General features: G+C 57.8%; 69 protein-coding genes (2 of these 69 only partly in view). 56 read left to right on the forward strand and 13 right to left on the reverse strand.

Annotated features, from left to right (window positions below):
* The 4 genes from tsgA to GF111_RS14550 form a co-directional block, all read right to left on the reverse strand.
* Nucleotides 1–927: the 5' portion of an MFS transporter TsgA gene (tsgA, locus tag GF111_RS14535; protein ID WP_033636290.1), read on the reverse strand. 258 nt of this gene lie to the left of the window's left edge; 927 of the gene's 1,185 nt are visible here — the first part of the coding sequence; it begins with the start codon at nucleotides 925–927; its stop codon lies beyond the left edge, outside the window.
* A 191-nt stretch (nucleotides 928–1,118) separates the two neighbouring features.
* A complete protein-coding gene (locus GF111_RS14540; RefSeq protein ID WP_038878117.1) occupies nucleotides 1,119–2,099 on the reverse strand; it encodes a LacI family DNA-binding transcriptional regulator in 981 nt (326 codons plus the stop codon).
* Nucleotides 2,100–2,172: 73 nt separating this feature from the next.
* Nucleotides 2,173–3,480 (reverse strand): 6-phospho-beta-glucosidase, encoded by a 1,308-nt coding sequence (locus GF111_RS14545; protein WP_080490831.1) that lies wholly within the window; start codon nucleotides 3,478–3,480, stop codon nucleotides 2,173–2,175.
* A complete protein-coding gene (locus tag GF111_RS14550; RefSeq protein WP_047730826.1) occupies nucleotides 3,477–3,815 on the reverse strand; it encodes a PTS lactose/cellobiose transporter subunit IIA in 339 nt (112 codons plus the stop codon). Before GF111_RS14550 ends, GF111_RS14545 begins: the two co-directional genes overlap by 4 nt.
* 353 nt (nucleotides 3,816–4,168) lie before the next feature.
* Between GF111_RS14550 and ppiA the strand changes: the two genes are divergently transcribed.
* The 3 genes from ppiA (at nucleotide 4,169) to btsR (ending at nucleotide 7,305) form a co-directional block, all read left to right on the forward strand.
* The gene (gene ppiA / locus GF111_RS14555; protein WP_047729697.1) at nucleotides 4,169–4,738 is read left to right on the forward strand and encodes a peptidylprolyl isomerase A; all 570 of its coding nucleotides are present in this window, start codon (nucleotides 4,169–4,171) and stop codon (nucleotides 4,736–4,738) included.
* 156 nt (nucleotides 4,739–4,894) lie between these two features.
* On the forward strand, nucleotides 4,895–6,580 hold the full coding sequence (locus tag GF111_RS14560) for a sensor histidine kinase (protein WP_033636285.1): 1,686 nt from the start codon (nucleotides 4,895–4,897) through the stop codon (nucleotides 6,578–6,580).
* Nucleotides 6,580–7,305, forward strand: a complete 726-nt coding sequence (btsR, locus tag GF111_RS14565) for a two-component system response regulator BtsR (protein ID WP_047729698.1) — start codon at nucleotides 6,580–6,582, stop codon at nucleotides 7,303–7,305. Before GF111_RS14560 ends, btsR begins: the two co-directional genes overlap by 1 nt.
* On the opposite strand, the gene GF111_RS14570 is transcribed toward btsR, so the two are convergent.
* Nucleotides 7,306–7,593: a type II toxin-antitoxin system RelE/ParE family toxin gene (locus GF111_RS14570; protein ID WP_217354312.1), complete on the reverse strand. Its 288-nt coding sequence runs from the start codon at nucleotides 7,591–7,593 to the stop codon at nucleotides 7,306–7,308.
* A gap of 8 nt (nucleotides 7,594–7,601) precedes the next feature.
* Nucleotides 7,602–7,871: a hypothetical protein gene (locus GF111_RS14575; RefSeq protein WP_147190363.1), complete on the reverse strand. Its 270-nt coding sequence runs from the start codon at nucleotides 7,869–7,871 to the stop codon at nucleotides 7,602–7,604.
* A gap of 210 nt (nucleotides 7,872–8,081) precedes the next feature.
* Here GF111_RS14575 and GF111_RS14580 point away from each other — a divergent pair, with 210 nt between their 5' ends.
* The 3 genes from GF111_RS14580 (at nucleotide 8,082) to GF111_RS14590 (ending at nucleotide 11,605) form a co-directional block, all read left to right on the forward strand.
* A complete protein-coding gene (locus tag GF111_RS14580) occupies nucleotides 8,082–9,608 on the forward strand; it encodes a helicase HerA-like domain-containing protein (RefSeq protein ID WP_147190365.1) in 1,527 nt (508 codons plus the stop codon).
* A 72-nt stretch (nucleotides 9,609–9,680) separates the two neighbouring features.
* Nucleotides 9,681–10,256, forward strand: coding sequence for an aminodeoxychorismate synthase component II (locus GF111_RS14585; protein WP_038878095.1), 576 nt, complete (start codon nucleotides 9,681–9,683; stop codon nucleotides 10,254–10,256).
* A 131-nt stretch (nucleotides 10,257–10,387) separates the two neighbouring features.
* Entirely contained in the window at nucleotides 10,388–11,605 is a 1,218-nt protein-coding gene (locus GF111_RS14590; RefSeq protein WP_047729701.1) for an aspartate aminotransferase family protein, read from the forward strand.
* A gap of 40 nt (nucleotides 11,606–11,645) precedes the next feature.
* On the opposite strand, the gene GF111_RS14595 is transcribed toward GF111_RS14590, so the two are convergent.
* Both GF111_RS14595 and crp read right to left on the reverse strand, forming a co-directional pair.
* A complete protein-coding gene (locus GF111_RS14595; protein WP_055313005.1) occupies nucleotides 11,646–13,724 on the reverse strand; it encodes a YccS/YhfK family putative transporter in 2,079 nt (692 codons plus the stop codon).
* A gap of 50 nt (nucleotides 13,725–13,774) precedes the next feature.
* Nucleotides 13,775–14,407, reverse strand: a complete 633-nt coding sequence (gene crp, locus GF111_RS14600; RefSeq protein ID WP_004090925.1) for a cAMP-activated global transcriptional regulator CRP — start codon at nucleotides 14,405–14,407, stop codon at nucleotides 13,775–13,777.
* 382 nt (nucleotides 14,408–14,789) lie between these two features.
* Between crp and GF111_RS14605 the strand changes: the two genes are divergently transcribed.
* Nucleotides 14,790–15,197 (forward strand): OsmC family protein, encoded by a 408-nt coding sequence (locus GF111_RS14605; protein WP_004930372.1) that lies wholly within the window; start codon nucleotides 14,790–14,792, stop codon nucleotides 15,195–15,197.
* 38 nt (nucleotides 15,198–15,235) lie between these two features.
* Here GF111_RS14605 and GF111_RS14610 read toward each other — a convergent pair whose 3' ends face one another.
* From GF111_RS14610 to GF111_RS14620, 3 genes are all read right to left on the reverse strand, one after another.
* Nucleotides 15,236–16,105, reverse strand: coding sequence for a phosphoribulokinase (locus GF111_RS14610; RefSeq protein WP_047729703.1), 870 nt, complete (start codon nucleotides 16,103–16,105; stop codon nucleotides 15,236–15,238).
* Nucleotides 16,106–16,255: 150 nt separating this feature from the next.
* The gene (locus GF111_RS14615) at nucleotides 16,256–16,489 is read right to left on the reverse strand and encodes a YheU family protein (RefSeq protein ID WP_047729704.1); all 234 of its coding nucleotides are present in this window, start codon (nucleotides 16,487–16,489) and stop codon (nucleotides 16,256–16,258) included.
* On the reverse strand, nucleotides 16,486–17,466 hold the full coding sequence (locus tag GF111_RS14620; protein ID WP_047729705.1) for a hydrolase: 981 nt from the start codon (nucleotides 17,464–17,466) through the stop codon (nucleotides 16,486–16,488). The genes GF111_RS14615 and GF111_RS14620 overlap by 4 nt, the downstream gene beginning before the upstream one ends.
* 119 nt (nucleotides 17,467–17,585) lie before the next feature.
* On the opposite strand from GF111_RS14620, the gene GF111_RS14625 reads away from it, so the two are divergent.
* The 6 genes from GF111_RS14625 (at nucleotide 17,586) to tauD (ending at nucleotide 22,546) form a co-directional block, all read left to right on the forward strand.
* Nucleotides 17,586–18,188, forward strand: a complete 603-nt coding sequence (locus GF111_RS14625; protein WP_047729706.1) for a LysE family translocator — start codon at nucleotides 17,586–17,588, stop codon at nucleotides 18,186–18,188.
* 10 nt (nucleotides 18,189–18,198) lie between these two features.
* Entirely contained in the window at nucleotides 18,199–18,981 is a 783-nt protein-coding gene (locus GF111_RS14630; RefSeq protein WP_147190367.1) for a PhzF family phenazine biosynthesis protein, read from the forward strand.
* A gap of 114 nt (nucleotides 18,982–19,095) precedes the next feature.
* Nucleotides 19,096–20,091, forward strand: a complete 996-nt coding sequence (gene tauA / locus GF111_RS14635) for a taurine ABC transporter substrate-binding protein (RefSeq protein WP_047729708.1) — start codon at nucleotides 19,096–19,098, stop codon at nucleotides 20,089–20,091.
* 9 nt (nucleotides 20,092–20,100) lie between these two features.
* Nucleotides 20,101–20,868, forward strand: coding sequence for a taurine ABC transporter ATP-binding subunit (tauB, locus tag GF111_RS14640; protein ID WP_038878069.1), 768 nt, complete (start codon nucleotides 20,101–20,103; stop codon nucleotides 20,866–20,868).
* On the forward strand, nucleotides 20,865–21,701 hold the full coding sequence (gene tauC / locus GF111_RS14645) for a taurine ABC transporter permease TauC (protein ID WP_033631937.1): 837 nt from the start codon (nucleotides 20,865–20,867) through the stop codon (nucleotides 21,699–21,701). The genes tauB and tauC overlap by 4 nt, the downstream gene beginning before the upstream one ends.
* Nucleotides 21,698–22,546: a taurine dioxygenase gene (gene tauD, locus GF111_RS14650; protein ID WP_033636267.1), complete on the forward strand. Its 849-nt coding sequence runs from the start codon at nucleotides 21,698–21,700 to the stop codon at nucleotides 22,544–22,546. Before tauC ends, tauD begins: the two co-directional genes overlap by 4 nt.
* A 3-nt stretch (nucleotides 22,547–22,549) precedes the next feature.
* On the opposite strand, the gene GF111_RS14655 is transcribed toward tauD, so the two are convergent.
* Complete coding sequence (locus GF111_RS14655; protein ID WP_038878066.1) at nucleotides 22,550–24,463, reverse strand: ABC transporter ATP-binding protein; 1,914 nt, start codon at nucleotides 24,461–24,463, stop codon at nucleotides 22,550–22,552.
* A gap of 129 nt (nucleotides 24,464–24,592) precedes the next feature.
* Between GF111_RS14655 and kefG the strand changes: the two genes are divergently transcribed.
* The 7 genes from kefG (at nucleotide 24,593) to GF111_RS14690 (ending at nucleotide 31,730) form a co-directional block, all read left to right on the forward strand.
* Nucleotides 24,593–25,144: a glutathione-regulated potassium-efflux system ancillary protein KefG gene (gene kefG, locus GF111_RS14660; RefSeq protein ID WP_033645385.1), complete on the forward strand. Its 552-nt coding sequence runs from the start codon at nucleotides 24,593–24,595 to the stop codon at nucleotides 25,142–25,144.
* A gap of 2 nt (nucleotides 25,145–25,146) precedes the next feature.
* On the forward strand, nucleotides 25,147–26,955 hold the full coding sequence (gene kefB, locus GF111_RS14665) for a glutathione-regulated potassium-efflux system protein KefB (RefSeq protein WP_033645251.1): 1,809 nt from the start codon (nucleotides 25,147–25,149) through the stop codon (nucleotides 26,953–26,955).
* 14 nt (nucleotides 26,956–26,969) lie between these two features.
* Nucleotides 26,970–27,173, forward strand: a complete 204-nt coding sequence (locus tag GF111_RS14670; RefSeq protein WP_038878065.1) for a YheV family putative zinc ribbon protein — start codon at nucleotides 26,970–26,972, stop codon at nucleotides 27,171–27,173.
* A 112-nt stretch (nucleotides 27,174–27,285) separates the two neighbouring features.
* The gene (gene slyD, locus GF111_RS14675; RefSeq protein ID WP_038878063.1) at nucleotides 27,286–27,873 is read left to right on the forward strand and encodes a peptidylprolyl isomerase; all 588 of its coding nucleotides are present in this window, start codon (nucleotides 27,286–27,288) and stop codon (nucleotides 27,871–27,873) included.
* Between the two features lie 92 nt (nucleotides 27,874–27,965).
* On the forward strand, nucleotides 27,966–28,994 hold the full coding sequence (locus GF111_RS14680) for a LacI family DNA-binding transcriptional regulator (protein WP_038878062.1): 1,029 nt from the start codon (nucleotides 27,966–27,968) through the stop codon (nucleotides 28,992–28,994).
* 122 nt (nucleotides 28,995–29,116) lie between these two features.
* On the forward strand, nucleotides 29,117–30,556 hold the full coding sequence (gene nhaC, locus GF111_RS14685) for a Na+/H+ antiporter NhaC (protein WP_047729710.1): 1,440 nt from the start codon (nucleotides 29,117–29,119) through the stop codon (nucleotides 30,554–30,556).
* Between the two features lies 1 nt (nucleotide 30,557).
* Nucleotides 30,558–31,730, forward strand: a complete 1,173-nt coding sequence (locus GF111_RS14690; RefSeq protein ID WP_047729711.1) for a MalY/PatB family protein — start codon at nucleotides 30,558–30,560, stop codon at nucleotides 31,728–31,730.
* Between the two features lie 15 nt (nucleotides 31,731–31,745).
* On the opposite strand, the gene GF111_RS14695 is transcribed toward GF111_RS14690, so the two are convergent.
* Nucleotides 31,746–31,973 carry a SlyX family protein gene (locus GF111_RS14695; protein WP_033649297.1) on the reverse strand — a complete coding sequence of 76 codons (228 nt, stop codon included), beginning with the start codon at nucleotides 31,971–31,973 and terminating at the stop codon, nucleotides 31,746–31,748.
* A 356-nt stretch (nucleotides 31,974–32,329) separates the two neighbouring features.
* Here GF111_RS14695 and fkpA point away from each other — a divergent pair, with 356 nt between their 5' ends.
* The 36 genes from fkpA to rpsK all read left to right on the forward strand — a co-directional run.
* Nucleotides 32,330–33,169 carry an FKBP-type peptidyl-prolyl cis-trans isomerase gene (gene fkpA, locus GF111_RS14700; protein ID WP_038878056.1) on the forward strand — a complete coding sequence of 280 codons (840 nt, stop codon included), beginning with the start codon at nucleotides 32,330–32,332 and terminating at the stop codon, nucleotides 33,167–33,169.
* 373 nt (nucleotides 33,170–33,542) lie between these two features.
* Nucleotides 33,543–34,265 (forward strand): transcriptional regulator, encoded by a 723-nt coding sequence (locus tag GF111_RS14705; protein ID WP_048232032.1) that lies wholly within the window; start codon nucleotides 33,543–33,545, stop codon nucleotides 34,263–34,265.
* Nucleotides 34,265–34,654 (forward strand): sulfurtransferase complex subunit TusD, encoded by a 390-nt coding sequence (tusD, locus tag GF111_RS14710; RefSeq protein WP_033636259.1) that lies wholly within the window; start codon nucleotides 34,265–34,267, stop codon nucleotides 34,652–34,654. Before GF111_RS14705 ends, tusD begins: the two co-directional genes overlap by 1 nt.
* Nucleotides 34,655–34,661: 7 nt before the next feature.
* On the forward strand, nucleotides 34,662–35,021 hold the full coding sequence (gene tusC / locus GF111_RS14715; protein WP_033636258.1) for a sulfurtransferase complex subunit TusC: 360 nt from the start codon (nucleotides 34,662–34,664) through the stop codon (nucleotides 35,019–35,021).
* A gap of 9 nt (nucleotides 35,022–35,030) precedes the next feature.
* The gene (gene tusB, locus GF111_RS14720) at nucleotides 35,031–35,318 is read left to right on the forward strand and encodes a sulfurtransferase complex subunit TusB (RefSeq protein ID WP_019456119.1); all 288 of its coding nucleotides are present in this window, start codon (nucleotides 35,031–35,033) and stop codon (nucleotides 35,316–35,318) included.
* 143 nt (nucleotides 35,319–35,461) lie between these two features.
* Nucleotides 35,462–35,836 carry a 30S ribosomal protein S12 gene (rpsL, locus tag GF111_RS14725; protein WP_004930426.1) on the forward strand — a complete coding sequence of 125 codons (375 nt, stop codon included), beginning with the start codon at nucleotides 35,462–35,464 and terminating at the stop codon, nucleotides 35,834–35,836.
* A gap of 96 nt (nucleotides 35,837–35,932) precedes the next feature.
* The gene (gene rpsG, locus GF111_RS14730; protein WP_004956203.1) at nucleotides 35,933–36,403 is read left to right on the forward strand and encodes a 30S ribosomal protein S7; all 471 of its coding nucleotides are present in this window, start codon (nucleotides 35,933–35,935) and stop codon (nucleotides 36,401–36,403) included.
* 93 nt (nucleotides 36,404–36,496) lie between these two features.
* A complete protein-coding gene (gene fusA, locus GF111_RS14735) occupies nucleotides 36,497–38,611 on the forward strand; it encodes an elongation factor G (protein WP_060428649.1) in 2,115 nt (704 codons plus the stop codon).
* Nucleotides 38,612–38,681: 70 nt separating this feature from the next.
* Nucleotides 38,682–39,866 (forward strand): elongation factor Tu, encoded by a 1,185-nt coding sequence (gene tuf, locus GF111_RS14740; RefSeq protein ID WP_015376315.1) that lies wholly within the window; start codon nucleotides 38,682–38,684, stop codon nucleotides 39,864–39,866.
* 130 nt (nucleotides 39,867–39,996) lie between these two features.
* The gene (gene bfd / locus GF111_RS14745; RefSeq protein WP_015379266.1) at nucleotides 39,997–40,191 is read left to right on the forward strand and encodes a bacterioferritin-associated ferredoxin; all 195 of its coding nucleotides are present in this window, start codon (nucleotides 39,997–39,999) and stop codon (nucleotides 40,189–40,191) included.
* A 73-nt stretch (nucleotides 40,192–40,264) separates the two neighbouring features.
* On the forward strand, nucleotides 40,265–40,744 hold the full coding sequence (gene bfr / locus GF111_RS14750; protein ID WP_102780124.1) for a bacterioferritin: 480 nt from the start codon (nucleotides 40,265–40,267) through the stop codon (nucleotides 40,742–40,744).
* A gap of 377 nt (nucleotides 40,745–41,121) precedes the next feature.
* Entirely contained in the window at nucleotides 41,122–41,433 is a 312-nt protein-coding gene (gene rpsJ / locus GF111_RS14755) for a 30S ribosomal protein S10 (protein ID WP_001181005.1), read from the forward strand.
* Between the two features lie 32 nt (nucleotides 41,434–41,465).
* Nucleotides 41,466–42,095, forward strand: a complete 630-nt coding sequence (rplC, locus tag GF111_RS14760; protein ID WP_015379265.1) for a 50S ribosomal protein L3 — start codon at nucleotides 41,466–41,468, stop codon at nucleotides 42,093–42,095.
* A gap of 10 nt (nucleotides 42,096–42,105) precedes the next feature.
* The gene (rplD, locus tag GF111_RS14765) at nucleotides 42,106–42,711 is read left to right on the forward strand and encodes a 50S ribosomal protein L4 (RefSeq protein ID WP_004929779.1); all 606 of its coding nucleotides are present in this window, start codon (nucleotides 42,106–42,108) and stop codon (nucleotides 42,709–42,711) included.
* Nucleotides 42,708–43,010 carry a 50S ribosomal protein L23 gene (gene rplW / locus GF111_RS14770; protein ID WP_004929776.1) on the forward strand — a complete coding sequence of 101 codons (303 nt, stop codon included), beginning with the start codon at nucleotides 42,708–42,710 and terminating at the stop codon, nucleotides 43,008–43,010. Before rplD ends, rplW begins: the two co-directional genes overlap by 4 nt.
* A gap of 18 nt (nucleotides 43,011–43,028) precedes the next feature.
* A complete protein-coding gene (rplB, locus tag GF111_RS14775) occupies nucleotides 43,029–43,853 on the forward strand; it encodes a 50S ribosomal protein L2 (RefSeq protein WP_004929775.1) in 825 nt (274 codons plus the stop codon).
* 14 nt (nucleotides 43,854–43,867) lie between these two features.
* Nucleotides 43,868–44,146, forward strand: a complete 279-nt coding sequence (gene rpsS, locus GF111_RS14780) for a 30S ribosomal protein S19 (RefSeq protein WP_004929772.1) — start codon at nucleotides 43,868–43,870, stop codon at nucleotides 44,144–44,146.
* 14 nt (nucleotides 44,147–44,160) lie between these two features.
* On the forward strand, nucleotides 44,161–44,493 hold the full coding sequence (gene rplV / locus GF111_RS14785) for a 50S ribosomal protein L22 (protein WP_002223844.1): 333 nt from the start codon (nucleotides 44,161–44,163) through the stop codon (nucleotides 44,491–44,493).
* A 17-nt stretch (nucleotides 44,494–44,510) separates the two neighbouring features.
* Complete coding sequence (rpsC, locus tag GF111_RS14790; protein WP_004929766.1) at nucleotides 44,511–45,209, forward strand: 30S ribosomal protein S3; 699 nt, start codon at nucleotides 44,511–44,513, stop codon at nucleotides 45,207–45,209.
* 12 nt (nucleotides 45,210–45,221) lie between these two features.
* Entirely contained in the window at nucleotides 45,222–45,632 is a 411-nt protein-coding gene (gene rplP / locus GF111_RS14795; protein WP_004929764.1) for a 50S ribosomal protein L16, read from the forward strand.
* Nucleotides 45,632–45,823, forward strand: a complete 192-nt coding sequence (rpmC, locus tag GF111_RS14800; RefSeq protein WP_004929762.1) for a 50S ribosomal protein L29 — start codon at nucleotides 45,632–45,634, stop codon at nucleotides 45,821–45,823. Before rplP ends, rpmC begins: the two co-directional genes overlap by 1 nt.
* The gene (rpsQ, locus tag GF111_RS14805) at nucleotides 45,824–46,078 is read left to right on the forward strand and encodes a 30S ribosomal protein S17 (protein WP_004929760.1); all 255 of its coding nucleotides are present in this window, start codon (nucleotides 45,824–45,826) and stop codon (nucleotides 46,076–46,078) included.
* A 172-nt stretch (nucleotides 46,079–46,250) separates the two neighbouring features.
* Nucleotides 46,251–46,622 (forward strand): 50S ribosomal protein L14, encoded by a 372-nt coding sequence (rplN, locus tag GF111_RS14810; protein WP_000613954.1) that lies wholly within the window; start codon nucleotides 46,251–46,253, stop codon nucleotides 46,620–46,622.
* A 9-nt stretch (nucleotides 46,623–46,631) separates the two neighbouring features.
* A complete protein-coding gene (rplX, locus tag GF111_RS14815; RefSeq protein ID WP_004929758.1) occupies nucleotides 46,632–46,946 on the forward strand; it encodes a 50S ribosomal protein L24 in 315 nt (104 codons plus the stop codon).
* Between the two features lie 14 nt (nucleotides 46,947–46,960).
* Nucleotides 46,961–47,500, forward strand: coding sequence for a 50S ribosomal protein L5 (rplE, locus tag GF111_RS14820; RefSeq protein ID WP_004929756.1), 540 nt, complete (start codon nucleotides 46,961–46,963; stop codon nucleotides 47,498–47,500).
* 13 nt (nucleotides 47,501–47,513) lie between these two features.
* Complete coding sequence (rpsN, locus tag GF111_RS14825; protein WP_048232029.1) at nucleotides 47,514–47,819, forward strand: 30S ribosomal protein S14; 306 nt, start codon at nucleotides 47,514–47,516, stop codon at nucleotides 47,817–47,819.
* Between the two features lie 30 nt (nucleotides 47,820–47,849).
* On the forward strand, nucleotides 47,850–48,242 hold the full coding sequence (gene rpsH, locus GF111_RS14830) for a 30S ribosomal protein S8 (protein ID WP_004929753.1): 393 nt from the start codon (nucleotides 47,850–47,852) through the stop codon (nucleotides 48,240–48,242).
* A gap of 14 nt (nucleotides 48,243–48,256) precedes the next feature.
* On the forward strand, nucleotides 48,257–48,790 hold the full coding sequence (gene rplF, locus GF111_RS14835) for a 50S ribosomal protein L6 (RefSeq protein ID WP_004929751.1): 534 nt from the start codon (nucleotides 48,257–48,259) through the stop codon (nucleotides 48,788–48,790).
* Nucleotides 48,791–48,799: 9 nt separating this feature from the next.
* Nucleotides 48,800–49,153, forward strand: coding sequence for a 50S ribosomal protein L18 (gene rplR, locus GF111_RS14840; protein WP_047729713.1), 354 nt, complete (start codon nucleotides 48,800–48,802; stop codon nucleotides 49,151–49,153).
* Between the two features lie 14 nt (nucleotides 49,154–49,167).
* Nucleotides 49,168–49,668, forward strand: coding sequence for a 30S ribosomal protein S5 (rpsE, locus tag GF111_RS14845; RefSeq protein ID WP_004929747.1), 501 nt, complete (start codon nucleotides 49,168–49,170; stop codon nucleotides 49,666–49,668).
* Nucleotides 49,669–49,674: 6 nt separating this feature from the next.
* Nucleotides 49,675–49,854 (forward strand): 50S ribosomal protein L30, encoded by a 180-nt coding sequence (gene rpmD, locus GF111_RS14850; protein ID WP_048232028.1) that lies wholly within the window; start codon nucleotides 49,675–49,677, stop codon nucleotides 49,852–49,854.
* Nucleotides 49,855–49,857: 3 nt separating this feature from the next.
* Nucleotides 49,858–50,292: a 50S ribosomal protein L15 gene (gene rplO, locus GF111_RS14855; RefSeq protein ID WP_004929742.1), complete on the forward strand. Its 435-nt coding sequence runs from the start codon at nucleotides 49,858–49,860 to the stop codon at nucleotides 50,290–50,292.
* A gap of 7 nt (nucleotides 50,293–50,299) precedes the next feature.
* On the forward strand, nucleotides 50,300–51,631 hold the full coding sequence (gene secY / locus GF111_RS14860) for a preprotein translocase subunit SecY (RefSeq protein ID WP_004929740.1): 1,332 nt from the start codon (nucleotides 50,300–50,302) through the stop codon (nucleotides 51,629–51,631).
* A gap of 33 nt (nucleotides 51,632–51,664) precedes the next feature.
* Nucleotides 51,665–51,781: a 50S ribosomal protein L36 gene (gene rpmJ, locus GF111_RS14865; RefSeq protein WP_002227352.1), complete on the forward strand. Its 117-nt coding sequence runs from the start codon at nucleotides 51,665–51,667 to the stop codon at nucleotides 51,779–51,781.
* A gap of 148 nt (nucleotides 51,782–51,929) precedes the next feature.
* Nucleotides 51,930–52,286, forward strand: coding sequence for a 30S ribosomal protein S13 (gene rpsM / locus GF111_RS14870; protein WP_004929734.1), 357 nt, complete (start codon nucleotides 51,930–51,932; stop codon nucleotides 52,284–52,286).
* Nucleotides 52,287–52,302: 16 nt separating this feature from the next.
* Nucleotides 52,303–52,652: the 5' portion of a 30S ribosomal protein S11 gene (gene rpsK, locus GF111_RS14875; protein WP_004929731.1), read on the forward strand. The gene runs 40 nt beyond the window's last position; only the first 350 of its 390 coding nucleotides appear in the window; its start codon is at nucleotides 52,303–52,305; the stop codon falls past the right edge of the window.

Here is a 52,652-nt window from a genome sequence, read left to right on the forward strand (position 1 = left end):
GGAAACGAAACCCAGGGCCATGATGTAGTAGCCCAGATGCTCCGGGTTGTCGGTGCTGACGAACAGGTACATCGCGCCGGTAGCCAGTGCGGCCAGCACGGTAACGATGCGCTGCAGATCGAAGAAGCGCAGGATGAAGCTGAACACCCACATGCCGACCATGTAAGAGGTCCAGAAGTCGCTCACCAGCTTACCGGCCTGGCCGATGTCCATGTTAAACGATTTGGTGGCGTACTCAGGCACCCACTGAATGAAGCCCAGCTGGCCGAGGATGTAGCACAGCGCGGCGATCGACAGGAACAGCACGCCGATGCCCCATTTTTCTTTCTCGACCGGCTGACCGGCGTCGGCGCCTTTCTTGCCCAGCACCGGGAATTCGGAGCACAGGGTCAGCACGAAGATCCCCACGTACAGCAGGCCGATGCAGGCATAAACCCAGTACCAGCCGATGTGGCGGGCCAGCAGCATCGCGGCGACGATCGGGAAGATCATCCCAGCCATGCTGAAGAAGGAGTCGGTGAACAACAGGCGTGAACCGCGCTGGCGGCCGGCATACATGTGCGTGATCAGGAAGGTGCCGATCGACATGGTGATACCGCTAACCACGCCGAGGATAAACATGCACAGCGAGAACATGGTCAGGCTCTTGCCGAGCATCAGCCCTGCGACCGCCAGCACCATCAGGACAAAGCCGAAGATCAGCTGACGCTTCAGCGGGATGATTTCCATCAGCCAGGCATTGAGGAAGATCGAAATCAAAATACCGGCGTTGAGGAAAGTAAAGGTGTTACTCATGCTGGAAACCGGCAGGTTAAAGTACTCTGCAATGTTTCCCATCACCATCCCTGTGACGATCACTAAAGCACCGGTCAGCGCGTACGAAAAGAAGCTGATCCAGGTAAGCCGTATGCGGTTACTGTCATTCATTGTATAGGCCTGAATATGTCTGTTAGAGGTTTTAACGCTGGCATAAGGCCGCTGGCTTTTCCTGGCAAACGCAGAAAAAAGTCCCGATCAGGCCACCAGGGGGCGGATCCTAGCACAGACAACGGGATTTTTTGTGATGGCTGTCGATTTTTTGATGTAACCAATGAAGGGGCGATGCGCATTATTGTGATCTATTTGCGCACCGTCACAATGGAATCACGGTTGACGATCGTCGGCTCAAACCGGTGCGCCGGGGTGGCGGGGTCGATCAGCCTGCGCGCCGCGTATTGGGCCATCTCGCTGATGGGAAAATGGACGCTGCTCAACGCCGGGCGCACGAAAGGCGCGCGTTCGCCGCTGTCGTAGCAGATCAAGGAGATATCCTGCGGCACCCGCAGGCGGTGCTCGTTGATTGCCAGCAGGGCGCCGATCGCCATCTCTTCGTTGCAGCAGTAGATGGCGCTGGGCCGTGCGGCTTGCTGCAGCAGACGATCGGCGCAGCGGTAACCGCTTTCCAGATCGTAGACGCCCTCCAGGCAGGCCACCGGTTCGATATTTGCCGCCTGCATCGCCTCTTCAAACCCTTGCAGCCGCAGGCGGCTCGACGGGCGCTCACGCGGGCCGCTGATGCAGGCGATGCGCCGGTGCCCGGCATCGAGCAGTTGCTGCGTCGCCATACGGCTGGCGAGCGGGTGATCGAAGGTGACACAGCGGGCTTCCAGCCCCGGCACCAGACGATCGAGCAACACGAAATCACGTTGTTCCGCCGCCAATTGGCGCAGCCGATCGTCGCTGAGAAAACGCACGTGCAGGATCACGCCGTCGCAGCGCAGGCTAAATAGCCGCTGTATCGCCTGCCATTCGTTTTCGGCGCTGTTGCGGCCCTGGGTCACCAGCAGCTGTTTGCCGTGGGACTCGGCCTCGGTCTGCACGAAGTCCATCAGTGCGCCGAAGAAGCCGCCGCGGTACGACGTGGTGACCAGCCCGAGGGTATTGCTGTGGCTGGAGGCGAGCGCGCGGGCCGCCGGGTTGGGGGTATAACCGAGCTGGGCGACGGCGCGTTCAACCTTCTCGCGGGTCGGCGCCTTGACGTTGCTGTCGCCGTTCACCACGCGCGATACGGTGGCGCGCGAAACGCCCGCCAGCGCCGCGACATCTTCCAGTGTCACCATCGTCCCACTCCTGAATTACGGCTAAAAAAATGGGTTCGGCGCGCCGAACCCCTGTCTGGCTGCGTATAGCCGCTTACCTGAACTGCGGCAAATACGGCGCGTTTATCGTCAACACCTCGTCCAGCAGCGGCTGCGCCAGGTTGGCGTTGCCCACTAACGGGTTGGCGATCAGCGCCAGCAACCCGCTGCGACGATCGCCGTGCACCGCGGCTTCGATGGTTAGACGTTCGTAGGCTTTCACCTGCTGCGTCAGGGCCTGCATCGGCTCCGGCAGCGGGCCGAAGGTCAGCGGGTGTGCGCCCTGAGCATCGACGATACAGTTGATTTCTATCACAGCATCGTCCGGCAGGCCATGGATTGCGCCGCGGTTTGCGGTGTTGACCACTAATTGCGTGCCGAGATTATTATGGATAGCACGAATCAGCTCCAGCGCAACTTCGGAATAGAAAGAACCGCCGCGGAAGCTGAGCTGTTCCGGTTTCGTGTTTAACTGCGGATCGGCATACAGCTCGAACAGCTCTTTTTCTACCTGCATCACCTGCTCGGCGCGGGTGCCGCGCTCGCCGGCGGCGGCCATCTCTTCCGCCAGCATCTCGCGGGTCTGGTAAAAATAGCGGTGGTACGGGCAGGGGATCGCGCCGAGCGCGCGCAGGAAGTCCGGCTGCCAGGGCTCTTCCTTGATGTTGTTCATGGTCAGCGCCGCACCGTCGCACAGCATGTCGATCACCTTGGCGGTGACGTCGCATCCCAGGTGCGTGACCCGATGCACCCAGACCATGTGGTTTAGGCCGGCGAACTGCAGCTGTACGTCGGCGTAAGGCGCCTGCAGCATGTTGGCGATCATGTGATGCATGCTGATCGGTACGTTGCACAGGCCGATGATCTTCGCTTTGGTAAAGCGAGACACCGCCTCGGTGACGATACCGGCCGGGTTGGTGAAGTTGATGATCCAGGCGTCCGGCGCCAATTTTTCCACCCGGCGAGCGATATCCAGCATCACCGGTATGGTGCGCAGCGCTTTGGCGAAGCCGCCGACGCCGGTGGTTTCCTGGCCGAGCAGTTGGTATTTCAGGCCCAGCCGTTCATCCGCGGCGCGCGCCGGCAGTTGCCCAACGCGGAACTGGGTCAGCACGAAAGCGGCGCCGCGAATGGCGTCGTCCAGCGCGAAGTGCACGCTGACCTTCACCTGTTCCAGCCCGTGGCGCGCCAGCATGCGGCGGGTCAGAGCGGCGATGGTTTCCACTTTTTGCCGGCCCGGTTCGACGTCCACCAGTGCCAGTTCGGTGACCGGCAGCTCCTCGATGCGCTGGATCAGTCCGTCGACCAGTTCGGGAGTGTAGCTGCTGCCGCCGCCGATCACGGCGATTTTGAGCGTGCTCATGGGCGGCCCTCCGTCGGCGACTGACGGCGATAGAGCTCGATCATGTCGTCGGCCAGATCCTGGATCACCATGGCGTTCATCAGATGGTCCTGCGCATGCACGGTGATCAGGTTGATCGTCAGCTTGCCGCAGCCTTCGTCCAGGCCGATCAGCTCGGTCTGGATCAGGTGCGCCTTCTTCACCCACTCTTTGGACTCGGCCATGTGTTTGGCCGCGGCGGCGAAGTCGCCGGCGCGCGCTTGCCGCAGCGCCATCAACGCATTGCTGCGCGCGCTGCCGGAGAACACCAGCAGTTCCATGATGGTGCTTTCAAACTCGGGGCTGACTTCAGTCATCAATTCACTCACGTCATTTCTCCAGGGGTTGCGCGGCGATGCCGCCGTGGGATGCTTCAGTATCCGTTCTTTTTATAATGAGAGCGCTCTCATTTAAATAGAGTAACGACAATGCGTGTGCAAACTGGGAGGAAGATCGCAAAAACCGACCCAGAGTGGTGCGGGGCAAAAAATGCGTGATGCGGTTGGCAAAAAAGCCTTCTGCGCCCATACTTTCCGCAGCAAAATTCAGGGCCGCCTAGGATATGTCCCGTAATTGGGTAAATATAGGTAAATGGCTGGCACTTGCCGATACAGCTCTTTAGAATCAAAGCGCTTTTCCGTTGTTTGTCTCTCAGAGAAAGGACCCGTTAATGTTCAAACGTACTTTAGTGACCTTCGTCGCGCTGTGTTCCCTGACCGCAGTGGCGCCAGCCGCACTCGCCGCCGGTGAGACCCACGTCATGCTGACGACCTCGGCGGGGAATATCGAGTTGGCGCTCGACAGCCAGAAGGCACCGGTTTCCAGCCAGAACTTCGTCGACTACGTCAACAGCGGGTACTACAACAACACCATCTTCCACCGCGTGATCCCGGGTTTTATGGTGCAGGGCGGCGGTTTCACCGCTGACATGCAGCAAAAATCCACCAAGGCGCCGATCAAGAACGAAGCCGACAACGGCTTGCGCAACCTGCGCGGCACCATCTCGATGGCGCGCACCGCCGACAAGGATAGCGCCACCAGCCAGTTCTTCCTGAACGTGGCGGATAACGCCTTCCTGGATCACGGCCAGCGTGACTTCGGCTACGCGGTGTTTGGCAAAGTGGTGAAAGGCATGGACGTGGTGGACAAAATTGCCCAGGTGCCGACCGGCAACGTCGGCCCTTACCAGAATGTGCCGACCAAACCGGTGGTGATTCTGTCGGCTAAGGTGCTGCCGTAAGTTTTTTGGCCGATCCCGCCGGGGTCGGCCGCTCCTTCCTCCCGAAGCCTTGCCTTCATCACTGTTTTCTCCCGCGCCCCATGCTCTAATCGGCAGACAATAATCAGACCGGAAATCCGGCGTTCGCCCTTTGTTGTCTCTGGATGAGTTGCTGCCATGTATGAATTTAACCAGGTGCTGTTGCTGTTGCAGCAGATGTGCGTCTATCTCGTTATCGCCTATCTGCTGAGCAAAACCCCGCTGTTCATCCCGCTGATGCAGGTGACCATCCGCCTGCCGCACAAGCTGCTGTGCTACGTGATCTTCTCGGTGTTCTGCATCATGGGCACCTATTTCGGGCTGCACATTCAGGATTCGATCGCCAACACCCGCGCGATAGGCGCGGTCCTGGGCGGGCTGCTGGGCGGGCCGTCGGTGGGCTTTCTGGTCGGGCTGACCGGCGGCCTGCACCGGTATACGCTCGGCGGCATGACCGACGTGGCCTGCGCGATCTCCACGGTGTCGGAAGGCCTGGTCGGCGGCATCGTACACAGCATCGCCATGCGCCGGGGGCGCATCGAGCTGCTGTTCAATCCGCTGTTCGTCGGCGGCGTGGCGCTGGTGGCGGAAGTGCTGCAGATGGCGATCATCCTGGCAGTGGCGCGCCCCTACGACGAAGCGTTGCAGCTGGTGGAGCACATCGCGCTGCCGATGATGATCGCCAATACCGTCGGCGCGGCGATGTTCATGCAAATCCTGCTGGATAGGCGCGCGATGTTCGAAAAATACACCAGCGCCTTCTCTTCCAAGGCGCTGAAGATCGCCGAGCGCACCGAGGGCATCCTGCGGCAGGGGTTCGATCAGGAGAACAGCATGAAGGTCGCCCGGGTGATCTATCAGGAGCTGGGCATCGGCGCGGTGGCGATCACCGATCGCGACAAGCTGCTGGCGTTTATCGGCATCGGCGACGATCACCACCTGCCGGGCACGCCGATCGCCTCGGTGCATTCGCATCGCGCCATCGACAACAACGAGGTGGTGTACGCCGACGGCAATCAGCTCTCTTACTGCTGCTCGATCAATCCGGCCTGCAAGCTGGGATCGACGCTGGTGATCCCGCTGCGCGGCGAAAACCAGCGGGTGATCGGCACCATCAAACTGTACGAACCGAAAAGCCAGCTGTTCAGCACCATCAATCGTACGCTGGGCGAAGGCATCGCCAGCCTGCTGTCGGCGCAGATCATGGCCGGACAGTACGAGCGCCACAAGCAGCTGCTGGCACAGTCGGAGATCAAGCTGCTGCATGCGCAGGTCAATCCGCATTTCCTGTTCAATGCCCTGAATACCCTGGTGGCGGTGATCCGCCGCGATGGCGAGCGCGCCTGCGATCTGGTGCAGTCCCTCTCGACCTTCTTTCGTAAAAACCTCAAACGCTCGGATGACGAAGTCAGCCTGGCGGACGAGATTGAACACGTGAACGCCTACCTGCAGATCGAGAAAGCGCGCTTCGCCGATCGGCTGGAGATCGCGGTATCGCTGCCGGAGGCGTTGTTGGCGGTGCGGCTGCCGGCGTTCTCGCTGCAGCCGATCGTCGAAAACGCCATCAAGCATGGCACCTCGCATCTGTTGGGCGTGGGCCGCATCGAAATCGGCGCCTGCTGCGAGGGCGAGCATCTGCTGCTGCAGGTGACGGACAACGCCGGGCTGTTCCAGCCGAAACCGAACTGCAGCGGGCTGGGGATGAATCTGGTGGATAAACGCATTCGCGTGCGCTACGGCGAAGGCTATGGCGTGCAGGTGGATTGCCGGCCGGACGCCTACACCCGCATTACGCTCAATGTCCCCATGGAGAGGGCCGCCTGATGTTAAACGCACTGATTGTTGACGATGAACCTTCCGCGCGCGACAACCTGCGCCATCTGCTGGAGGCCGAGGCGGAGATCGCGATTATCGGCGAATGCGCCAACGCCATCGAAGCCATCAGCCAGATCCACCGACTGCAGCCGGACGTGGTGTTTCTCGATATCCAGATGCCGCGCATCAGCGGGCTGGAAATGGTCGGCATGCTGGATCCCAACCGCATGCCGCACATCGTGTTTCTGACCGCCTACGACGAATACGCGGTGCAGGCGTTCGAGGAGCATGCCTTCGACTATCTGCTGAAGCCGGCGGAGCCGAAGCGGCTGAGCAAGACGCTGCAACGCCTGCGGCAGCGCAGTGCACCGCAGGACGTGGCGGCGCTGGAAGAGAGCGCCGGTTACCTGAAATACATTCCCTGCACCGGCCACAGCCGCATCTATCTGCTGCGGTTCGACGAAGTGTTGGCGATCCGTTCCAAGCTGAGCGGGGTCTTCGTGGTGCGCAGCGACGGCATGGAGTGTTTCACCGAGCTGACGCTGCGCACGCTGGAAAGCCGTACGCCGCTGGTGCGCTGCCATCGGCAGTATTTGGTCAACCTGGAGCAGGTGCGTGAAATCCGCTTCGAAGAGGGCGGCGCAGCGGAGATGATCATGTCGGCCGGCGATCCGGTGCCGGTCAGCCGGCGCTATTTGAAGGCGCTGAAGGAACAACTGGGGCTGCGGGGGTGACTATGCCGGCGGCCACCGGCGGCGAGTATGCACGATGGCCAATACGATGACGCGCTGAGCCGCCCATTCATAGACCAGCAAACAGGACGGTGAGATGAGCCGCTCGCGCGTGCCGGCTATCCGACCCGTTTTCCCGCTGGCGGGATGATGCACGAGGCGTGCCGCCGCGTCAGCGATTTTTGCATCATTTTCTGCGGCGGCGGCCGGGTTTTTAAGTTCCAACCATTCATAAATTGCCAGACGATCGGCGATGGCGGGTTCCGTCCATGTCAGTTTCACAAAAGTCATTTTGTGTTTTATTGCGTTGATTTCGCTCTGCGTTCGGCGAAATAAGCGGCCACCTCTTCATCGTCGGCGAACTTGCCTTCACGCAACGCCTTGCGGCTCACCTCGACCTTTTCCTTCAACCACTGGTCGTACTCTTCCTGCTGCGCCTGGCGGCTGACAAACTCGCGCATGAAATCTCGCAGCAGTTGCGAAACCGTGCGATCGGCGGCCTTTGCCGCGCTGGCGAAAGCAGTTTTTAACTCTTCATCCACGCGAATTACCACGGTAGATTCAGACATGGTATTTACCTCGTATATACAGCGTAATGGTCGCTATAGCACTGGTGCTTTATTGTTCAAACAAAGACGCTCTGACGCTAAGCGCAATCTGAATTCATCAGGCTCCGACGGTACCCATTTTGTTTGTCCTTGACGGGGTTACGCGGCGCTTATAGCTTTATTGCATCAACAGGCGCGTTTCGCGCCGCGTCAGCGTCAAAGGAACAGAAAATGAGTGAACCACGGATTATCGCCAAAGCGATGAAAGACGGAAAACCGGAGCAGGATCTGGTGATTTTGCCGGCGTTGGCCAACCGCCACGGGCTGATCACCGGGGCAACCGGCACCGGTAAGACGGTGACGCTGCAGAAAATGGCCGAACAGTTCTCGCGCATCGGCGTGCCGGTGTTCCTGTCCGACGTGAAGGGCGATCTGTCCGGCATCGGCGCCGAGGGCGTGCCTTCCGAGAAACTGCAGGCGCGTCTGGCGGCGATTGGCGTCACCGACTGGCAGCCGCAGGCCTGCACCATTATCCCGTGGGATATTTACGGCGAAAAGGGCCACCCGATCCGCGCCACGATTTCCGATCTCGGGCCGCTGTTGCTGGGGCGCCTGTTGGATCTGAACGAGGTGCAAAGCGGCGTGCTGCAGCTGGTGTTCAAGATCGCCGATGACAATGCGCTGCTGTTGCTGGACATGAAGGACCTGCGCGCCATGGTGCAGTTCGTCGGCGACAACGCCAAACAATTCCAGACTCAGTACGGCAATATCTCTGCCGCGTCGATCGGCGCCATCCAGCGCGGGTTGCTGACGTTGGAAGAGCAGGGCGCCAACCAGTTCTTCGGCGAGCCGATGCTGGACATCAACGATCTGATGAAAACCGACGCCAACGGTCACGGCGTGATCAACCTGCTGGCGGCGGATAAGCTGATCAATCAGCCGAAGCTGTATTCGGTGTTCCTGCTGTGGCTGCTGGCCGAGCTGTTTGAGCACCTGCCGGAAGTGGGCGACCCTGAACAACCGAAGCTGGTGTTCTTCTTCGATGAGGCGCACCTGCTGTTCAACGATGCGCCGGCGGCGCTGTTGACCAAGATCGAACAGGTGGTGCGTTTGATCCGCTCCAAAGGCGTCGGCATTTACTTCGTCACCCAGAACCCGCTGGACATTCCGGACAGCGTGCTGGGCCAGCTGGGCAACCGCGTACAGCATGCGCTGCGCGCCTTTACCCCGCGCGATCAGAAGGCGGTGAAGACGGCGGCGCAAACCCTGCGCGCCAATCCGGCCTTCGATGCCGAAACGGCGATCACCGAGCTGGGCGTGGGCGAAGCGCTGGTGTCATTCCTCGATGAGAAGGGCCGACCGAACGTGGTGGAGCGGGCGATGGTCATTGCGCCGGAATCCAAAATGGGCAGGCTCGGCACGGAAGGGCTGAACAGCGCGATCAACAAGTCGCCGCTGTATGGCCGCTATGAGGATATGATCGACCGCGAATCCGCCTACGAGAAGCTGTCGTCGGGTGGCTTCGCCACCGTCGGCACCCCGCAGCAGGGGCAGCAACCGCAGGCGCAACAGCAACAACAGCAGGCGGGCGGCGGCCTGATGGACGGCCTGAACGAGCTGCTGTTCGGTTCCACCGGCCCGCGCGGCGGCAAGCGCGACGGCATCGTCCAGACCGCAGCCAAGAGTATGGCGCGCGATCTCGGCCGCCAGATCCTGCGCGGCGTGCTGGGGTCGATCACCGGCGGCCGTAAAAAGTAAGCGGAAATTATCGTCGGCAGCGGCAGGTTAAATCAGTACACTGTGGCGGCATTTTTCTCTGCCGGACCTAACATGCTGCTGCTGATCGATAACTACGACTCCTTTACCTATAACCTTTACCAGTACTTCTGCGAATTGGGCGCCGAGGTGCTGGTGAAGCGCAACGATGAGCTGCAGCTGGCCGATATCGAGCGGCTGGCGCCGCAGCATCTGGTGATTTCCCCTGGCCCCTGTACCCCGAACGAAGCGGGTATCTCGCTGGCCGCCATTCGTCATTTCGCCGGCAAGCTGCCGATCCTCGGCGTGTGCCTGGGGCACCAGGCGCTGGGGCAGGCGTTCGGCGCCGAGGTGGTGCGCGCCCGCGCGGTGATGCACGGCAAAACCTCGGCGATTCGTCACCTGGGCGTCGGCGTGTTTCATGGCCTGAGCGATCCGCTGACCGTGACCCGCTATCACTCGCTGGTGCTGAAAGCCGATACGCTGCCGGACTGTTTTGAAGTGACCGCCTGGAGCGAGCGCGACGGCGTGCGCGACGAGATCATGGGCATCCGCCACCGCACTTTGGCGCTGGAAGGCGTGCAGTTCCATCCGGAAAGCGTGCTCAGCGAGCAGGGCCACCAGCTGCTGGATAATTTCCTCAAGCGTTAATTCCGCTGCGTTTTTTTCGCCCGTCAGGCGTTTTGCGTTTGCGCTTGATTGGTTTTTTATGCATATTTCGTGATTATGTTTTCAATCTGACATTACGATAGCGCTGAAAAACTTTCAGGGTGGAGCCGAAAATGACTGAAAAATCCGCAGTGAGCCGCAGTACCTTTGACCAGGTGATCCTGCCTGTTTATGCGCCTGCCCAGTTTGTGCCGGTGCGCGGCCAAGGCAGCCGGGTCTGGGATCAGCAGGGAAAAGAGTACATCGATTTTTCCGGCGGCATCGCGGTGACGGCGCTGGGGCACTGCCATCCGGCGCTGGTCGAGGCGCTCAAACGCCAGGGCGAAACCCTGTGGCATACCAGCAACGTCTTCACTAATGAGCCCGCGCTGCGCCTGGCAAGCAAACTGATCGACGCTACCTTCGCCGATCGGGTGTTCTTCGCCAACTCCGGCGCTGAGGCCAACGAGGCGGCGTTCAAACTGGCGCGCCATTACGCCATCACCCGCCACAGCCCGTACAAAACCAAAATCATCGCTTTCTATAACGCGTTTCACGGCCGCACGCTGTTCACCGTGTCGGTGGGCGGGCAGGCCAAATACTCCGACGGGTTCGGGCCGAAGCCGGCCGACATCGTGCACGTGCCGTTCAACGATCTGGCGGCGGTGAAGGCGGTGATGGACGACCACACCTGCGCGGTGGTGATGGAGCCGATTCAGGGCGAGGGCGGTATTACGCCGGTCGACGCCGGCTTCCTCAAAGGCGTGCGCGAGCTGTGCGACCAACATCAGGCGCTGCTGGTGTTCGACGAAGTGCAAAGCGGCATGGGGCGCAGCGGCAAACTGTTCGCCTATATGCATTATGGCGTGACGCCGGACATTCTCACCACCGCCAAGGCGCTGGGCGGCGGTTTCCCGGTCAGCGCCATGCTGACCACCGAAGACATTGCGTCGGTGATGCAGGTGGGCACCCACGGCACCACCTACGGCGGCAACCCGCTGGCCTGCGCGGTGGCGGAGGCGGCCCTGGACGTGATCAATACGCCGGAGGTACTGAGCGGCATCGAGCAGCGCCACACGCGGTATGTGCAGGCTTTACAGCATATCGGTGATAAATACGGTATTTTCACCGCGATTCGTGGCATGGGGCTGCTGATTGGCGCCGAGCTGACGCCGCATTATCACGGCAGGGCGCGCGACTTCCTCACCGCCGCCGCTGCGCGTGGGTTGATGATCCTCAACGCCGGGCCGAACGTGATCCGTTTCGCGCCGTCGTTGGTGGTGGAGCTGCAGGATATTGAGGCCGGCATGGCGCTGTTCGAGCTGGCGGTGCAGGATGTGATCAACGCCTGAAGCCCGCGCGGCATATAACGGGGCGCGGCATGCCGCGCCCTTATTGATCGCGCAGTTTGCGCTTGAGCCAGATGCCGTGGTGCGGGCGCTGGCGCCAGGCCAGCGACGAAATGGTGTGCATCACGCTCAGGTGCGACAAAATGCGCCGCAGATGGCGCTCCATCTCGGTAACGGGCATGTCCGGATGCAGATCCGGCGGCTGCATGATGCCGCTGTTGCCGCTGCTCGGGCCGTCGTATTCCAACCGCTGCTGGCAGCTTTGCAGCGCGATTTCACAGGTCTGCAGATACTCTTGCGCCAGTTTCGGCGTCAGCATGTAGTGCTCGCGCGCCAGAATGGTCATGGCGTTCAGGTGTTCGACGATGAACTGGCTGTGAGTGACCCACAGCCGCATGTCCGCCAGATAGTTTGACGCGAACCCCGGCTCCTGCATCGCCTGATTGAGCGAGGTGAACAGCGCGTTGTGCGCCTGGTTGACCTGCATGCGGGTATAGGCCAACGCGGTGGCGTCCGGTTCCGGTTGCTTCAGCATCAGCCGCAGCGCGGCTTGATCGTTCTCCAGCGCCTGATGGGCATTCTTGCGCAGCAGCCCGCTTTGCCACTGCGGCCACAGCCAAATGGTGCCGCCGAACGCCAGCACGCAGCCGATCAGCGTATCGATCAGGCGCGGTACCAGAAAATGCGAGCCGTTCAGCGCCAGCAGCTGCAGGGTGTAAACCGCCGTGACCGTAAAGCCAATCACCGACAGCCCGTAGTTCTTGCGCGAAACCAGGTAGGCCAGCAGGGTGATCACCAGCATGATGCTCAGCGTTTCTCCCTCCGGCAACTGCAGCTGCAGCAGCCCGGCCGCCAGCAATAGCCCGGCAATCGTGCCCAGCGCACGGTGCTGAATACGCACCCGGGTGGCGTTATACCCGTTTTGGCTCACCAGCATGATGGTGAGCAGGATCCAGTAAGGCTTCGGCAGGTTGAATACCGCACCCAGGCTGCTGCCGACCGCCAGCGTCACGCCCAGCCGCGCGGCGTTGCGCAGGGCGGTGGATTTGAACGACAGATAGCTGAGCAGCGCCGGCCAAAACGGCAGGCGGTGCTGGCCGGGCATCAGGTCGCGGCGGTACAGCGGATGCTGGGTGCGCAGCAGGCGGGCGATGCGGCTGAAGTGGTAATAACAAAACTGGCCGACCGGATTATCGGGATGCTGCGCCGCCATTTTTTCCAGCGCCGCCAGCTCGTGGGTCATGGAGAAGCGCTTCGAATGTTGATGGTAGAGAATATCGTGCGCCACCACGCGCAGCCGGCCGGCGATCACCTGAGCATTGCGGCGAATGATCGCTTCGGCCTGGCTCTGCTCCACCAGTTTTTGCACCTCTTCCGGCAGATGCAGGCTGACGGTGATGTGCTCCTGCAGGTCCATCGCCACCTGAAAGGCGCGCTGCAGGCGCTTTTGCTCGAGGTTGTTGGTGTGCGGCAGGAAATTAAGCTGTTGGTACAACAGGCTGATCAGATCCATCACCTTTTGCTGGCGCACCAGCAGCGGCGGCAGCGCGGTCTGCGGATCGGTGTGCTGGGTCAGCAGTGAGTATTTGGCTTCGAAATAGTCCGCCAGTTCCAGGTAGAGTTGGCTCAGCGTCTCGCGCATCGGCTGCTCTTTCCACAGCTTGAACCAGAACCAGGTGAATAAGCCGTACCAGGCGGTGCCGATCGCGTACAGCAGCGGCGCCTGCCAGATAGGCACCGTGCCGGCCGTGCTGAGGGCGAAGATGGCGGCTACCAGCGCCGCCGGCAACAGCCGGGCGTGCAGCGGGCTGATTTCGCCGGTGACGCCGAGCAGCAGCGCCAGGCCCAACATCAGCGCCGGCAGCGGCACGTGCCACAGCAGGGCCTGTTGCAGCAGCACGCCGCTGAAGGCGAACAGCGAACCGCCGACGATCAGTCGTTTAAAGAAGCGCTTATGCGGCGTATCCAGCCCGGCGATATTGCAGCAGGCGGGCACGAGGGAGAACATCAGGCCGAGCTGCAGCTGGCCTATCAGCAAGCCGAACAGCACCGGCAGGCACAACACCAGCGTTTGTCGCAGTGCGTAGTTGATTTCCGGGTGGTAGATCAGGCGGCGCCACATGGCAGAGAGCAGACAAAAAAACGGCGCAGACTGCGCCGTTTCTTCAGGGATTAACGGGTGCCGTAGACGACAATGGTTTTGCCGTGGGCGGAAATCAGGTTTTGATCTTCCAGCATTTTCAGAATACGGCCAACGGTTTCACGCGAGCAGCCGACGATCTGGCCGATCTCCTGACGGGTGATCTTGATCTGCATGCCGTCCGGGTGAGTCATGGCGTCGGGTTGCTTCGCCAGATTCAGCAGGGTTTGCGCGATGCGGCCGGTAACGTCCAGGAAGGCGAGGTTGCCCACTTTTTCGGAGGTGACCTGCAGGCGGCTCGCCATTTGGGCGGACAGACGCATCAGGATGTCCGGGTTCACCTGGATCAGCTGACGGAATTTCTTGTAGGAAATTTCGGCCACTTCACAGGCGGTTTTCGCGCGAACCCAGGCGCTGCGCTCCTGGCCTTCTTCGAACAATCCGAGCTCGCCGATGAAATCCCCCTGATTGAGGTAGGACAGGATCATCTCTTTACCTTCTTCATCCTTGATCAGCACCGCGACGGAGCCTTTCACGATGTAGTAAAGCGTTTCGGCCTTTTCACCTTGGTGAATCAGCGTACTCTTCGATGGATATTTGTGGATATGGCAATGAGACAGGAACCATTCGAGAGTAGGGTCTGTTTGCGGTTTGCCGAGAACCATTCGCTGTTATCCTCTGTTGTTATCGCTGCCTTGTGTCACAGGGGTCAGAGTTCCCTGTAAAACCCGCCTGTAGCCGCAGTCATGAGCGAGGGCTACCGGCAAGTTTTGAGGCGTGTCATAAAAATACGCTGTCGCTCTAGCATATTAACTTGCCGTAAGCGCTGCAAGCTACATTCTGTTAACATACCGGTAAAGGAGCCTTTCTCTGGGCGTTTCCCTGAAATTCAGTGTCCCGGAAAGATTTATTGCGGCTCTGTTTGTAGCACAGAGTAAGGCGGGTGTCTCGTGTTGTCTCGCTTCAGCATGATTAGCATCAGGTTACGTTGCCTGTTTCTATGCGAAAGCGTACTCTGATTTTAAGAAATCAACCGGAGTGACCAGAATGCAGGCAAGAGTTAAATGGGTGGAAGGGTTAACGTTTTTGGGTGAATCGGCCTCCGGCCACCAGGTGCTGATGGACGGTAACGCCGGTGATAAAGCGCCCAGCCCGATGGAGATGGTGCTGATGTCGGTGGGCGGCTGCAGCGCAATCGACGTGGTGTCCATCCTGCAAAAAGGGCGCAACGACGTGCGCGACTGCGAGGTGAAGCTGACCTCCGAGCGCCGCGAAGAAGCCCCGCGGTTGTTCACCCATATCAACCTGCACTTCATCGTTACCGGCCAGGACCTGACCGACAAGATCGTCGAGCGTGCGGTGAACCTGTCGGCGGAGAAATACTGCTCGGTGGCGCTGATGCTCAACAAGGCCGCCACGGTGACCCACAGCTTCGAGATCCGCCAACCGGCGTAATCGAGACGGAGCGCGGCCCGGCGCCGCGCTCAACGCATTTATTCGATCTTCTTGCCTTCCAGCAACCGCTGCACCAGCGGCGCCATGATCAGCTCCATCGCCAGCCCCATCTTGCCGCCAGGCACCACTAACGTATTGATGTGTGAGATAAACGAGCCCTGCAGCATCGCCAGCAAATAGGGGAAGTCAATTTGATCCAGCCCGCGGAAGTGGATCACCACGAAGCTTTCGTCCAGTGAGGGAATCGCCTTGGCGGCGAACGGGTTGGAGGTGTCCACCGTCGGCACGCGCTGGAAGTTGATGTGGGTGCGCGAGAACTGCGGCGTGATGTAGTTGATGTAATCTTCCATCGAACGCACCACCGAATCCATCACCGCTTCGCGAGAGTGGCCACGCTCGCCGGTATCGCGGATCAGTTTCTGAATCCACTCCAGGTTGACGATCGGCACCACGCCGACCAGCAGATCGACGTGGTTGGCCACGTCGTGGTGATCGGTGACCACGCCGCCGTGCAGCCCCTCGTAGAACAGCACGTCGGTCGGTGCCGGCAGCGGTTCCCACGGGGTGAAGGTACCCGGCACCTGATTGTAGGGCACCGCTTCGTCGTAGGTGTGCAGATACTTGCGCGAGCGCCCGGTACCGTTCTTGCCGTAGTCGATAAAGCTTTGCTGCAGCAGGCCGAAGTCGTTGGCCTCGGGGCCGAAATAGCTGATGTGTCTGCCCAGATCGCGCGCCTTGCGGATCGCCGCGTCCATTTCCGGCCGGGTGTAGCGATGGAAGCTGTCGCCCTCCAGCTCGGCGGCGCGGATGTTGAGCTGTTGGAAGATCTTACGGAACGCCACGCTGGTGGTGGTGGTGCCGGCGCCGCTGGAACCGGTCACCGCGATAACGGGATGTTTGGCAGACATGATGGTTGTCACTCCGTGTTGAATGCGCCGGCGTCAGGGGATTATTGTGGCTCTTGTTGACGCTCTTTATCTCAGGAAAAATGGCGCGCGCTGGTTTGCAATGCCCCATTGTTACCTGATTTTTTCCGTCAGTCATAGAACCGAGCGCCACTAAATTTCTTCCTGCCCGGCGCGGAACTGGCCGCGTGGCATGATGTTGACGCTCTCGTGCAGTTCCGACCACACCAGCACCACTTCGCCGTTTTTCAGCTGGCGGCGCACGTCCTCCACCTTCTGTTCCAGCGAGCGTTCTTGTTCGCCGTAATCGGTGCCTTCGCGCAGTACAAAGGATTCGATTAGGCTGTTCAGGGTGTCGGTTGCCAGTTCTTGCCAGGGAATGATCACGTCGGGATGTCCAGATAAGGGGAAAGCCAGGCCGGAATGCGATGTTCCAGCCACATGTGCGGTTTTTTCAGCGTGCCGCCGACGAAGCCGACGTGGCCGCCGTACTCGGTCAGTTGATATTCGATATTGCGCGGCAGGCCGGCGACGTCGGGGATCACTTCATGGGTCATGAAGGGATCGTCCTTCGCATGGATGATCAGCAGCGGCGTTTGGATCGCCGGCAACAGCGGCAGGGCGCTGCAGCGGCGATAATAGTCGATAGCGTCGCTAAAGCCGTGAATGCGCGAGGTGATGGCGTCGTCGAATTCGCGGATGCGCCGCAACCCGTTCAGCTGTGACAGCTTGAGCGGCAGAGTGTCCGGGTAGTGCAACAGCTTGCGGGTGGCGTTTTGTTTCAGCTGCCCCAGCAGGTAGCGCTGATAAACGCGGGAGAAGCCTTGCTCCATGCGATAGGCGCAGGGCTCCAGCATCAGCGGCGCCGAGACCACCACCGCCGCCTGCAGCAGGCTGTCGGCGCCTTGCTGCGCCAGATAGCAGGCCAGCATGTTGCCGCCGAGTGAAACGCCTACCGCCGCGGTTGGCACCTCGCCGTAGCGGTCGCGCAGCCAGCGCAGGAAGAAGCGTGCATCTTCGGTTTCACCGGAGTGGTAGATGCGCTGCTTGCGGTTGGGCACGCCGCTGCAGCCGCGAAAGTGCATCACCACGCCGAGCCAGCCACGCTCACGCCAGGCGTTGAGCAGGCCATGCGCGTAGGGGCTGTAGAAGCTGCCTTCCAGGCCGTGGAACAGCACCGCGCGCGGTTTGTCGCGCGCCTGCGCCGGATCTTCGCTCCAGGCGAGATCGACGAAATCGCCGTCGGGCAATTCCAGCCGTTGCCAATGCGGTTTCAATAACACGCGGCGGCGCACCAACCGCGGCAACAGCGTTTGCAGGTGCGGGTTACTGGCCCCGGTCAGAGGGCGAAAGGTGTTAGGCATAGGCTGAGTAAAAATGTTGTGGGCGGCTATTGTGAGATCCCTAGCGCACTGTTAGCTTCAATACCAAGAACTAACAATGATACTGCAAAAAAGCGCCTTGGGTGAGGAGCACCCGTGCCATGGAACCGAGTTTATTCCTTTCGATGCTGGGCTTCCTGTGGGTCGCCGCCATCACGCCTGGCCCCAATAACCTGCTGTTGACCACCTCCGGCGCTAACTTCGGCTTTATGCGATCGCTGTGGCTGATGGTCGGTATCATGCTTGGCATGCAAAGCATTTTGCTGCTGGTGGCCTTCGGCGTCGGCAGCCTGATCCTGGTCTACCCGTCGCTGCACCTGATCCTGAAAATCCTCGGCAGTCTGTACCTGCTGTGGCTGGCGTGGAAAGTCGCCACCGCCGCCTATGAAAAACTGGAAACCGACGTGGCGCCGCCGCAGCCGGTGCGGCTGTATCAGGGCTGGCTGTTGCAGTTCCTCAACCCGAAAGCCTGGCTGATGGCGCTGGGGGCGGTGGCCAGCTTCAGCCTGGCGGGCGATAAGTACAACGGGTCCATTGCGGCGATCGCGCTGGGCATTTTGGTGGTCAACATCGTCGCCGGCATTATCTGGCTGGCGTTCGGCATCGTGATCGGCCGCCTGCTGCGCAGCAAAAAAGCCTGGGTTATCTTCAACGTTTCCATGGGGTTGTTGACCGCAGCCTGTGTGTTACTGATCTGGCATTAAGGAGCGAACGATGGCGGAAAATTATTATCACGTGGTTGCCTTTACCGGCAAAGGGCTGCGCGGCAACCCGGCCGGGGTTTGCCTGCTGACGCAGCCGCTGCCGGCGGCGCGGCTGCAGGCGATCGCCAACGAGATCGGCCTGCCGGAAACCAGCTTTGTCTGGGATGACGGCGACATGACCGCTATCCGCTGGTTTACCCCGGAACGCGAGGTCGATCTTTGCGGCCACGGCACCCTGGCGGCGGCGCATGTGATGTTCAGCGCGATCAATCCGGCGCGGCAGGATATCCGCTTCCGTTCGGCCGGCGGCGAGCTGTTCGTCAAGCGCAATGCGCAGGACGGGGAACGGCTGGTGCTCGACTTCCCCGCGCGGCCGCCGCAGAAGGTGGCTGAACCGGCGGGCCTCGCGGCGCTGCTGGGCGTGCAGCCGCTGGAGGTGTGGCAGGCGAAAACGCTGATGGTGGTGCTGGAAAATGAAGCGCAGGTACGCGCGCTGCGGCCGGACATCCCGGCGCTGATCGCGCTGGCCGGGTGTGCGGTAATCGTAACCGCTCCGGGTGACACCGTGGACTTTGTGTCGCGTTATTTCACGCTCGACGGCGGTGAAGATCCGGTTACCGGCTCTGCGCACTGCACGCTGATGCCATACTGGACGGCGCGTCTCGGCCGCCATCGGCTGCAGGCGCAGCAGGTCTCGGCACGCGGCGGCGAACTGTTCTGCGAGCTGCAAGGGGATCGTACGCTTCTCGGCGGCTATGCTCATGTGTTCCTGCGCGGAAGTATCGTGCTGTAACCCGCGTTTATATTACTCACGGTAATAAAGAAGACTTTTTTATTCTTTTATAGCCCGTCATCGCTCAGATAAAACTGTCAGCAACTGAACAGATTTTTATCAACGGAGCGGAATATGGCGGGCAAACTCTTTTCCTTACGCAACGTGGCGCTGTTGGCGCTGTCGCTCAGCGCAGCCAGCGCCTACGCGGTGGACGTGACCGTGGCGTACCAGACGTCGGCAGAACCGGCCAAGGTGGCGCAGGCGGAAAACAGCTTCGCCAAACGGTCCGGCGCGACCGTCGACTGGCGTAAGTTCGACAGCGGCTCCAGCGTGCTGCGTGCGTTGGCCTCCGGCGACGTGCAGATCGGCAATATCGGCTCCAGCCCGCTGGCGGTGGCCGCCAGCCAGAAACTCCCCATCGAAGTGTTCCTCATCGCCTCGCAGCTCGGCAGCTCCGAAGCGCTGGTGGTGAAGAATGACATCAAAAGCCCGCAGGATCTGATCGGCAAGCGCATTGCGGTGCCGTTTATCTCCACCACCCATTACAGCCTGCTGGCCTCGCTCAAGCATTGGGGCATCAAGCCTGAGCAGGTGAAGATCCTCAATCTGCAGCCGCCGGCCATCGCCGCTGCCTGGCAGCGCGGCGACATCGACGGCGCCTACGTCTGGGCGCCGGTGGTCAACGAACTGGCCAAACAGGGCAAGGTGTTGACCGACTCCGCGCAGGTGGGCGAATGGGGCTCGCCGACGCTGGACGTGTGGGTGGTGCGCAAAGACTTTGCCGAGAAACATCCCGACGTAGTGACCGCCTTTGCCGCCAGCGCCCTGCAGGCGCAAAAGGCCTACCTGGCGGCGCCGGAGCAGTGGCTGAAAGATCCGAGCCATCTCAGCACGCTGGCGCGCCTGAGCGGCGTGCCGGAAGCGCAGGTGCCGGAGCTGGTGAAGGGAAACCGTTATCTGCCGGTGGCGGATCAGGTTGCCCAACTCGGCCAGCCGGTGGACAAGGCGATCCGCGATACCGCCGAATTCCTCAAGCAGCAGGGCAAGATCCCGCAGGTCGACAGCGACTACAGCGCTTACGTGACCGACCGTTTTGTGAAACAGGTGCAGGCTGCGCCGCAGTCGTAAGGAAGCAGGATGCTAAACGTCAATCATCTTTCAGCAGAGTATCAGGGGCGGCCCGCGCTGCGTGACGTGTCGTTCCAGATCGCCGCCGGGCAACTGGTGGTGGTGCTCGGCCCGTCGGGCTGCGGCAAGACCACGCTGCTGAATTTGATCGCCGGGTTTATCGAGCCTTCAGCTGGCAGCATCACGCTGGATGGAACGCCCGTTCACGGCCCGAGCGCCGAACGGGGCGTGGTGTTCCAGCATGAGGGCTTACTGCCGTGGCGCAACGTGGTGGACAACGTCGAGTTCGGCCTGCAGCTGGCCGGCGTCGGCAAGGCGCAGCGCCGCCAGGTGGCGGAGCAGATGCTGCAGCGCGTGGGGCTGGCGGGCTATGAACAGCACTTTATCTGGCAGCTTTCCGGCGGCATGCGCCAACGCGTGGGCATCGCCCGCGCTCTGGCCGCCGATCCGCGGCTGTTGTTGTTGGACGAGCCGTTCGGCGCCCTGGACGCGTTCACCCGCGAGCAGATGCAGGAGCTGTTGCTGACCATTTGGCGAGATACCGGCAAGCAGGTGCTGCTGATCACCCACGATATCGAAGAGGCGGTGTTCCTCGCCAGCGAACTGCTGCTGCTGTCGCCGGGGCCAGGGCAGGTGGTGGAGCGGCTGTCGCTGAACTTTGGCCAACGCTATGCCGACGGTGAAGCCTGCCGCGCCATCAAGTCAGATCCTGAATTTATCGCGCAGCGCGAATACGTGCTGGGCAAAGTTTTCCAACAGCGCGAGGCCTTGCTATGAGCCTGCATTCCACTCTGAAGGCCGCGGCGCAGCCGCAGGGCAAAGCGGCGCGCCGTTTCAGCGTGCCGCGCAACGTTTGGCTGAGCGGCGCCACGCTGTTGACGGTGTTGATCGTCTGGTGGGGCGTAACGGCGCTGCAGCTGATCAGCCCGCTGTTTTTGCCGGCGCCGCAGCAGGTGCTGCACCAGTTGATCACCATCGCCAGCCCGCAAGGCTTTATGGACGCCACGCTGTGGCAACATCTGGCGGCCAGCCTGGGGCGCATTCTGGTAGCGCTGTTGGCGGCGGTGATCGTCGGCATTCCGGTGGGCATCGCCATGGGGCTGAACGACACGGTACGCGGCATCCTCGATCCGCTGATTGAAATCTATCGCCCGGTGCCGCCGCTGGCCTATCTGCCGCTGATGGTGATTTGGTTCGGCATCGGCGAAACCTCAAAGATCTTGCTGATTTATCTGGCGATCTTCGCGCCGGTGACGCTGTCTGCCGTGGCCGGCGTGCGCAGCGTGGCGCAGGTGAGGGTGCGTGCCGCCCGCGCGCTGGGCGCCACGCGTTGGCAGGTGCTGCGTTTTGTGGTGCTGCCGAGCGCGCTGCCGGAGATCCTGACCGGCATTCGCATCGGGCTGGGCGTCGGCTGGTCGACGCTGGTGGCCGCCGAACTGATCGCCGCCACGCGCGGCCTGGGATTTATGGTGCAATCCGCCGGTGAGTTTCTGGCGACCGACGTGGTGTTGGCCGGCATCGGCGTGATTGCGGTGATTGCATTTGGGCTGGAGCTGGGGCTGCGTGCCCTGCAGCGCCGATTGACCCCGTGGCATGGAGTACAGCAATGAACGAACGTCTGAATATCACCCCGCTGGGGCCTTACATCGGGGCGCTGGTGGAAAACGTCGAGTTGGCCCGGCCGCTGGGCGACGGCCAGTTTGAACAGCTTTATCACGCCTTGCTGAAGCATCAGGTGCTGTTCTTCCGCAATCAGCCGATCACGCCGCTGCAGCAGCGCGATCTGGCCGGCCGCTTCGGCGATCTGCATATCCATCCGGTCTATCCGCACGCCACCGACGTGGAAGAGATCATCGTGCTCGATACCCACGACGACAACCCGCCGGACAACGATAACTGGCACACCGACGTGACCTTTATCGAGAACCCGCCGCTGGGGGCGATCCTGGCGGCCAAGACCTTGCCTTCCACCGGCGGCGATACGCTGTGGGCCAGCGGCATCGCGGCCTACGAGGCGCTGTCGGCGCCGTTCAGAACGCTGCTCGCAGGGCTGCGTGCGGAGCATGACTTCACCAAGTCGTTCCCGGAACACAAACATCGCGGCAGTGAAGAGGAGCATCAGCGTTGGCAGCTGGCGGTGCAGAAAAACCCGCCGCTGCTGCATCCGGTGGTGCGCACCCACCCGGTCAGCGGCCGGCAGGCGCTGTTCGTCAATGAAGGCTTCACCACGCGGATCGTCGACCTGGCGCCGAAAGAGAGCGACGCTTTGCTGAACTTCCTGTTTGCTCACATCACCAAACCGGAGTTTCAGGTGCGCTGGCGCTGGCAGGAAAATGACGTGGCGATCTGGGATAACCGCGTGACGCAGCACTACGCCAACGCGGATTATCTGCCGCAGCGGCGCATCATGCACCGCGCGACCATTCTGGGGGATAGGCCTTTTTACAAGGCCTGAGGCTTAGGCTTCGAACGCCTGCGTTAACTGTTCCAGCTGTTCCTGTGCATCCAGCCAGGTCATTTCCGTCTCTTCCAGCGCGGATTTGGCCTGGCTTTGCTTTTGCAGGCAGTCGGTCAACTCGGCCTTGCGGCTGATGTCGTACAGTGCGGAATCCGCCAACTGTTCCTCCACCGCCGCCAGTTCGGCGCCCAGTTTTTCCATCTGCTGTTCCAGCTTGGCGATCTGCTTGCGCAGCGGTTGGGTCTGCGTACGGAACTCCGCCTCGCGGCGTTTTTGATCCTTGCGCGCTTGCGCGCTGTTGCCGCCGCTCTCTTTTTCCGGTGCGTCCTGCTGGCTTTCTTGGCGCTGCAGGTCGACAAGCCACTGCTGGTAGTCGTCGAGATCGCCCTCGAAAGGCTCGACCTGGCCGTCGTGCACCAGGTACAGATCGTCGGTGGTGGAGCGCAGCAGGTGACGGTCGTGCGAGACCACCACCAACGCGCCTTCGAAATCGATCAGCGCCTCGGTCAGCGCCTGACGCATGTCGAGATCCAGGTGGTTGGTCGGTTCATCGAGCAGCAGCAGGTTAGGGCGCTGCCAGACGATCAGCGCCAGCACCAGCCGCGCCTTCTCGCCGCCGGAGAAACGTTCGGTCACTTCGCTGACCTTGTCGCCCTGGAAGCCGAAACCGCCCAGATAGTCGCGCAGCTGCTGCTCCAGCACCCGTGGTGCGATGCGGCTCAGGTGCTGCAGCGGCGATTCGTCGGCACGCAGGAATTCCAGCTGGTGCTGGGCGAAGTAACCCAGCTTGATGCCTTTCGCCAGGCCTATCTCGCCGCTCAGCGGTGCCAGGGTGCCGGCCAGCAGTTTGATCAGCGTCGATTTACCGGCGCCGTTGCGGCCGAGCAGGCCAATGCGCGAGCCGGGCACCAGGTTCAGCTTGATTGACTTCAGGATAACCTTGTCGCCATACCCGGCGCTGACTTTGTCCATGCGCAGCAGCGGGTTCGGCAGGCTTTCCGGCGGACGGAAGCTGAAGGTGAACGGGTTGTCGACGTGCGCCGGGGCGATCAGCTCCATGCGCTCCAGCATCTTGATGCGGCTCTGCGCCTGCTTGGCCTTGGAGGCCTTTGCCCGAAAACGGTCGATATAACTTTGCAGGTGCGCCACTTTTTCTTGCTGATGCTGATAAAGCGACTGTTGCTGCGCCAATTTGGTGGCGCGCTGGCGTTCGAACGACGAGTAGTTGCCGGTGTATTCGTTCAGGGTCTGCTGTTCGATATGCAGGATCTTGTCGACAATCGGATCGAGGAAGTCGCGATCGTGCGAGATCAGCACCAGCGTGCCGGGATAGCTTTTCAGCCAGCGCTCCAGCCAGATCACTGCATCGAGATCCAGGTGGTTGGTCGGTTCGTCGAGCAGCAGCAGGTCGGAACGGCACACCAGCGCCTGCGCCAGGTTGAGGCGCATGCGCCAGCCGCCGGAGAAGTCGCGCACCGGGCTTTGCAGCTGTTCGTTGGAGAAGCCGAGCCCGTGCAGCAGGCTGGCGGCGCGGGAGCGGATGGTCCAGGCGTCGATGGCGTCCAGCTTGCCGTGCAGGGTGGCGATGGCGTGGCCGTCGTTGCGATCGTTGGCCGCCTGCAATTCGGCTTCGAGTTGGCGAAACTCGCGGTCGCCGTCGATAACATACTCGATTGCCGGCACGTCCAGCGCCGGTGTCTCCTGGTTGACCCAGGCCAGCGCCCAGTTGCCGGGGAAGGTGAAGCTGCCGCCGTCCGCCGCGATCTCGCCCTTCAGCAGCGACAGCAGCGTGGATTTGCCGCAGCCGTTTTTACCCACCAGGCCGACCTTCTGACCTGGATTAACCGTCGCCGTGGCGTTGTCCAGCAGGACGCGGATGCCGCGTCGGATTTGTAGCGAGGAGAATACAATCATAAAGCGCCGTATGTTCAGAGTATGTTAAATTATCATTAAGGTAACAGAACGCGCACCGCGCGCTGTTTTTGTCTTTGCGATGCATGGTAACGGAAAACCGCTACCCTGACGACGCTTTGGAGGGGAATGATGTCGCAGCCGCCCAAGGTCTTGCTGCTGTATGCCCATCCGGAATCCCATGACTCGGTGGCGAACCGGGTTTTGCTTCGACCGGCGCAGCAGTTGGAACATGTCACCGTGCACGATCTCTACGCGCACTACCCCGATTTTTTTATCGATATCCATCACGAACAACAGCTGCTGCGTGAGCATCAGGTCATCGTGTTTCAACACCCCCTGTATACCTACAGCTGCCCGGCGCTGCTGAAGGAGTGGCTGGATCGCGTGCTGTCGCGCGGCTTTGCCAGCGGCGTGGGCGGCAATGCGCTGGCGGGCAAATACTGGCGTTCGGTGATCACCACCGGCGAACCGGAAGGCGCCTACCGCACCGGCGGTTATAACCACTACCCGATGGAAGATATTCTGCGGCCATTCGAGCTGACCGCCGGGATGTGCCATATGCATTGGCTGACGCCGTTCGTGGTGTATTGGGCGCGGCGGCAAAAGCCGGAGGTGCTGCGTAGCCATGCGGACGCCTACGGCGAGTGGCTGAGCCACCCGCTGCCACGCGGAGGGCGGTGAGCATGGAAGGATCGACCTTACTGACCGCCATTTTACTGTTCCTGTTCGCCGCGGTGGTGACGGTGCCGATCGCCCGTCGCCTGGGGATCGGCGCGGTGCTGGGCTATCTGATCGCCGGCATCGCCATCGGCCCCTGGGGATTGGGCTTCATTCGCGACGTCGACGAGATCCTGCACTTCTCCGAGCTGGGCGTGGTGTTCCTGATGTTCATCATCGGTCTGGAGCTGAACCCCAGCAAGCTGTGGGAGCTGCGGCGTTCGATCTTCGGCGCCGGCGCCGGCCAGGTGTTGATCACCGCGGCGGTGCTGGGCGCGTTACTGTACCTGACGCACTTCGCCTGGCAGGCGGCGGTGATCGGCGGCGTCGGCCTGGCGATGTCTTCCACCGCCATGGCGCTGCAGCTGATGCGCGAGAAGGGCATGAACCGCAACGAAGGGGGGCAGCTCGGCTTCTCGGTGCTGCTGTTCCAGGATATGGCGGTGATCCCGGCGCTGGCGCTGATCCCGATTCTGGCCGGCGCCGGCGGCACCAGCGACGACTGGGCGAAGATCGCGCTCAAGGTGGCGGCGTTCGGCGGCATGCTGATCGGCGGTCGTTTCCTGCTGCGGCCGCTGTTCCGCTATATCGCCGCTTCCGGCGTGCGCGAGATCTTCACCGCCGCGGCGCTGTTGCTGGTGCTCGGCTCGGCGCTGTTTATGGAAGCGCTCGGCCTGTCGATGGCGCTCGGCACCTTCATTGCCGGGGTGCTGCTGGCGGAGAGCGAATACCGCCACGAGCTGGAAATCTCCATCGAGCCGTTTAAAGGGCTGCTGCTGGGGTTGTTCTTTATCTCGGTGGGCATGGTGTTGAATATCGGCGTACTCTACACCCATCTGGCCGAGGTGTTGATCGGCGTGCTGGTGCTGGTGACGGTCAAATCCGGCGTGCTCTACGGCGTGTCGCGCCTGTTCGGCCTGCGCAGTTCGGTGCGCCTGCAGTTCGCCGGGGTGCTCAGCCAGGGCGGTGAGTTCGCCTTCGTGCTGTTTTCGGCGGCGGGCGCCCAAAAGGTGCTGCAGCCGGATCAACTTTCTTTGCTGCTGGTGGTGGTGACGCTGTCGATGATGACCACGCCGCTGCTGATGCAGGCCATCGACCGCATTTTGGCGCGCCGCTATAACGCCAAAGACGAAGACGAGGAGACGCCGTACGTGGAAGATGACGATCCGCAGGTGATTATCGTCGGCTTCGGGCGTTTCGGCCAGGTGATCGGCCGCCTGTTGATGGCCAACAAAATGCGCATTACCGTTCTGGAGCGCGACGTCAGCGCCGTTGGCGTACTGCGGCGCTACGGCTACAAGGTTTATTACGGCGATGCCACCGAGCTGGAGCTGCTGCGCGCGGCGGGCGCCGAGAAGGCCAAGTCGATCGTGATCACCTGCAACGAGCCGGAAGACACCATGGAGATCGTGCGGCTGTGCCAGCAACACTTTCCGAACCTGAGCATTCTGGCGCGGGCGCGCGGCCGCGTGGAGGCGCATGAGTTGCTGCAGGCGGGGGTAAAACAGTTCAGCCGCGAAACCTTCTCCAGCGCGCTGGAACTGGGGCGCAAGGCGCTGATGGAGTTGGGGATGCACCCGCATCAGGCCTTCCGCGCCCAGCAGCATTTCCGCCGCCTGGATATGCGCATGCTGCGTGAACTGATGCCGCCGCATCAGGGCGATGTGGCGCAAATTTCCCGCGTGAAAGAGGCGCGGCGCGAGCTGGAAGAGCTGTTCCATCGCGAAATGCAAAAAGAAAGCCGCCAGTTCGACGGCTGGGACGAATACGAATAAGCGGGAGCATAACGATGTCTGCAACACGTAAAAGATTTATCGCCGGGGCGGTGTGCCCGAGCTGTAGCGCCATGGATACGCTGGCGGTATGGCGGGAGGATCAGGTGGAGGTGGTGGAGTGCGTCAAGTGCGGCCACCATCAGCGCCAGACCGACCAACAGGTGGAAAAACACGTTCGCCCGCAAGAGCAGGTGATCGGCATTTTCCAGCCGAAGTAGCGTTTTTTTATCCCGGAGGGTACAGCGAGGCAGATTTCCGTTACAATCTGTCCGGAAAAGGCGCGCATCCCGATAACGGTGTGCGTCCTAGTAGCCAACGGTAGGAGATATCATGAAAGTAGCAAAAGACTTGGTGGTCAGCCTGGCTTACCAAGTACGTACAGAAGACGGTGTTTTGGTTGATGAGTCTCCGGTGAGCGCACCGCTGGACTATCTGCACGGGCATGGTTCTCTGATCGCAGGTCTGGAAAAAGCACTCGAAGGCCACGACGTTGGCGATCGTTTTGACGTTCACGTCGGCGCGAACGACGCGTACGGCAACTACGACGAAAACCTGGTGCAGCGCGTACCGAAAGACGTCTTCATGGGCGTTGACGAACTGCAGGTCGGCATGCGTTTCTTGGCTGACACCGATCAGGGCCCGGTACCGGTTGAAATCACCGAAGTTGACGGCGACCACGTGGTGGTTGACGGCAACCACATGCTGGCCGGCCAAAACCTGAACTTCAACGTGGAAGTTGTCGCGATCCGCGAAGCGACCGAAGAAGAACTGGCGCACGGCCACGTACACGGCGAGCACGACCATCACCACGAACACGGTGAAGGCTGCTGCGGCGGTCACGGCCACAGCCACGATCACGACCATGGTCACGACCACGGTAAAGGTGGTTGCGGTAACGGCGGCTGCGGCTGCCACTAAGCAGAGCGCAGTGACGAGACAAGAGGGCGGCCATCGGCTGCCCTTTTTTATGCGCGGCGCACCGGGCGCCGAACGGTACAACAGGACATGCCATGGCCACCATGAAAGACGTTGCGCGCCGCGCCGGCGTTTCCACGGCTACCGTCAGCCGGGTGATCAATAATACCGCCTACGTTGAACCGGTGACCCGCGAACGCGTCGAGAAAGCGATGCGCGAGTTTAACTACCATCGCAACGCTGCCGCGCTGGCGCTGGCGAAAAGAAGCGGCAATATGCTGGGATTGCTGACCGGCAACCTCGACGATCCATTTTTTTCACGCCTGGCGCGGGGCGTGGAAGACATCACGCGGCAGGCCGGCGTGCGGTTGATGTTGTGCAGCGGCGGGCATCAGGCCGAGCTGGAAAAAAGCGGCCTCGATTTTCTCATCAACCAGGGATGCGAAGCCATCGTGGCGCACGTCACGCGCATGGGGGAGGAGGAGCTGCTGCGCTACGCCGCCCACACGCCTGCGCTGGTGCTGATCAATCGTTATCTGCCCGCCATCGCCAACCGTTGCATCTGGCTCGACAACGCCAATGCGGCGCAGACGGCGACCGAGTTGCTCATACGCCAGGGGCATCGGAGAATTGCCTGCGTGACGGCGGATCTGCCGATAGACGACCGCGCGCAGCGGTTAGCGGGTTACCGTAAGGCCATGGCCGCCGCCGGCATTGAGGTACCCGGCAGCTGGATCATCAGCGTGCCCTTCAACGAGCGAGGGGGCGAACTGGCGGCCGAGCGCGTGCTGGCCAGCGACCCACGCTTCACTGCCGCAGTGACCTTCAACGACGTGATGGCCGCCGGCATGATGCGCACCTGCCACCAACGGCACATTCAGCTGCCTGAGGCGCTGTCGATCGTCGGTTTTGACGACATTGCCCTGGCGAAGTATCTCCACCCCGCGTTGACCACCGTGCATTATCCCATCGAGAAAATGGCTCGGCGTGCCGCGCGCCTGGCGCTACAGATTCACAGCGGCAGCGACGTCGCGCCACGAAACAACCGCTTTTCGGCCGAACTTATCCTGCGAGACTCAGTCGCCGACGGCGAACCGCATGAGCAAAGCAAGCGCGGCGAATGAGAGACGGCTCACACAACGCCATCTCATGAAACCGATTACATGGCCGGTTGCCTGCGCTCACATCCTCCAATTACCGAAGCCATTACGCTGTTGCAGTACCCCATCTTCAACAGGAGCCGTATATGGATAATAAGAAAACGCTCAACCTTGGGCTGGCGACGCTGCCGATTGTGGCCATGCTGTTGCTGCTCATCATCGGCTATGGCCAGTTTGGTCTGCGCATTGAACCGCTGCTGCTGGTTTCCGCCGCCATCGCCGCGGCGTTAGCCTGGTGGCAAGGCTACCGCTGGGACGACATCATCGAGGCCATCGTGGCCAAGCTGGCGAAGGCGATGCCGGTGATCATGATCCTGATCTGCGTGGGCGGCCTGATCGGCACTTGGATGATCAGCGGCACAATTCCTTACATGGTGTATTGGGGGCTGAAGCTGATCAGCCCGCAATACATTCTGATCGCCGCGTTCTTCATCACCAGCGTGATCTCGGTGTGCACCGGCACCTCGTGGGGGGCGGCCGGCACCGTGGGCGTGGCGCTGATGGGCGTGGCCGCCGGTCTGGACGTGCCGCTGGCCGCCGCGGCCGGGGCGGTGGTGTCCGGCGCTTACTTCGGCGACAAAATTTCGCCGTTGTCCGATTCGACGAACTTCGCGGCTATCGTTGCGGATACCGATCTCTACAGCCATATCCAGCATCTGATGTACACGACGCTGCCGAGTTTTATCCTGGCCGCCGTGGTGTACCTGATCGCCGGCCACACCGGTGCGGTGGGCAGTGTGGCAACGCCCGAAAAAGTGACCGAAATTGTCGGTGCGCTGGAGGGGCTGTACCACTTCAATCTGCTGCTGATCCTGCCGCCGGTGCTGGTGCTGTGGGGCGCGGTGACCAAACGGCCGGTGATCCCCGTCATGCTGGCCGCCTGCGCGCTGGCGATCGCCATCGGCGTCGCGCTGCAGGGCTTTAGCCTGCAGCAGGGGCTGAATGCGTTGATGGACGGCTTCAATCTGTCGATGTTCGCCACTCAGGGCCATAACGTCGAAGGGATCGTCGCCGATGTGCCGCGCCTGCTGAACCGCGGCGGCATGTTCTCGATGATGAGTACGATCCTGCTGGTGTTCTGCGCCTTTTCCTTCGCCGGCGCCCTGACGCTGACCGGCGCGCTGACGGTGATCATCAGCCGGCTGCTGAAAGTGGTGCACACCACCGGCCAGCTGATCGCCGCCACCGTTGCCACCACTATCCTGGTGACCGGCGCGACCAGCGACGGCAAGCTGGCGCTGCTGATCCCGGCGGAGCTGTTCAAAGGGGCCTATCGACGCATGGGGCTGGACAACAAAAATCTGTCGCGCACCGTCGAAGATGCGGGCACCGTCATCGAACCGCTGATCCCGTGGACGGCCGCCGGCATTTACATGGCCACCACGCTGGGGGTCAGCACCCTCGATCTGCTGCCGTGGGCGATCCAATGTTATGCCGCGGTGGTGTTCGCCCTGATTTATGGGTTCACCGGCTTCGGTATCGCCAAACTCCAACCTCAGAACGACTTGCAGCGTAAGGAAGCCTGACATGACGAGTCATTTCAACGCCATCATCGATCGCCACAACACCGGCTCCGTGAAGTGGGACTTCATCGACCGCTATCTGCAACTGGACGGCAGTGAACTGTTGCCGATGTGGGTGTCCGATTTCGACTTTCCGTGCCCGCCGGAGGTGCAGCAGGCACTGCATCAGCGGGTGGACCACGGCGTCTTTGGCTACAGCGAACGCGACGACGCTTACTATGAGGCGGCGATCGACTGGTTTGCCAAGCGGCACGGCTTGCCGCTGCGGCGCGAATGGTTCACGTCGATTGAAGGGGTAGTGCCGGGGTTGGCGATGCTGATCCAACTGCTCAGCAAGCCGGGGGATGGCGTGGTGGTGCAGGGGCCGTACTATGGCTCGTTCGCCAAGATAGTCACCATGAACGGCAGAGAGGTGATTGAAAACCCGCTGCTGGAAACCCCGCAGGGATACCGGATCGATTTCGACCAGCTGGCCGCCTGCCTGGCGCAGCGTAAACCGCCGCTGTTGTTGCTGTGCAATCCGCACAACCCGACCGGCCGTTGCTGGCGCCGCGAGGAACTGGAGCGGCTCATGGCGCTCTGCCACGCCCACGACGTCACGGTGATCTCCGATGAAATTTGGGCCGACCTGCTGCTGCCCGGCGAGACGTTTACGTCGGTGTTGCATCTGGGTGAGGAATATCGCGAGCGGGTAATTGCGGCGACGTCCGCCAGCAAAACGTTCGGCCTCTCCTCGCTGCGCATTTCGAATTTCCTGATCCCCAACGCCCGGCTTCGGCAGGCGTTTGTCGATCGGCTGAACGCCCACGGGCTGGATGTGTTCAACGCGCTGTCGATGACGGCGGCGACCGTGGCCTATCAACGGGGCGCTGCCTGGCTTGATGAGCTGCTCGACTACCTGGCGGAGAACCGGTGTTGGTTTAAGCAGGCGCTGGCGGACGCCGCACCCTGGTGCACGATGACCCAGGCTGAAGGAACCTATCTCGCCTGGCTGGATTGCCGCTCGCTGGGTTTGAACGATGCTGACTTGCAGCAGGCGCTGGTGGCGGTGGCGAAGCTGGCGCCGTCGATGGGCAGCGGTTTCGGCCCTCAGGGGAGCGGTTTTATCCGTATCAACCTGGGGTGCCCGCGCCGGTATCTCGAGCGTGCCGTCGCAGGGCTGGCACGCCTGAAATAACCGCATGGCAGGCCCTCAATAGTGCGGCGGAGGCGTTTCTTCCGATTGCGAGGCGATCATTGAGGTTTGGGTCGAGCGCAGCTTGTCGGTCAACATGCGCAGATGTTCGCGCATCTTCAGCATTTCCATTTGATGCTGGATGACGGTCTGGTTGAGCTCTTCGATGGTGAGCTCTTGGAAGGCCTGACGGCTCTCCAGTTCTTCAAGCCGCTGTAGCAGGCGTTGAGTGTCGGCGTTGTGCATGAGGCTACCTCTGACGCGATAAAATCCTGATTTGGCGCTATGGTAACAGCTGGCGCCGGGTTTGCTCGCGCTATTTCTCCAGACGGCGCGCAACGTTGCGATCGGCAGTGTAAAGTGCTGAAAAGTTGCGCGCTCGATACGCCGTTTTTTGCTAACCTCGCCGAATATTCTGCAAGAAAAATCTGATTTATCATGCGAGTAGCACGCGGTGGGAAACTTCTTGGCAAAGCGGGAGTCACACTTTGACTCGATTGGTTACCTGTGCGACTGTTTTGTTTTGTTTCAGGCAGCTATAGTAGCCCGGTTATCTTACCTAATGATTGTTTGGGGCATTGCTTCAGACACTGGAGAAATGGATGAAATCTTTGTTTAAAGTCACGCTTCTGGCAACCACCATGGCTTTTGCTCTGAATGCGACCCAGGTCATGGCAGCCGATGCCGCCAAACCGGCAGAAGCCGCTAAACCAGCGGACGCGGCAGCAGCACCGAGCACCGGCAAGTTCAAAAACGACGACGAGCAAGCGGCTTACGCACTGGGCGCCTCTCTCGGCCGTTACATGGACAACTCTCTGAAAGAGCAAGAGAAGCTGGGCATCAAGCTGGACAAAGATCAGCTGATCGCTGGCGTTCAGGACGCGTTCGCCAACAAGAGCAAGTTGAACGATGCCGACATCGAGAAGACCCTGCAGGGCTTCGAAGCGCGCGTGAAGGCTTCCGCTCAGGCGAAGATGGAACAGGACGCCAAGGACAACGAAACCAAAGGCGCCAAGTACCGCGACAGCTTCGCTAAAGAAAAAGGCGTGAAGAAAACCGAATCCGGCCTGCTGTACCAGGTAGAGAAACCGGGCGCGGGTGAAGCACCGAAAGACAGCGACACCGTGGTAGTTAACTACAAAGGCACCCTGACCGACGGTACCGAGTTCGATAACTCCTACACCCGCGGCGAGCCGCTGTCGTTCCGTCTGGACGGCGTGATCCCAGGCTGGACCGAAGGCCTGAAGCACATCAAGAAAGGCGGCAAAATCAAGCTGGTGATCCCACCGGCGCTGGCCTACGGTAAAACCGGCGTTCCGGGCATCCCGGCTAACTCCACGCTGGTCTTTGACGTTGAGCTGCTGGACGTGAAAGCGGCGCCGAAAGCCGACGCTAAAGCCGAAAAACCGGCTGACGCGAAAGCCGCTACCAAAGCGAAATAACATCGTCGTTCTGTTTGCCACCGCCGCGGATGCCCTCCGCGGCGGTTTTCATTTCGGCAGCCGCCGTCTCTCTCTCCATTGAACGCTTGACGCCTGCCGGGCATCGGGCTTAACGTCAATACCACGCGCAAACGCAAGGACTTTGCTCCGGCCGCTTTGCTAGACTAATAATTCTGATTTATCAGTCATGCGTCTGCCCCTTAGGGCGTGTACCTAAAATTGTTCCCGGCCGCCTCGCCCGCGGATGTCATCGTGCCGTTTGATGCCGCTCTCAGCCGGCCGCGCTGCGGCGTGCCGACGACGGCAGCGATCCGGTCCGAGCGGTTTTAGCTGCGCCCCCTGGCACAGGCGATCTATGAGGGTGGTATCTTCGATGTCGAATTCGCTTTTATCCAGCGAAGCCAGCGAACTTGATTTGCTGAATGAACGTCCGTTTACTCAAACGGATCATGAAATCCTGAAATCCTATGAAGCGGTGGTCGACGGGCTGGCGATGTTGATCGGCGGCCACTGCGAGATCGTACTGCACGCGCTGGAAGACCTGAACAGTTCGGCGGTGCGCATCGCCAACGGGGAACACACCGGGCGCAAAATCGGCTCGCCGATCACCGACCTGGCGCTGCGTATGCTGCACGACATGGCCGGCGACGACAGCAGCGTGTCGAAAGCCTACTTTACCCGCGCCAAGAGCGGGGTATTGATGAAATCGGTGACCATCGCCATTCGCAATCGCGAGCAGCGGGTGATCGGCTTGTTGTGCATCAACATGAACCTCGACGTGCCGTTCTCGCAGATCATGCAAACCTTTATGCCGCCGACAGCGCAGGATGTGCCGTCGTCGGTGAATTTTGCTTCTTCCGTCGACGATCTGGTGGCGCAGACGCTGGAGTTCACCATTGAAGAGGTGAACGCCGACCGCTCGGTGTCCAATAACGCCAAGAATCGCCAGGTGGTGCTCAATCTCTATGAAAAAGGCATCTTCGACATTAAGGATGCGATCAACCAGGTGGCGGATCGCCTGAATATCTCCAAACACACCGTGTATCTGTATATCCGCCAGTTCAAGAGCGGCGATCTGTTGGGAAGCGACCGTTGATGCTTGATTATTGTCTGTTGGTCACCGGCCCGGCTTACGGCACGCAGCAGGCCAGCAGCGCCTATCAGTTCGCTCAGGCTTTGCTGGCGAAAGGGCACCGGCTTTCCAGCGTTTTTTTCTACCGTGAAGGGGTGTTGAACGCCAACCAGCTGACCGCGCCGGCCAGCGACGAGTTCGACCTGGTGCGCGGCTGGACGCAGCTGGCGCAGCAACATGGCGTGGCGCTCAACGTCTGCGTTGCTGCTGCGCTGCGCCGTGGCGTCACCGACGAGCAGGAGGCGGCGCAACAGGGGCTGGCAAGCGCCAACCTGCAGCCTGGCTTTACCCTGAGCGGGTTGGGTTCCCTGGCCGAAGCGTCGCTGAGTTGCGACCGTCTGGTGCAGTTCTGAGGATATGATGAAACGAGTCGCTTTTGTTTTCACCCACGGGCCGCACGGCGGCGCCGGCGGCAGGGAAGGGCTGGATGCGCTGCTCGCCACGTCGGCGCTCAGCGAAGACTTGGGGGTGTTTTTTGTCGGCGATGGCGTATTGCAGCTGTTGCCGGGCCAGCAACCGGAAAAGATTTTGGCGCGCAATTACATTGCCACCTTCGGCGTGCTGCCGCTGTATGACGTGGAGCGCTGCTATCTGTGCCAGGCTTCGCTGCAGGAGCGTGGGCTGAGCCAGGTGACCGATTGGGTGCTGGATGCGGAAGTGCTGGCGCCGGACGAACTGCGCCGCGAACTGGCCGGCTACGACGCCGTGATGACGTTTTAGGATCCTCTGATGCTGTATACCCTGAGCCATTCGCCAAACCAATGTGACTTACCTGCGCTGCTGCGCCTGACGGCAGAGGGCGACGCGCTGCTGCTGCTGCAGGACGGCGTGCTTGCCGGCCTTGCCGGCAGCGCCCATCTTGAATTGCTGCTCGCCGCCCCCATATCCCTTTACGCGCTGCAGGACGACCTGGAAGCCCGGGGATTGGTTGGTCATTTTTCGCACAAAATCACTGTCGTCGGCTATAATCACTTCGTTGAATTAACCGAACAACACCGCAGCCAAATGGCCTGGTAATGAGAGTGATGTTGTATATTTCTTGACACCCATACTGGTCAGCCCTAAAATTCTGCGTCCTCGTACTTTGCCAGTAGTGCATACGAGGGGATTTATCACATGTTTACGAAGCTAGTACGAAGCAAAAACCAGGAGCTTTTTTAATGGCAACAATTAACCAGCTGGTTCGCAAACCACGCTCTGTGAAGGCTGCTAAAAGCAACGTTCCAGCGCTGGAAGCCTGCCCGCAGAAACGTGGCGTATGCACCCGCGTATATACCACTACCCCGAAAAAACCAAACTCCGCACTGCGTAAAGTTTGCCGTGTGCGTTTGACCAACGGTTTCGAAGTGACCTCCTACATCGGTGGCGAAGGCCACAACCTGCAGGAACACTCCGTAATCCTGATCCGTGGCGGTCGTGTAAAAGACCTGCCAGGTGTGCGTTACCACACCGTCCGTGGTGCACTTGACTGCTCCGGTGTTAAAGACCGTAAGCAAGCTCGTTCCAAGTACGGCGTGAAGAAGCCAAAGGCTTAATGGTTCTCCGTTAAGTAAGGCCAAACGTTTTAACTTTAATGTCAAAATAAACTCGTAGAGTTTTGGACAATCCTGAATTAACAACGGAGTATTTCCATGCCACGTCGTCGCGTAATCGGCCAACGTAAAATCCTGCCAGATCCTAAGTTCGGATCTGAGCTGCTGGCCAAATTTGTAAATATCCTGATGGTAGACGGTAAAAAATCTACTGCAGAAGCAATCGTCTATACCGCGCTGGAGACCCTGGCTCAGCGTTCTGGTAAAGATCACCTGGAAGCTTTCGAAGTCGCTCTCGACAACGTTCGCCCGACTGTAGAAGTTAAGTCGCGTCGCGTTGGCGGTTCTACTTATCAGGTACCAGTTGAAGTCCGCCCGGTTCGTCGTAATGCTCTGGCAATGCGTTGGATCGTTGATGCTGCACGTAAACGCGGTGATAAATCCATGGCTCTGCGCCTGGCGAACGAGCTGTCTGACGCAGCAGAGAACAAAGGTTCTGCTGTTAAGAAGCGTGAAGACGTTCACCGTATGGCCGAAGCCAACAAGGCGTTCGCCCACTACCGCTGGTAATCACCCGGTTGTAGTCATGCTAACCAAGCGGGCGCGTCAAATCGGCCCGCTTGGGTTAACTGAACTTGAACGCCCTAGGAATAGAGGAATCAAATGGCTCGTACAACACCCATTGCACGCTACCGCAACATCGGTATCAGTGCTCACATCGACGCCGGTAAAACCACCACTACCGAACGTATTCTGTTCTACACCGGTGTAAACCACAAAATCGGTGAAGTTCATGACGGCGCTGCCACCATGGACTGGATGGAACAGGAGCAGGAGCGTGGTATTACCATCACTTCTGCAGCGACTACTGCTTTCTGGTCTGGTATGGCCAAGCAGTTCGAACCGCATCGCGTAAACATCATCGACACCCCAGGGCACGTTGACTTCACCATCGAAGTAGAACGTTCCATGCGTGTGCTGGATGGCGCGGTAATGGTTTACTGTGCTGTTGGTGGTGTTCAGCCTCAGTCTGAAACCGTATGGCGTCAGGCTAACAAATACAAAGTGCCACGTATCGCGTTCGTTAACAAAATGGACCGTATGGGTGCTAACTTCCTGAAAGTTGTTGGCCAGATCAAATCTCGTCTGGGCGCTAACCCTGTTCCTCTGCAGCTGGCTATCGGCGCAGAAGACAAATTCACCGGCGTTATCGACCTGGTGAAGATGAAGGCGATCAACTGGAACGAAGAAGACGCAGGCGTAACCTTCGAATACGAAGACGTGCCGGCTGACATGATGGATCTGGCTGAAGAATGGCGCCAGAACCTGATCGAGTCCGCTGCGGAAGCTTCCGAAGAGCTGATGGAAAAATACTTGGGTGGCGAAGAGCTGACCGAGGAAGAAATCAAATCCGCTCTGCGTCAGCGCGTGCTGAACAACGAAATCATCCTGGTTACCTGTGGTTCTGCGTTCAAGAACAAGGGCGTGCAGGCGATGCTGGATGCGGTAATCGAATACCTGCCGGCACCAACTGACGTTCCTGCGATCAACGGTATCCTGGACGACGGTAAAGACACTCCGGCTGAGCGTCACGCAAGTGATGACGAGCCGTTCTCTGCTCTGGCGTTCAAAATCGCTACCGACCCGTTCGTAGGTAACTTGACCTTCTTCCGCGTGTACTCCGGCGTTGTTAACTCCGGCGACACCGTGCTGAACTCCGTTAAGTCTGCGCGCGAGCGTTTCGGCCGTATCGTTCAGATGCACGCCAACAAGCGTGAAGAGATCAAAGAAGTTCGCGCAGGCGACATCGCCGCTGCGATCGGTCTGAAAGACGTGACCACCGGGGACACCCTGTGTGATCCAGACTCTCCAATCATCCTGGAGCGTATGGAATTCCCTGAGCCGGTAATCTCTATCGCCGTTGAACCGAAAACCAAAGCTGACCAGGAAAAAATGGGTCTGGCTCTGGGCCGTCTGGCTAAAGAAGACCCGTCATTCCGCGTATGGACTGACGAAGAGTCTAACCAGACCATCATCGCCGGTATGGGTGAACTGCACCTCGACATCATCGTTGACCGCATGAAGCGTGAATTCAACGTTGAAGCTAACGTGGGCAAACCTCAGGTAGCTTACCGCGAAGCGATTCGCGCGAAGATTACCGATGTTGAAGGTAAGCACGCCAAGCAGTCTGGTGGTCGCGGTCAGTACGGTCACGTTGTGATCGACATGTACCCACTGGAGCCGGGCTCTAACCCGAAAGGTTACGAGTTCATCAACGACATCAAAGGCGGCGTAATTCCTGGCGAATACATCCCTGCCGTTGATAAAGGCATCCAGGAGCAGCTGAAGTCTGGTCCGTTGGCTGGTTACCCGGTAGTAGACATGGGTATTCGTCTGCACTTCGGTTCTTACCACGACGTTGACTCCTCTGAACTGGCGTTTAAACTGGCCGCGTCTATCGCCTTTAAAGAAGGCTTTAAGAAAGCGAAACCAGTTCTGCTTGAGCCTATCATGAAGGTTGAAGTTGAGACTCCAGAAGAGAACACCGGTGACGTTATCGGTGACTTGAGCCGTCGTCGCGGCATGCTGCGCGGTCAGGAATCTGAAGTGACTGGCGTTAAGATCCACGCTGAAGTACCGTTGTCCGAAATGTTCGGCTACGCAACTCAGCTGCGTTCTCTGACTAAAGGTCGCGCATCATACACCATGGAATTCCTGAAGTATGATGATGCACCGAACAACGTCGCTCAGGCCGTAATCGAAGCCCGTGGCAAATAAGCCGCAGGGTTAAAACCAAAGTCCCGTGCTCTCTCCAGAAGGGGAGAGCGCTATAGTAAGGAATATAGCCGTGTCTAAAGAAAAATTTGAACGTACAAAACCGCACGTTAACGTTGGTACTATCGGCCACGTTGACCACGGTAAAACTACCCTGACTGCAGCGATCACCACCGTACTGGCTAAAACCTACGGCGGTTCTGCACGTGCTTTCGACCAGATCGATAACGCGCCAGAAGAAAAAGCTCGTGGTATCACCATCAACACCTCTCACGTTGAGTATGACACCCCGACTCGTCACTACGCGCACGTTGACTGCCCAGGGCACGCCGACTACGTGAAAAACATGATCACCGGTGCTGCTCAGATGGACGGCGCGATCCTGGTAGTAGCTGCGACTGACGGCCCAATGCCTCAGACCCGTGAGCACATCCTGCTGGGTCGTCAGGTTGGCGTTCCTTTCATCATCGTATTCATGAACAAATGCGACATGGTTGATGATGAAGAGCTGCTGGAACTGGTAGAAATGGAAGTTCGCGAACTGCTGTCCGCTTACGACTTCCCAGGCGACGACCTGCCGGTAATCCGCGGTTCCGCGCTGAAAGCGCTGGAAGGCGAAGCTGAGTGGGAAGCGAAAATCATCGAACTGGCCGAAGCCCTGGACAGCTACATTCCAGAGCCAGAGCGTGCTATCGACAAGCCGTTCCTGCTGCCAATCGAAGACGTATTCTCCATCTCCGGTCGTGGTACCGTTGTTACCGGTCGTGTTGAGCGCGGTATCATCAAAGTTGGCGAAGAAGTTGAAATCGTTGGTATCAAAGACACCGTTAAGTCTACCTGTACTGGCGTTGAAATGTTCCGCAAACTGCTGGACGAAGGCCGTGCTGGTGAGAACGTAGGTGTTCTGCTGCGTGGTATCAAGCGCGAAGAAATCGAACGTGGTCAGGTACTGGCTAAGCCAGGCTCTATCAAGCCACACACCCAGTTCGAATCTGAAGTGTACATCCTGAGCAAAGATGAAGGTGGTCGTCACACTCCATTCTTCAAAGGCTACCGTCCACAGTTCTACTTCCGTACCACTGACGTGACCGGTACCATCGAACTGCCAGAAGGCGTAGAGATGGTAATGCCAGGCGACAACGTGAACATGGTTGTCACCCTGATCCACCCAATCGCGATGGATGACGGTCTGCGTTTCGCAATCCGTGAAGGCGGCCGTACCGTTGGCGCTGGTGTTGTTGCTAAAGTTATCGCTTAATCGCGAATAATTTTTCGACACAAAAAAGGGCACTTCGGTGCCCTTTTTTATGCAATTTGTTCAAATCTTAATTGAAATAAAAACCATTCCTATTTAGACTCAATGCATTGGTTAAGAAGTGAGTCTCTCTATGTATGTATGTCTGTGTAATGCGGTGACTGACAAAGCGATCCGTAATGCGGTGCGTCAGCACAATCCCCATACCATGAAGCAGCTGCGTGAACTTGTGCCGATTGGTACCGATTGTGGAAAGTGCATTCGTCAGGCAAGGCAGATTATGGTGGAGGAACGCGGAACTATCATCCCAATGCATGAAGTTGCCTAACAAAGGGTAAGGTTATTTTTGACTCTTGGCTTACAGGTTCTACACTTTTAGAACTGGCCAGGAGGAGTTACCTATGAAAGGCGATAAAAAGATCATTGCTCACCTCAACAAACTGCTCGGCAACGAGCTGGTTGCCATCAATCAATATTTCCTGCACGCCCGCATGTTCAAGAATTGGGGCTTAATGCGCCTCAACGACAAGGAATATCACGAGTCGATCGACGAAATGAAACATGCCGATCGCTACATCGAGCGTATCCTATTCTTGGAAGGGATCCCGAACCTGCAAGATCTTGGCAAGCTGAACATCGGCGAAGACATTGAAGAGATGCTGCGTTCCGATCTGGATCTGGAGCTGGCAGGCGCCAAGAACCTGCGCGAAGGTATCGCTTATGCCGATTCTATTCACGATTACGTCAGCCGCGATTTGATGATAGATATCCTGGCTGATGAAGAAGAGCATATCGACTGGCTGGAAACGGAGCTGGACCTCATCGCCCGTCTCGGTATTCAAAATTATGCCCAGGCCCAGATTTTAGACCGCAAAGAGTAACCCCTCCGCCCATTTGCCACCGTCTCTCCTGCCGGCGACCGTTTTACGGTGGGGCAGGGGAGCTTCCCCTCCAAGCATAATTCATACCTTGTTAGCTTTCTTCATCTCGTGATTGTCGCTGACAGCGCAAAAATGACGATTTCCTGAGCATATTTCCAACTGCAGCTTGCTTCCTGGGCCATTTTGCGTATAATGCGCGGGCTTACCTAATCTTGGTAAGCCTGATTTTAGCGAATCAGTCGATTGGCAGGTTTTTTTGCCCTTCGAACAATACTCCCGATATGGGGGTTATATGTTGACGATTACACTCCCCCATCAATCGAAATGGGTGTGAGGAGTAATTATTTACGTTTATAAATAATTGGAGCTCTGGTCTCATGCAGAACCAAAGAATCCGTATCCGCCTGAAAGCGTTTGATCATCGTCTGATCGATCAATCAACCGCGGAAATCGTCGAGACTGCAAAGCGCACTGGTGCGCAAGTCCGTGGTCCGATCCCGCTGCCAACTCGCAAAGAGCGCTTTACCGTTCTGATCTCTCCGCACGTCAACAAAGACGCGCGCGATCAGTACGAGATTCGCACTCACAAGCGTCTGGTTGACATCGTTGAGCCAACCGAGAAAACCGTTGATGCTCTGATGCGTCTGGATCTGGCTGCCGGTGTAGACGTGCAGATCAGCCTGGGTTAATCAGGTCATTGAGCGATTGAGAGGTTGAAACAATGATTGGTTTAGTCGGTAAAAAAGTGGGTATGACCCGTATCTTCACTGAAGATGGCGTTTCTATCCCAGTAACCGTAATTGAAATTGAAGCGAACCGCGTGACTCAGGTTAAAAGCCTGGACACCGACGGTTACCGTGCCGTTCAGGTTACCACTGGTAGCAAAAAAGCTAACCGTGTAACCAAGCCGGAAGCGGGCCATTTCGCTAAAGCTGGCGTTGAAGCTGGCCGTGGTCTGTGGGAATTCCGCCTTGAAGAAGGTCAAGAGTTCGCTGCAGGTCAGGAAATTAGCGTAGAAATCTTCGCTGACGTTAAAAAAGTCGATGTTACCGGTACTTCTAAAGGTAAAGGTTTTGCTGGCACTGTTAAGCGCTGGAACTTCCGTACCCAAGACGCTACCCACGGTAACTCCTTGTCTCACCGCGTTCCGGGTTCTATCGGTCAGAACCAGACTCCGGGCAAAGTGTTCAAAGGCAAGAAAATGGCTGGCCACCTGGGTGATGAGCGCGTAACCGTTCAGAGCCTGGACGTAGTACGTGTTGACGCTGAGCGCAACCTGCTGCTGGTTAAGGGTGCTGTACCGGGCGCAACCGGTGGCAACCTGATCGTTAAACCAGCTGTGAAGGCGTAAGGGGATAGCAATGGAATTAGTATTGAAAGACGCGCAAAGCGCGCTGACTGTTTCCGAAACTACCTTCGGTCGTGATTTCAACGAAGCGCTGGTACACCAGGTTGTTGTTGCTTATGCAGCAGGTGCCCGTCAAGGTACCCGTGCTCAGAAGACCCGTGCTGAAGTAACTGGTTCCGGCAAAAAGCCATGGCGTCAGAAAGGCACCGGCCGTGCGCGTTCAGGTTCTGTAAAGAGCCCGATCTGGCGTTCAGGCGGCGTGACCTTTGCTGCTAAGCCACAGGACCACAGTCAGAAAGTAAACAAAAAGATGTACCGCGGCGCGCTGAAAAGCATCCTGTCCGAGCTGGTACGTCAAGATCGTCTGATCGTTGTCGAGAAGTTCTCTGTAGAAGCGCCTAAAACTAAGCTGCTGGCACAGAAACTGAAAGATATGGCTCTGGAAGACGTGCTGATCGTGACCGGTGAACTGGATGAGAATCTGTTCCTGGCAGCTCGCAACCTGTACAAGGTTGACGTGCGCGATGTAGCAGGTATCGATCCGGTTAGCCTGATCGCCTTCGACAAAGTGGTTATGACTGCTGATGCTGTGAAGCAAGTTGAGGAGATGCTGGCATGATCCGTGAAGAACGTTTGCTGAAAGTGCTGCGTGCACCGCACGTATCTGAAAAAGCATCCGCTGCGATGGAAAAAAGCAACACCATCGTTCTCAAAGTTGCCAAAGACGCGACCAAAGCAGAAATCAAAGCTGCAGTGCAGAAACTGTTTGAAGTCGAAGTCAAAGACGTGAACACCCTGGTAGTTAAAGGGAAAGTGAAGCGTCACGGTCAGCGTGTTGGTCGTCGTAGCGACTGGAAAAAAGCTTACGTCACCCTGAAAGAAGGCCAGAATCTGGACTTCATCGGCGGCGCAGAGTAAGTCGGAGGAGTAAGAACAATGGCAATTGTTAAATGTAAACCTACATCTCCGGGTCGTCGCCACGTTGTTAAAGTGGTTAACCCTGAGCTGCACAAGGGTAAACCTTATGCCCCGCTGCTGGAAAAACTGAGCAAAAGCGGTGGTCGTAACAACAATGGCCGTATCACCACCCGTCATATCGGTGGTGGCCACAAGCAACATTATCGTCTGGTTGACTTCAAGCGCAACAAAGACGGTATCCCTGCTGTGGTTGAGCGTCTGGAGTACGATCCGAACCGTTCCGCGAACATCGCGCTGGTTCTGTACAAAGACGGCGAACGCCGTTACATCCTGGCGCCGAAAGGCCTGAAAGCTGGTGACCAGATTCAATCTGGCGTTGATGCTGCAATCAAAGCGGGTAACACCCTGCCGATGCGCAACATTCCAGTTGGTTCAACGGTTCACAACGTAGAAATGAAACCAGGTAAAGGCGGCCAGATGGCTCGCTCCGCTGGTGCCTACGTTCAGATCGTTGCTCGTGATGGTTCCTACGTAACTCTGCGTCTGCGCTCCGGCGAAATGCGTAAAGTTCCAGCTGATTGCCGTGCCACCCTGGGTGAAGTCGGTAACGCTGAACACATGCTTCGCGTTCTGGGTAAAGCAGGTGCTGCACGTTGGCGTGGTGTTCGTCCTACCGTTCGCGGTACGGCGATGAACCCGGTAGATCACCCGCACGGTGGTGGTGAAGGTCGTAACTTTGGTAAGCACCCGGTAACTCCGTGGGGCGTTCAGACCAAAGGTAAGAAGACCCGTAGCAACAAGCGTACTGATAAGTTCATCGTACGTCGCCGTAGCAAAAAATAATTAGAGGATAAGCCATGCCACGTTCTCTCAAGAAAGGTCCTTTTATTGACCTGCACTTGCTGAAGAAGGTAGAGAAAGCGGTGGAAAGCGGTGACAAGAAGCCTTTGCGCACTTGGTCCCGTCGTTCAACGATCTTTCCTAACATGATCGGTTTGACCATCGCTGTCCATAATGGTCGTCAGCACGTACCAGTGTTCGTTTCCGATGAAATGGTCGGTCACAAACTGGGTGAATTCGCGCCGACTCGTACTTATCGCGGCCATGCGGCTGATAAAAAAGCTAAAAAGCGCTAAGGTAGGAGGAAGAGATGGAAACTATCGCTAAACATCGCCACGCTCGTTCTTCTGCTCAGAAGGTTCGCCTTGTTGCTGACCTGATTCGCGGTAAGAAAGTGTCGCAAGCTCTGGAAACTCTGACCTACACCAACAAGAAAGCTGCTGGTCTGGTTAAGAAAGTGCTGGAGTCTGCCATTGCTAACGCAGAACACAACGATGGCGCTGACATCGATGATCTGAAAGTTACGAAAATCTTCGTAGACGAAGGCCCAAGCATGAAGCGCATTATGCCGCGTGCAAAAGGTCGTGCAGATCGCATCCTGAAGCGCACCAGCCACATTACTGTGGTTGTGTCCGATCGCTGAGACTCTGGAGACTAGCAATGGGTCAGAAAGTACATCCTAATGGTATTCGCCTGGGTATTGTCAAACCTTGGAACTCTACTTGGTATGCGAATACCAAAGAATTCGCTGACAACCTGGACAGCGACTTTAAAGTTCGTCAATTCCTGACTAAGGAACTGTCGAAAGCTTCCGTTTCTCGCATCGTTATCGAGCGTCCTGCGAAGAGCATCCGTGTGACCATTCACACTGCTCGCCCAGGCATCGTTATCGGCAAGAAAGGTGAAGACGTCGAAAAACTGCGCAAGGTCGTAGCGGACATCGCTGGCGTTCCTGCACAGATCAACATCGCCGAAGTCCGTAAACCGGAACTCGACGCTAAATTGGTTGCTGACAGCATCACTTCTCAGCTGGAACGTCGCGTTATGTTCCGTCGTGCTATGAAGCGTGCAGTACAGAACGCAATGCGTCTTGGCGCTAAAGGTATCAAAGTTGAAGTAAGCGGCCGTCTTGGCGGCGCTGAAATCGCACGTACCGAATGGTACCGCGAAGGTCGTGTTCCATTGCACACTCTGCGTGCGGACATCGACTACAACACATCTGAAGCGCACACCACTTATGGTGTAATCGGCGTTAAGGTATGGATCTTCAAAGGTGAGATCCTGGGTGGTATGGCTGCAGTTGAACAACCGGAACCGGCTGCTCAACCTAAAAAGCAGCAGCGTAAAGGCCGCAAGTAAGGAGAGTCGCTGATGTTACAACCAAAGCGTACAAAATTCCGTAAGGTGCACAAGGGCCGCAACCGTGGTCTGGCGCAAGGTACGGATGTTAGCTTCGGCACTTTCGGTCTGAAAGCTGTTGGCCGTGGCCGTCTGACTGCTCGTCAAATCGAAGCAGCTCGTCGTGCAATGACTCGTGCAGTTAAGCGTCAAGGCAAGATCTGGATCCGTGTATTCCCGGACAAACCGATCACCGAGAAGCCGCTGGAAGTGCGTATGGGTAAAGGTAAGGGTAACGTGGAGTATTGGGTTGCCCTGATCCAGCCTGGTAAGGTCCTGTACGAAATGGACGGCGTGCCAGAAGAGGTTGCCCGCGAGGCATTCAAACTGGCAGCAGCGAAACTGCCGATCAAAACCACCTTTGTAACTAAGACGGTGATGTAATGAAAGCACAAGAGCTGCGTGAAAAAAGCGTTGAAGAGCTGAATGCCGAGCTGCTCAACCTGCTGCGTGAGCAATTCAACTTGCGCATGCAGGCGGCCAGTGGCCAGCTGCAACAAACTCACCTGTTGAAACAAGTGCGTCGTGACGTCGCACGCGTTAAGACTTTACTGACTCAAAAGGCGGGTGTGTAAATGACTGAAGTTATCCGTACCCTGCAGGGTCGTGTTGTTAGCGATAAAATGGAGAAATCCATCGTTGTTGCTATCGAGCGTACTGTGAAGCACCCGATCTACGGGAAATTCATCAAACGTACGACCAAGCTGCACGTACATGACGAGAACAACGAATGTGGTACCGGCGACGTGGTGGAAATCCGCGAATGCCGCCCACTGTCCAAGACTAAGTCCTGGACGTTGGTTCGCGTTGTAGAGAAAGCGATTCTGTAATAGAGTAGCTGGCTCTCACTTAATAAACGGCTCAGAAAATGAGCCGTTTATTTTTTCTACCCATACCTAGTAAGCGGTGTTATAATGCTGCGCCCTCGGTTATGGGGCTTTTCAACGGCCTAATTTTTACTTGGGTCTTTAAAGTAGTAGTTGACATTAGCGGAGCACTAAAATGATCCAAGAACAGACTATGCTGAACGTCGCCGACAACTCCGGTGCACGTCGCGTAATGTGTATCAAGGTTCTAGGTGGCTCGCACCGTCGCTACGCAGGCGTCGGCGACATCATCAAAATTACCATCAAGGAAGCAATTCCTCGCGGTAAGGTGAAGAAAGGCGATGTTCTGAAGGCGGTAGTGGTGCGCACCAAGAAGGGTGTACGTCGCCCGGACGGTTCTGTCATTCGCTTCGATGGCAATGCATGCGTTATTTTGAACAATAACAGCGAGCAGCCAATCGGTACGCGTATTTTTGGGCCGGTAACTCGTGAACTGCGTAATGAGAAGTTCATGAAAATTATCTCTCTGGCACCAGAAGTACTCTAAGGAGCGAACATGGCAGCGAAGATCCGTCGTGATGACGAAGTTATCGTGATTACCGGGAAAGACAAAGGTAAGCGCGGTAAAGTAAAAAATGTCCTGTCTGCTGGCAAGGTCATTGTTGAAGGCATCAACCTGGTTAAGAAACACCAGAAGCCGGTTCCGGCTCTGAACCAACCAGGCGGCATTGTTGAAAAAGAAGCTGCAATTCAGGTTTCTAACATTGCTATCTTCAACGCGGCTACCGGCAAGGCTGACCGTGTAGGCTTTAGATTCGAAGACGGCAAAAAAGTCCGTTTCTTCAAGTCTAACAGCGAAACTATCAAGTAATTTGGAGTAATACGATGGCGAAACTGCATGATTACTACAAAGACGAGGTAGTCAAACAACTGATGTCTCAGTTTGATTACAACTCTGTCATGCAAGTCCCTCGGGTCGAGAAGATCACCCTGAACATGGGTGTTGGTGAAGCGATTGCTGACAAGAAACTGCTGGATAACGCCGCAGCGGACCTGGCAGCCATCTCCGGTCAAAAACCGTTGATCACCAAAGCCCGCAAATCTGTTGCAGGCTTCAAAATCCGTCAGGGCTATCCGATCGGCTGTAAAGTAACTCTGCGTGGCGAACGCATGTGGGAGTTCTTTGAGCGTCTGATCTCCATTGCTGTTCCACGTATCCGTGACTTCCGTGGCCTGTCCGCCAAGTCATTCGATGGCCGTGGCAACTACAGCATGGGCGTGCGTGAGCAAATCATCTTCCCAGAAATCGACTACGACAAAGTCGATCGCGTTCGTGGTTTGGATATTACCATTACCACTACTGCGAAATCTGATGATGAAGGCCGCGCGCTGCTGGCTGCTTTTAACTTCCCGTTCCGCAAGTAAGGCAGGGTTACTGATGGCTAAGCAATCAATGAAAGCACGCGAAGTCAAGCGCGTGAAATTAGCTGACAAGTTCTTTGCAAAACGCGTTGAACTGAAAGCTATTATCTCTGATGTGAACGCATCCGATGAAGATCGTTGGAATGCCGTTCTCAAGCTGCAAACTCTGCCGCGTGATTCCAGCCCGTCTCGTCAGCGTAAACGCTGCCGCCAAACTGGCCGTCCACATGGTTATGTGGGCAAATTCGGGTTGAGCCGTATTAAGCTTCGTGAAGCCGCTATGCGCGGTGAAGTACCAGGCTTGAAAAAGGCTAGCTGGTAATTACCAATTGAATCACGGGAGTAAAGACAGATGAGCATGCAAGATCCGATCGCGGATATGCTGACCCGTATCCGTAACGGTCAAGCCGCGAACAAAGTTGCGGTCACCATGCCTTCCTCCAAGCTGAAAGTGGCAATTGCCAACGTGCTGAAGGAAGAAGGTTTTATTGAAGATTTCAAAATCGAAGGCGACGCCAAGCCTGTTCTGGAACTGGTACTGAAGTACTTCCAGGGCAAAGCTGTGGTAGAAAGCATTCAACGTATCAGCCGTCCAGGTCTGCGCATCTACAAGAAAAAAGATGAGCTGCCAAAAGTTATGGCCGGTTTGGGTATCGCTGTTGTTTCTACCTCTAAAGGTGTTATGACCGATCGTGCAGCTCGCCAGGCTGGTCTTGGTGGCGAGATTATCTGCTACGTAGCTTAATTCGGGAGGAAAGAATGTCTCGTGTTGCAAAAGCACCCGTCGTCATTCCTGCCGGCGTAGAGGTAAAACTCAACGGTCAGGTTATTTCGATTAAGGGTAAAAACGGCGAGTTGACTCGTACTATCCACGACGCCGTTGAAGTGAAGCAAGAAGCTAACGCACTGACTTTCGCTCCGCGCGAAGGTTTTGCTAACGCATGGGCTCAAGCGGGTACCACGCGCGCTCTGCTGAACGCAATGGTTGTTGGTGTTACCGAAGGCTTCACCAAAAAGCTTCAACTGGTAGGTGTTGGTTATCGTGCTGCCGTTAAAGGCAACGTGGTGAATTTGGCCCTGGGCTTCTCTCACCCTATCGATCACCAGCTGCCGGCAGGTATCACTGCTGAATGCCCAAGCCAAACTGAAATCGTGCTGAAAGGCGCTGATAAGCAGGTCATTGGCCAGGTAGCAGCAGATCTGCGCGCTTACCGTCGTCCTGAGCCTTACAAAGGCAAAGGTGTTCGTTACGCCGACGAAGTCGTGCGTACCAAAGAGGCTAAGAAGAAGTAAGGTAACACTATGGATAAGAAATCTGCTCGTATCCGTCGTGCGACCCGCGCACGCCGCAAGCTCCAAGAGCTGGGTGCAACCCGCCTGGTGGTACATCGTACCCCGCGTCACATTTACGCACAGGTGATTGCTCCAAACGGTTCTGAAGTACTGGTAGCCGCTTCTACTTTAGAAAAAGCTATCGTGGAGCAACTGAAGTATTCCGGTAACAAAGACGCAGCAGCAGCCGTAGGTAAAGCTCTGGCTGAGCGCGCGTTGGAAAAAGGGATTGCGAAAGTATCCTTTGACCGTTCCGGTTTCCAATATCATGGTCGAGTCCAGGCACTGGCAGATGCTGCCCGTGAAGCTGGCCTTCAGTTCTAAGGAAGAGGTTTAAGATGGCTCACATCGAAAAACAAGCTGGCGAACTGCAGGAAAAGCTGATCGCGGTAAACCGCGTATCTAAAACCGTAAAAGGTGGCCGTATTTTCAGCTTTACCGCACTGACTGTAGTTGGTGATGGTAACGGTCGCGTTGGTTTTGGCTACGGCAAAGCACGCGAAGTTCCAGCAGCGATCCAGAAAGCGATGGAAAAAGCCCGTCGCAACATGATGAACGTCGCGCTGAACAGCGGCACCCTGCAGCACCCTGTTAAGGGCGCTCACACGGGTTCTCGCGTGTTCATGCAGCCTGCTCATGAAGGTACCGGTATCATCGCGGGTGGTGCAATGCGCGCCGTTCTCGAAGTTGCTGGGGTGCACAACGTATTGGCTAAAGCTTATGGTTCCACTAACCCGATCAACGTGGTTCGTGCAACTATCGACGCTCTGGCGAATATGAAGTCTCCTGAAATGGTCGCTGCTAAGCGTGGTAAATCCGTTGCCGACATTCTGGGGTAATTGACCATGGCTAAGACTATTAAAGTTACACAAACTCGCAGCTCAATTGGCCGTTTGCCGAAGCATAAAGCTACTCTGCTCGGTCTGGGTCTGCGTCGTATTGGTCACACCGTAGAGCGCGAGGATACTCCTGCTGTTCGCGGTATGGTCAACCTGGTTTCCTACATGGTTAAAGTTGAGGAGTAACAGATGCGTTTAAATACTCTGTCTCCGGCTGAAGGTGCCAAGCATGCGCCTAAGCGTGTAGGTCGTGGTATTGGTTCTGGCCTGGGTAAAACCGGCGGCCGTGGTCACAAAGGTCAGAAGTCTCGTTCTGGCGGTGGCGTACGTCGTGGTTTCGAAGGTGGTCAGATGCCTCTGTACCGTCGTCTGCCGAAATTCGGCTTCACTTCACGCAAAGCGATGATCACGGCAGAAGTTCGTCTGTCTGAACTGGCTCTGGTTGAAGGCGATGTTATCGACCTGAACGCGCTGAAAGCCGCTAACGTAGTTGGTGTCCAGATCGAATTCGCGAAAGTTGTACTTTCTGGCGAAGTCGCTCGTCCGGTAACCCTGCGTGGTCTGCGTGTCACCAAAGGCGCTCGTGCTGCTATCGAGGCTGCTGGCGGTAAAATTGAGGAATAAGTAGCAGATGGCTAAGCAACCAGGATTAGATTTTCAAAGTGCTAAAGGCGGGCTCGGCGAGCTGAAGCGCAGACTTTTGTTTGTAATCGGCGCGCTGATTGTCTTCCGTATCGGCTCTTTCATTCCGATTCCTGGTATCGATGCCACTGTGCTTGCCAAATTGCTTGAGCAGCAGAGAGGCACTATCATTGAAATGTTTAACATGTTCTCTGGTGGTGCCCTCAGCCGTGCTTCTATCTTTGCTCTGGGGATCATGCCGTATATCTCGGCGTCGATCATTATCCAGCTGCTGACGGTGGTTCATCCAGCGTTGGCGGAAATCAAGAAAGAAGGGGAGGCTGGCCGTCGCAAGATTAGCCAGTACACCCGTTACGGTACGCTGGTATTGGCCATATTCCAGTCGATCGGTATTGCTACCGGTCTGCCGAATATGCCTGGTATGCAGGGCCTGGTGTTAAACCCAGGCTTTGCATTCTACTTTACTGCGGTTGTGAGCCTGGTAACCGGGACAATGTTCCTGATGTGGCTGGGTGAGCAGATTACTGAGCGCGGTATCGGCAACGGTATCTCGATCATTATCTTCGCGGGTATTGTAGCGGGGCTCCCGCCGGCAGTGGCCCATACTATCGAGCAAGCGCGGCAAGGCGACCTGCACTTCCTCCTGCTGCTGTTGGTTGCAGTATTGGTGTTTGCAGTAACCTTCTTCGTTGTTTTCATCGAACGTGGTCAACGTCGTATCGTCGTTAACTATGCGAAGCGTCAACAAGGTCGTCGTGTTTATGCAGCACAGAGTACACACTTACCGTTGAAAGTGAACATGGCGGGTGTTATCCCGGCGATTTTCGCTTCCAGCATTATTCTGTTCCCGGCCACGATTGCATCATGGTTTGGGGGCGGTACCGGTTGGAACTGGCTGACTACGATTTCGCTGTATTTGCAGCCAGGGCAACCGCTTTATGTGTTACTCTATGCGTCTGCAATCATCTTCTTCTGTTTCTTCTACACGGCGTTGGTCTTCAACCCGCGTGAGACAGCAGATAACCTGAAGAAGTCCGGTGCCTTCGTACCAGGAATTCGTCCGGGAGAGCAAACGGCGAAGTATATCGATAAAGTAATGACGCGTTTAACCCTGGTGGGCGCGATGTACATTACTTTCATCTGCCTGATCCCGGAGTTCATGCGTGATGCAATGAAAGTACCATTCTACTTTGGTGGTACCTCGCTACTGATCGTGGTTGTCGTCATCATGGACTTTATGGCTCAAGTGCAAACTCTGATGATGTCAAGTCAGTACGAGTCTGCATTGAAGAAAGCAAATCTGAAAGGCTATAACCGCTAGTCAGATTCGTTTGAGAAGTTACGGAGAGTAAAAATGAAAGTTCGTGCTTCAGTCAAGAAATTATGTCGTAACTGCAAAATCGTTAAGCGTAACGGTGTCGTTCGTGTGATTTGCAGCGCCGAGCCGAAGCATAAACAGCGTCAAGGCTGATTATCTCGCATATTTTTCTTGCAAAGTTGGGTTGAGCTGGCTAGATTAGCCAGCCAATCTTTTGTATGTCGCACTGCAACACTATTTGAGTATCCTGAAAACGGGCTTTTCAGAATGGTGTTGCTGTATAAAATAGTAGGAGTGCATAGTGGCCCGTATAGCAGGCATTAACATTCCTGATCATAAACATACCGTTATCGCCTTAACGTCGATCTTCGGTATCGGTAAAACCCGTTCACAGGCTATCTGTGCATCCACGGGTATTGCTGAAAATGTTAAGATCAGTGAGCTGTCTGAAGAGCAAATCGAAAAGCTTCGTGATGCAGTTGCCAAATACACCGTTGAGGGTGATTTGCGTCGTGAAATTACCCTGAGCATCAAGCGTCTTATGGACCTTGGTTGCTATCGTGGTTTGCGTCATCGTCGTGGTCTGCCGGTACGCGGTCAGCGCACCAAGACCAACGCTCGTACCCGTAAGGGTCCGCGCAAGCCGATCAAGAAATAATCGGGGTTATTGAATAATGGCAAAGGCACCTGTTCGTACACGTAAGCGTGTAAGAAAGCAAGTCTCTGACGGCGTGGCTCATATCCATGCTTCTTTCAACAACACCATCGTTACCATTACTGATCGTCAGGGTAATGCTTTGGGTTGGGCAACAGCCGGTGGTTCCGGTTTCCGTGGTTCTCGTAAGTCCACTCCGTTCGCAGCACAGGTTGCAGCAGAACGTTGTGCTGACGCAGTAAAAGAATACGGTATCAAGAACCTGGAAGTTATGGTTAAAGGACCTGGTCCTGGTCGTGAGTCTACTATCCGCGCTCTGAACGCGGCTGGTTTCCGCATCACTAATATTACTGATGTGACTCCGATCCC

This window comes from Serratia sp. HRI, from assembly GCF_010119335.3.
Taxonomy (GTDB): domain Bacteria; phylum Pseudomonadota; class Gammaproteobacteria; order Enterobacterales; family Enterobacteriaceae; genus Serratia; species Serratia nevei.

Excerpts from the sequence above, each read along its gene's own strand:
- rplX (WP_004929758.1), top strand. The coding sequence starts at position 46,632 with ATGGCAGCGAAGATCCGTCGTGATGACGAAGTTATCGTGATTACCGGG.
- GF111_RS14690 (WP_047729711.1), top strand. The coding sequence starts at position 30,558 with ATGACGAGTCATTTCAACGCCATCATCGATCGCCACAACACCGGCTCC.
- rplO (WP_004929742.1), top strand. The coding sequence starts at position 49,858 with ATGCGTTTAAATACTCTGTCTCCGGCTGAAGGTGCCAAGCATGCGCCT.
- tauC (WP_033631937.1), top strand. The coding sequence starts at position 20,865 with ATGAGCCTGCATTCCACTCTGAAGGCCGCGGCGCAGCCGCAGGGCAAA.
- secY (WP_004929740.1), top strand. The coding sequence starts at position 50,300 with ATGGCTAAGCAACCAGGATTAGATTTTCAAAGTGCTAAAGGCGGGCTC.
- GF111_RS14540 (WP_038878117.1), bottom strand. The coding sequence starts at position 2,099 with ATGGTGACACTGGAAGATGTCGCGGCGCTGGCGGGCGTTTCGCGCGCC.
- slyD (WP_038878063.1), top strand. The coding sequence starts at position 27,286 with ATGAAAGTAGCAAAAGACTTGGTGGTCAGCCTGGCTTACCAAGTACGT.
- rplF (WP_004929751.1), top strand. The coding sequence starts at position 48,257 with ATGTCTCGTGTTGCAAAAGCACCCGTCGTCATTCCTGCCGGCGTAGAG.
- rpsC (WP_004929766.1), top strand. The coding sequence starts at position 44,511 with ATGGGTCAGAAAGTACATCCTAATGGTATTCGCCTGGGTATTGTCAAA.
- tusC (WP_033636258.1), top strand. The coding sequence starts at position 34,662 with ATGAAACGAGTCGCTTTTGTTTTCACCCACGGGCCGCACGGCGGCGCC.
- ppiA (WP_047729697.1), top strand. The coding sequence starts at position 4,169 with ATGTTCAAACGTACTTTAGTGACCTTCGTCGCGCTGTGTTCCCTGACC.
- fkpA (WP_038878056.1), top strand. The coding sequence starts at position 32,330 with ATGAAATCTTTGTTTAAAGTCACGCTTCTGGCAACCACCATGGCTTTT.
- GF111_RS14610 (WP_047729703.1), bottom strand. The coding sequence starts at position 16,105 with ATGTCTGCCAAACATCCCGTTATCGCGGTGACCGGTTCCAGCGGCGCC.
- fusA (WP_060428649.1), top strand. The coding sequence starts at position 36,497 with ATGGCTCGTACAACACCCATTGCACGCTACCGCAACATCGGTATCAGT.
- GF111_RS14595 (WP_055313005.1), bottom strand. The coding sequence starts at position 13,724 with ATGTGGCGCCGCCTGATCTACCACCCGGAAATCAACTACGCACTGCGA.
- tusB (WP_019456119.1), top strand. The coding sequence starts at position 35,031 with ATGCTGTATACCCTGAGCCATTCGCCAAACCAATGTGACTTACCTGCG.
- rplP (WP_004929764.1), top strand. The coding sequence starts at position 45,222 with ATGTTACAACCAAAGCGTACAAAATTCCGTAAGGTGCACAAGGGCCGC.
- rplB (WP_004929775.1), top strand. The coding sequence starts at position 43,029 with ATGGCAATTGTTAAATGTAAACCTACATCTCCGGGTCGTCGCCACGTT.
- btsR (WP_047729698.1), top strand. The coding sequence starts at position 6,580 with ATGTTAAACGCACTGATTGTTGACGATGAACCTTCCGCGCGCGACAAC.
- nhaC (WP_047729710.1), top strand. The coding sequence starts at position 29,117 with ATGGATAATAAGAAAACGCTCAACCTTGGGCTGGCGACGCTGCCGATT.
- rplN (WP_000613954.1), top strand. The coding sequence starts at position 46,251 with ATGATCCAAGAACAGACTATGCTGAACGTCGCCGACAACTCCGGTGCA.
- GF111_RS14670 (WP_038878065.1), top strand. The coding sequence starts at position 26,970 with ATGTCTGCAACACGTAAAAGATTTATCGCCGGGGCGGTGTGCCCGAGC.
- rpmD (WP_048232028.1), top strand. The coding sequence starts at position 49,675 with ATGGCTAAGACTATTAAAGTTACACAAACTCGCAGCTCAATTGGCCGT.
- rpsS (WP_004929772.1), top strand. The coding sequence starts at position 43,868 with ATGCCACGTTCTCTCAAGAAAGGTCCTTTTATTGACCTGCACTTGCTG.
- rpsJ (WP_001181005.1), top strand. The coding sequence starts at position 41,122 with ATGCAGAACCAAAGAATCCGTATCCGCCTGAAAGCGTTTGATCATCGT.
- rplV (WP_002223844.1), top strand. The coding sequence starts at position 44,161 with ATGGAAACTATCGCTAAACATCGCCACGCTCGTTCTTCTGCTCAGAAG.
- rpmJ (WP_002227352.1), top strand. The coding sequence starts at position 51,665 with ATGAAAGTTCGTGCTTCAGTCAAGAAATTATGTCGTAACTGCAAAATC.
- tusD (WP_033636259.1), top strand. The coding sequence starts at position 34,265 with ATGCTTGATTATTGTCTGTTGGTCACCGGCCCGGCTTACGGCACGCAG.
- GF111_RS14625 (WP_047729706.1), top strand. The coding sequence starts at position 17,586 with ATGGAACCGAGTTTATTCCTTTCGATGCTGGGCTTCCTGTGGGTCGCC.
- GF111_RS14705 (WP_048232032.1), top strand. The coding sequence starts at position 33,543 with ATGTCGAATTCGCTTTTATCCAGCGAAGCCAGCGAACTTGATTTGCTG.
- GF111_RS14575 (WP_147190363.1), bottom strand. The coding sequence starts at position 7,871 with ATGTCTGAATCTACCGTGGTAATTCGCGTGGATGAAGAGTTAAAAACT.
- kefG (WP_033645385.1), top strand. The coding sequence starts at position 24,593 with ATGTCGCAGCCGCCCAAGGTCTTGCTGCTGTATGCCCATCCGGAATCC.
- GF111_RS14655 (WP_038878066.1), bottom strand. The coding sequence starts at position 24,463 with ATGATTGTATTCTCCTCGCTACAAATCCGACGCGGCATCCGCGTCCTG.
- GF111_RS14680 (WP_038878062.1), top strand. The coding sequence starts at position 27,966 with ATGGCCACCATGAAAGACGTTGCGCGCCGCGCCGGCGTTTCCACGGCT.
- GF111_RS14570 (WP_217354312.1), bottom strand. The coding sequence starts at position 7,593 with ATGACTTTTGTGAAACTGACATGGACGGAACCCGCCATCGCCGATCGT.
- GF111_RS14580 (WP_147190365.1), top strand. The coding sequence starts at position 8,082 with ATGAGTGAACCACGGATTATCGCCAAAGCGATGAAAGACGGAAAACCG.
- rpsE (WP_004929747.1), top strand. The coding sequence starts at position 49,168 with ATGGCTCACATCGAAAAACAAGCTGGCGAACTGCAGGAAAAGCTGATC.
- GF111_RS14560 (WP_033636285.1), top strand. The coding sequence starts at position 4,895 with ATGTATGAATTTAACCAGGTGCTGTTGCTGTTGCAGCAGATGTGCGTC.
- rplD (WP_004929779.1), top strand. The coding sequence starts at position 42,106 with ATGGAATTAGTATTGAAAGACGCGCAAAGCGCGCTGACTGTTTCCGAA.
- GF111_RS14590 (WP_047729701.1), top strand. The coding sequence starts at position 10,388 with ATGACTGAAAAATCCGCAGTGAGCCGCAGTACCTTTGACCAGGTGATC.
- bfr (WP_102780124.1), top strand. The coding sequence starts at position 40,265 with ATGAAAGGCGATAAAAAGATCATTGCTCACCTCAACAAACTGCTCGGC.
- tauA (WP_047729708.1), top strand. The coding sequence starts at position 19,096 with ATGGCGGGCAAACTCTTTTCCTTACGCAACGTGGCGCTGTTGGCGCTG.
- rplW (WP_004929776.1), top strand. The coding sequence starts at position 42,708 with ATGATCCGTGAAGAACGTTTGCTGAAAGTGCTGCGTGCACCGCACGTA.
- rpsN (WP_048232029.1), top strand. The coding sequence starts at position 47,514 with ATGGCTAAGCAATCAATGAAAGCACGCGAAGTCAAGCGCGTGAAATTA.
- GF111_RS14695 (WP_033649297.1), bottom strand. The coding sequence starts at position 31,973 with ATGCACAACGCCGACACTCAACGCCTGCTACAGCGGCTTGAAGAACTG.
- rplR (WP_047729713.1), top strand. The coding sequence starts at position 48,800 with ATGGATAAGAAATCTGCTCGTATCCGTCGTGCGACCCGCGCACGCCGC.
- rpmC (WP_004929762.1), top strand. The coding sequence starts at position 45,632 with ATGAAAGCACAAGAGCTGCGTGAAAAAAGCGTTGAAGAGCTGAATGCC.
- crp (WP_004090925.1), bottom strand. The coding sequence starts at position 14,407 with ATGGTTCTCGGCAAACCGCAAACAGACCCTACTCTCGAATGGTTCCTG.
- rpsL (WP_004930426.1), top strand. The coding sequence starts at position 35,462 with ATGGCAACAATTAACCAGCTGGTTCGCAAACCACGCTCTGTGAAGGCT.
- tauD (WP_033636267.1), top strand. The coding sequence starts at position 21,698 with ATGAACGAACGTCTGAATATCACCCCGCTGGGGCCTTACATCGGGGCG.
- rpsG (WP_004956203.1), top strand. The coding sequence starts at position 35,933 with ATGCCACGTCGTCGCGTAATCGGCCAACGTAAAATCCTGCCAGATCCT.
- rplC (WP_015379265.1), top strand. The coding sequence starts at position 41,466 with ATGATTGGTTTAGTCGGTAAAAAAGTGGGTATGACCCGTATCTTCACT.
- GF111_RS14585 (WP_038878095.1), top strand. The coding sequence starts at position 9,681 with ATGCTGCTGCTGATCGATAACTACGACTCCTTTACCTATAACCTTTAC.
- GF111_RS14605 (WP_004930372.1), top strand. The coding sequence starts at position 14,790 with ATGCAGGCAAGAGTTAAATGGGTGGAAGGGTTAACGTTTTTGGGTGAA.
- kefB (WP_033645251.1), top strand. The coding sequence starts at position 25,147 with ATGGAAGGATCGACCTTACTGACCGCCATTTTACTGTTCCTGTTCGCC.
- rpsH (WP_004929753.1), top strand. The coding sequence starts at position 47,850 with ATGAGCATGCAAGATCCGATCGCGGATATGCTGACCCGTATCCGTAAC.
- rplE (WP_004929756.1), top strand. The coding sequence starts at position 46,961 with ATGGCGAAACTGCATGATTACTACAAAGACGAGGTAGTCAAACAACTG.
- GF111_RS14620 (WP_047729705.1), bottom strand. The coding sequence starts at position 17,466 with ATGCCTAACACCTTTCGCCCTCTGACCGGGGCCAGTAACCCGCACCTG.
- GF111_RS14550 (WP_047730826.1), bottom strand. The coding sequence starts at position 3,815 with ATGACTGAAGTCAGCCCCGAGTTTGAAAGCACCATCATGGAACTGCTG.
- tauB (WP_038878069.1), top strand. The coding sequence starts at position 20,101 with ATGCTAAACGTCAATCATCTTTCAGCAGAGTATCAGGGGCGGCCCGCG.
- GF111_RS14545 (WP_080490831.1), bottom strand. The coding sequence starts at position 3,480 with ATGAGCACGCTCAAAATCGCCGTGATCGGCGGCGGCAGCAGCTACACT.
- GF111_RS14630 (WP_147190367.1), top strand. The coding sequence starts at position 18,199 with ATGGCGGAAAATTATTATCACGTGGTTGCCTTTACCGGCAAAGGGCTG.
- rpsQ (WP_004929760.1), top strand. The coding sequence starts at position 45,824 with ATGACTGAAGTTATCCGTACCCTGCAGGGTCGTGTTGTTAGCGATAAA.
- bfd (WP_015379266.1), top strand. The coding sequence starts at position 39,997 with ATGTATGTATGTCTGTGTAATGCGGTGACTGACAAAGCGATCCGTAAT.